At 34.2% G+C, this 57671-nt stretch carries 66 protein-coding genes and 2 pseudogenes (1 of these 68 running past the window's edge); 49 read left to right on the top strand and 19 right to left on the bottom strand.

Annotated elements, in window-relative coordinates:
* Together SB773_RS21760 and SB773_RS21755 are read right to left on the bottom strand one after the other, a co-directional pair.
* Positions 1-188: the start of an LLM class flavin-dependent oxidoreductase gene (locus SB773_RS21760; RefSeq protein WP_044444231.1), read on the bottom strand. It extends 814 nt beyond the left edge of the window; the window shows 188 of its 1002 coding nt (coding positions 1-188); it begins with the start codon at positions 186-188; its stop codon lies beyond the left edge, outside the window.
* A 104-nt stretch (positions 189-292) separates the two neighbouring features.
* Positions 293-484 (bottom strand): DUF3896 family protein, encoded by a 192-nt coding sequence (locus SB773_RS21755; RefSeq protein WP_002012420.1) that lies wholly within the window; start codon positions 482-484, stop codon positions 293-295.
* 187 nt (positions 485-671) lie between these two features.
* Between SB773_RS21755 and SB773_RS21750 the strand changes: the two genes are divergently transcribed.
* Positions 672-2144, top strand: a complete 1473-nt coding sequence (locus SB773_RS21750) for a flavin monoamine oxidase family protein (RefSeq protein ID WP_044444230.1) — start codon at positions 672-674, stop codon at positions 2142-2144.
* Positions 2145-2219: 75 nt separating this feature from the next.
* Positions 2220-2804 carry a GNAT family N-acetyltransferase gene (locus SB773_RS21745; RefSeq protein WP_060752113.1) on the top strand — a complete coding sequence of 195 codons (585 nt, stop codon included), beginning with the start codon at positions 2220-2222 and terminating at the stop codon, positions 2802-2804.
* 24 nt (positions 2805-2828) lie between these two features.
* Here the strand turns inward: SB773_RS21745 and SB773_RS21740 are convergent, their stop codons facing one another.
* The gene (locus tag SB773_RS21740) at positions 2829-3731 is read right to left on the bottom strand and encodes an aldo/keto reductase (protein ID WP_410592025.1); all 903 of its coding nucleotides are present in this window, start codon (positions 3729-3731) and stop codon (positions 2829-2831) included.
* A 166-nt stretch (positions 3732-3897) separates the two neighbouring features.
* Between SB773_RS21740 and SB773_RS21735 the strand changes: the two genes are divergently transcribed.
* Positions 3898-4848 carry a CobW family GTP-binding protein gene (locus SB773_RS21735; protein WP_002086082.1) on the top strand — a complete coding sequence of 317 codons (951 nt, stop codon included), beginning with the start codon at positions 3898-3900 and terminating at the stop codon, positions 4846-4848.
* A gap of 137 nt (positions 4849-4985) precedes the next feature.
* Here the strand turns inward: SB773_RS21735 and SB773_RS21730 are convergent, their stop codons facing one another.
* Both SB773_RS21730 and SB773_RS21725 read right to left on the bottom strand, forming a co-directional pair.
* Entirely contained in the window at positions 4986-5456 is a 471-nt protein-coding gene (locus SB773_RS21730; RefSeq protein ID WP_044444227.1) for a GNAT family N-acetyltransferase, read from the bottom strand.
* A 138-nt stretch (positions 5457-5594) separates the two neighbouring features.
* Complete coding sequence (locus SB773_RS21725; RefSeq protein ID WP_060752109.1) at positions 5595-6545, bottom strand: metal ABC transporter substrate-binding protein; 951 nt, start codon at positions 6543-6545, stop codon at positions 5595-5597.
* Positions 6546-6824: 279 nt separating this feature from the next.
* Between SB773_RS21725 and SB773_RS21720 the strand changes: the two genes are divergently transcribed.
* Both SB773_RS21720 and SB773_RS21715 read left to right on the top strand, forming a co-directional pair.
* The gene (locus tag SB773_RS21720; RefSeq protein ID WP_087945945.1) at positions 6825-6968 is read left to right on the top strand and encodes a hypothetical protein; all 144 of its coding nucleotides are present in this window, start codon (positions 6825-6827) and stop codon (positions 6966-6968) included.
* Positions 6969-7084: 116 nt separating this feature from the next.
* Positions 7085-7744, top strand: coding sequence for an oxidoreductase (locus SB773_RS21715; protein WP_060752108.1), 660 nt, complete (start codon positions 7085-7087; stop codon positions 7742-7744).
* Between the two features lie 29 nt (positions 7745-7773).
* Here SB773_RS21715 and namA read toward each other — a convergent pair whose 3' ends face one another.
* Positions 7774-8811 (bottom strand): NADPH dehydrogenase NamA, encoded by a 1038-nt coding sequence (gene namA, locus SB773_RS21710; protein ID WP_060752107.1) that lies wholly within the window; start codon positions 8809-8811, stop codon positions 7774-7776.
* 133 nt (positions 8812-8944) lie between these two features.
* Here namA and SB773_RS21705 point away from each other — a divergent pair, with 133 nt between their 5' ends.
* The 6 genes from SB773_RS21705 to SB773_RS21680 all read left to right on the top strand — a co-directional run bounded on the left by SB773_RS21705 (position 8945) and on the right by SB773_RS21680 (position 13959).
* On the top strand, positions 8945-9403 hold the full coding sequence (locus SB773_RS21705) for a methylated-DNA--[protein]-cysteine S-methyltransferase (protein WP_002135839.1): 459 nt from the start codon (positions 8945-8947) through the stop codon (positions 9401-9403).
* Positions 9404-9568: 165 nt separating this feature from the next.
* Positions 9569-10567, top strand: a complete 999-nt coding sequence (locus SB773_RS21700; RefSeq protein WP_002126993.1) for a DUF2628 domain-containing protein — start codon at positions 9569-9571, stop codon at positions 10565-10567.
* A gap of 71 nt (positions 10568-10638) precedes the next feature.
* Entirely contained in the window at positions 10639-12300 is a 1662-nt protein-coding gene (locus tag SB773_RS21695; protein ID WP_410592019.1) for a peptide ABC transporter substrate-binding protein, read from the top strand.
* Positions 12301-12359: 59 nt separating this feature from the next.
* Positions 12360-12776, top strand: a complete 417-nt coding sequence (fosB, locus tag SB773_RS21690; RefSeq protein WP_410592017.1) for a FosBx1 family fosfomycin resistance bacillithiol transferase — start codon at positions 12360-12362, stop codon at positions 12774-12776.
* Between the two features lie 12 nt (positions 12777-12788).
* Positions 12789-13334, top strand: a complete 546-nt coding sequence (locus SB773_RS21685) for a short-chain dehydrogenase (RefSeq protein WP_215577010.1) — start codon at positions 12789-12791, stop codon at positions 13332-13334.
* A gap of 13 nt (positions 13335-13347) precedes the next feature.
* Positions 13348-13959 (top strand): phosphoserine phosphatase 1, encoded by a 612-nt coding sequence (locus SB773_RS21680; RefSeq protein ID WP_410592015.1) that lies wholly within the window; start codon positions 13348-13350, stop codon positions 13957-13959.
* A gap of 47 nt (positions 13960-14006) precedes the next feature.
* On the opposite strand, the gene exsB is transcribed toward SB773_RS21680, so the two are convergent.
* Complete coding sequence (exsB, locus tag SB773_RS21675) at positions 14007-14606, bottom strand: exosporium protein ExsB (RefSeq protein ID WP_113734624.1); 600 nt, start codon at positions 14604-14606, stop codon at positions 14007-14009.
* Between the two features lie 181 nt (positions 14607-14787).
* Here exsB and cotH point away from each other — a divergent pair, with 181 nt between their 5' ends.
* From cotH to SB773_RS21635, 8 genes are all read left to right on the top strand, one after another.
* Entirely contained in the window at positions 14788-15864 is a 1077-nt protein-coding gene (cotH, locus tag SB773_RS21670; RefSeq protein WP_002141402.1) for a spore coat protein CotH, read from the top strand.
* Positions 15865-15969: 105 nt separating this feature from the next.
* Positions 15970-16587, top strand: a complete 618-nt coding sequence (locus SB773_RS21665; RefSeq protein WP_131245692.1) for an NUDIX hydrolase N-terminal domain-containing protein — start codon at positions 15970-15972, stop codon at positions 16585-16587.
* A gap of 104 nt (positions 16588-16691) precedes the next feature.
* Positions 16692-17294 (top strand): undecaprenyl phosphate transporter UptA, encoded by a 603-nt coding sequence (gene uptA, locus SB773_RS21660; RefSeq protein WP_000881203.1) that lies wholly within the window; start codon positions 16692-16694, stop codon positions 17292-17294.
* A 97-nt stretch (positions 17295-17391) separates the two neighbouring features.
* On the top strand, positions 17392-18771 hold the full coding sequence (locus SB773_RS21655) for a putative polysaccharide biosynthesis protein (RefSeq protein ID WP_410592011.1): 1380 nt from the start codon (positions 17392-17394) through the stop codon (positions 18769-18771).
* A gap of 186 nt (positions 18772-18957) precedes the next feature.
* Positions 18958-19899: a magnesium transporter CorA family protein gene (locus tag SB773_RS21650; protein ID WP_000932392.1), complete on the top strand. Its 942-nt coding sequence runs from the start codon at positions 18958-18960 to the stop codon at positions 19897-19899.
* A gap of 199 nt (positions 19900-20098) precedes the next feature.
* A complete protein-coding gene (locus SB773_RS21645) occupies positions 20099-20995 on the top strand; it encodes a permease (RefSeq protein WP_000418719.1) in 897 nt (298 codons plus the stop codon).
* A 3-nt stretch (positions 20996-20998) separates the two neighbouring features.
* Positions 20999-21868, top strand: a complete 870-nt coding sequence (locus SB773_RS21640) for a TIGR03943 family putative permease subunit (RefSeq protein ID WP_044444221.1) — start codon at positions 20999-21001, stop codon at positions 21866-21868.
* A 119-nt stretch (positions 21869-21987) separates the two neighbouring features.
* A complete protein-coding gene (locus SB773_RS21635; RefSeq protein ID WP_002012448.1) occupies positions 21988-22494 on the top strand; it encodes an acyl-CoA thioesterase in 507 nt (168 codons plus the stop codon).
* A 129-nt stretch (positions 22495-22623) separates the two neighbouring features.
* Here SB773_RS21635 and SB773_RS21630 read toward each other — a convergent pair whose 3' ends face one another.
* The gene (locus tag SB773_RS21630) at positions 22624-22710 is read right to left on the bottom strand and encodes a YjcZ family sporulation protein (protein WP_000505094.1); all 87 of its coding nucleotides are present in this window, start codon (positions 22708-22710) and stop codon (positions 22624-22626) included.
* A 159-nt stretch (positions 22711-22869) separates the two neighbouring features.
* Here SB773_RS21630 and cls point away from each other — a divergent pair, with 159 nt between their 5' ends.
* The 4 genes from cls to SB773_RS21610 all read left to right on the top strand — a co-directional run bounded on the left by cls (position 22870) and on the right by SB773_RS21610 (position 25789).
* Positions 22870-24054 carry a cardiolipin synthase gene (gene cls, locus SB773_RS21625; protein ID WP_410592007.1) on the top strand — a complete coding sequence of 395 codons (1185 nt, stop codon included), beginning with the start codon at positions 22870-22872 and terminating at the stop codon, positions 24052-24054.
* A 32-nt stretch (positions 24055-24086) separates the two neighbouring features.
* Positions 24087-24551 (top strand): spore coat protein, encoded by a 465-nt coding sequence (locus SB773_RS21620; protein ID WP_131245688.1) that lies wholly within the window; start codon positions 24087-24089, stop codon positions 24549-24551.
* A 197-nt stretch (positions 24552-24748) separates the two neighbouring features.
* Positions 24749-24928 carry a hypothetical protein gene (locus SB773_RS21615; RefSeq protein WP_044444220.1) on the top strand — a complete coding sequence of 60 codons (180 nt, stop codon included), beginning with the start codon at positions 24749-24751 and terminating at the stop codon, positions 24926-24928.
* 240 nt (positions 24929-25168) lie between these two features.
* Entirely contained in the window at positions 25169-25789 is a 621-nt protein-coding gene (locus SB773_RS21610; protein WP_002168577.1) for an NAD(P)-dependent oxidoreductase, read from the top strand.
* A 24-nt stretch (positions 25790-25813) separates the two neighbouring features.
* Here SB773_RS21610 and SB773_RS21605 read toward each other — a convergent pair whose 3' ends face one another.
* From SB773_RS21605 to SB773_RS21595, 3 genes are all read right to left on the bottom strand, one after another.
* Entirely contained in the window at positions 25814-26296 is a 483-nt protein-coding gene (locus SB773_RS21605; RefSeq protein WP_410592004.1) for a DUF456 domain-containing protein, read from the bottom strand.
* A 1-nt stretch (position 26297) separates the two neighbouring features.
* On the bottom strand, positions 26298-27605 hold the full coding sequence (locus SB773_RS21600) for a hemolysin family protein (protein ID WP_215550945.1): 1308 nt from the start codon (positions 27603-27605) through the stop codon (positions 26298-26300).
* A 209-nt stretch (positions 27606-27814) separates the two neighbouring features.
* Positions 27815-28684 carry a hypothetical protein gene (locus tag SB773_RS21595; protein WP_088032652.1) on the bottom strand — a complete coding sequence of 290 codons (870 nt, stop codon included), beginning with the start codon at positions 28682-28684 and terminating at the stop codon, positions 27815-27817.
* A 388-nt stretch (positions 28685-29072) separates the two neighbouring features.
* Between SB773_RS21595 and cbpA the strand changes: the two genes are divergently transcribed.
* The 4 genes from cbpA to SB773_RS21575 all read left to right on the top strand — a co-directional run bounded on the left by cbpA (position 29073) and on the right by SB773_RS21575 (position 32442).
* Positions 29073-29720, top strand: coding sequence for a cyclic di-AMP binding protein CbpA (cbpA, locus tag SB773_RS21590; RefSeq protein ID WP_002186059.1), 648 nt, complete (start codon positions 29073-29075; stop codon positions 29718-29720).
* A 441-nt stretch (positions 29721-30161) separates the two neighbouring features.
* The gene (gene brnQ4 / locus SB773_RS21585; protein WP_407707244.1) at positions 30162-31499 is read left to right on the top strand and encodes a branched-chain amino acid transport system II carrier protein BrnQ4; all 1338 of its coding nucleotides are present in this window, start codon (positions 30162-30164) and stop codon (positions 31497-31499) included.
* A gap of 66 nt (positions 31500-31565) precedes the next feature.
* Positions 31566-31895 (top strand): chaperone CsaA, encoded by a 330-nt coding sequence (gene csaA, locus SB773_RS21580; RefSeq protein ID WP_001263027.1) that lies wholly within the window; start codon positions 31566-31568, stop codon positions 31893-31895.
* Positions 31876-32442 (top strand): DUF1572 domain-containing protein, encoded by a 567-nt coding sequence (locus tag SB773_RS21575; protein ID WP_002135863.1) that lies wholly within the window; start codon positions 31876-31878, stop codon positions 32440-32442. The genes csaA and SB773_RS21575 overlap by 20 nt, the downstream gene beginning before the upstream one ends.
* Here the strand turns inward: SB773_RS21575 and SB773_RS21570 are convergent.
* On the bottom strand, positions 32415-32720 hold the full coding sequence (locus SB773_RS21570) for a permease (protein WP_080466632.1): 306 nt from the start codon (positions 32718-32720) through the stop codon (positions 32415-32417). The genes SB773_RS21575 and SB773_RS21570 overlap by 28 nt on opposite strands.
* Before the next feature lie 4 nt (positions 32721-32724).
* The gene (locus SB773_RS21565) at positions 32725-33021 is read right to left on the bottom strand and encodes a hypothetical protein (RefSeq protein WP_044444214.1); all 297 of its coding nucleotides are present in this window, start codon (positions 33019-33021) and stop codon (positions 32725-32727) included.
* A gap of 89 nt (positions 33022-33110) precedes the next feature.
* Between SB773_RS21565 and spoIIP (SB773_RS21560) the strand changes: the two genes are divergently transcribed.
* The 5 genes from spoIIP (SB773_RS21560) to SB773_RS21540 all read left to right on the top strand — a co-directional run bounded on the left by spoIIP (SB773_RS21560) (position 33111) and on the right by SB773_RS21540 (position 37934).
* Positions 33111-34265, top strand: coding sequence for a stage II sporulation protein SpoIIP (spoIIP, locus tag SB773_RS21560; RefSeq protein WP_002135865.1), 1155 nt, complete (start codon positions 33111-33113; stop codon positions 34263-34265).
* Between the two features lie 286 nt (positions 34266-34551).
* Complete coding sequence (locus tag SB773_RS21555) at positions 34552-35049, top strand: GNAT family N-acetyltransferase (RefSeq protein WP_113734617.1); 498 nt, start codon at positions 34552-34554, stop codon at positions 35047-35049.
* An 11-nt stretch (positions 35050-35060) separates the two neighbouring features.
* Positions 35061-35801 carry a M15 family metallopeptidase gene (locus SB773_RS21550; protein WP_002031537.1) on the top strand — a complete coding sequence of 247 codons (741 nt, stop codon included), beginning with the start codon at positions 35061-35063 and terminating at the stop codon, positions 35799-35801.
* 23 nt (positions 35802-35824) lie between these two features.
* Positions 35825-36271, top strand: a complete 447-nt coding sequence (locus tag SB773_RS21545) for an NUDIX hydrolase (protein ID WP_002086031.1) — start codon at positions 35825-35827, stop codon at positions 36269-36271.
* A gap of 187 nt (positions 36272-36458) precedes the next feature.
* A complete protein-coding gene (locus SB773_RS21540) occupies positions 36459-37934 on the top strand; it encodes an amidase family protein (RefSeq protein WP_410591997.1) in 1476 nt (491 codons plus the stop codon).
* Positions 37935-38158: 224 nt separating this feature from the next.
* On the opposite strand, the pseudogene SB773_RS21535 reads toward SB773_RS21540, so the two are convergent.
* Positions 38159-38284: pseudogene (locus SB773_RS21535) on the bottom strand (MFS transporter); the annotation flags it as partial.
* A gap of 351 nt (positions 38285-38635) precedes the next feature.
* On the opposite strand from SB773_RS21535, the gene SB773_RS21530 reads away from it, so the two are divergent.
* The 5 genes from SB773_RS21530 (at position 38636) to SB773_RS21510 (ending at position 42724) form a co-directional block, all read left to right on the top strand.
* The gene (locus SB773_RS21530; RefSeq protein ID WP_113734614.1) at positions 38636-39064 is read left to right on the top strand and encodes an NfeD family protein; all 429 of its coding nucleotides are present in this window, start codon (positions 38636-38638) and stop codon (positions 39062-39064) included.
* A 2-nt stretch (positions 39065-39066) separates the two neighbouring features.
* On the top strand, positions 39067-40029 hold the full coding sequence (locus SB773_RS21525) for an SPFH domain-containing protein (RefSeq protein WP_410591994.1): 963 nt from the start codon (positions 39067-39069) through the stop codon (positions 40027-40029).
* 97 nt (positions 40030-40126) lie between these two features.
* Positions 40127-41260 (top strand): stage II sporulation protein P, encoded by a 1134-nt coding sequence (spoIIP, locus tag SB773_RS21520; protein WP_309251502.1) that lies wholly within the window; start codon positions 40127-40129, stop codon positions 41258-41260.
* Positions 41261-41350: 90 nt separating this feature from the next.
* Entirely contained in the window at positions 41351-41941 is a 591-nt protein-coding gene (locus SB773_RS21515) for a histidine phosphatase family protein (protein WP_113734612.1), read from the top strand.
* 6 nt (positions 41942-41947) lie between these two features.
* Positions 41948-42724, top strand: coding sequence for a Cof-type HAD-IIB family hydrolase (locus SB773_RS21510; RefSeq protein ID WP_113734611.1), 777 nt, complete (start codon positions 41948-41950; stop codon positions 42722-42724).
* A gap of 7 nt (positions 42725-42731) precedes the next feature.
* Here the strand turns inward: SB773_RS21510 and SB773_RS21505 are convergent, their stop codons facing one another.
* Positions 42732-43193: a DinB family protein gene (locus SB773_RS21505; protein WP_088039262.1), complete on the bottom strand. Its 462-nt coding sequence runs from the start codon at positions 43191-43193 to the stop codon at positions 42732-42734.
* Positions 43194-43364: 171 nt separating this feature from the next.
* Here SB773_RS21505 and alr point away from each other — a divergent pair, with 171 nt between their 5' ends.
* A complete protein-coding gene (alr, locus tag SB773_RS21500) occupies positions 43365-44540 on the top strand; it encodes an alanine racemase (RefSeq protein ID WP_002127023.1) in 1176 nt (391 codons plus the stop codon).
* A 31-nt stretch (positions 44541-44571) separates the two neighbouring features.
* On the opposite strand, the pseudogene SB773_RS21495 reads toward alr, so the two are convergent.
* The 3 genes and pseudogenes from SB773_RS21495 to SB773_RS21485 all read right to left on the bottom strand — a co-directional run.
* A pseudogene (locus SB773_RS21495) lies at positions 44572-44700 on the bottom strand (class I SAM-dependent methyltransferase); the annotation flags it as partial.
* Entirely contained in the window at positions 44699-45565 is an 867-nt protein-coding gene (locus tag SB773_RS21490; protein ID WP_193663821.1) for a GNAT family N-acetyltransferase, read from the bottom strand. The gene SB773_RS21490 and the pseudogene SB773_RS21495, both read right to left, overlap by 2 nt.
* Before the next feature lie 23 nt (positions 45566-45588).
* Positions 45589-46467, bottom strand: a complete 879-nt coding sequence (locus SB773_RS21485; protein WP_410591990.1) for a phosphotransferase — start codon at positions 46465-46467, stop codon at positions 45589-45591.
* 383 nt (positions 46468-46850) lie between these two features.
* Here SB773_RS21485 and SB773_RS21480 point away from each other — a divergent pair, with 383 nt between their 5' ends.
* Both SB773_RS21480 and SB773_RS21475 read left to right on the top strand, forming a co-directional pair.
* The gene (locus tag SB773_RS21480) at positions 46851-48059 is read left to right on the top strand and encodes a macrolide family glycosyltransferase (protein ID WP_002141425.1); all 1209 of its coding nucleotides are present in this window, start codon (positions 46851-46853) and stop codon (positions 48057-48059) included.
* 169 nt (positions 48060-48228) lie between these two features.
* Positions 48229-49086 (top strand): YitT family protein, encoded by an 858-nt coding sequence (locus tag SB773_RS21475; RefSeq protein ID WP_060749812.1) that lies wholly within the window; start codon positions 48229-48231, stop codon positions 49084-49086.
* 44 nt (positions 49087-49130) lie between these two features.
* Here the strand turns inward: SB773_RS21475 and pdxR are convergent, their stop codons facing one another.
* Positions 49131-50531 (bottom strand): MocR-like pyridoxine biosynthesis transcription factor PdxR, encoded by a 1401-nt coding sequence (pdxR, locus tag SB773_RS21470; protein ID WP_410591987.1) that lies wholly within the window; start codon positions 50529-50531, stop codon positions 49131-49133.
* Positions 50532-50662: 131 nt separating this feature from the next.
* Between pdxR and SB773_RS21465 the strand changes: the two genes are divergently transcribed.
* From SB773_RS21465 to esaA, 9 genes are all read left to right on the top strand, one after another.
* Positions 50663-51085, top strand: coding sequence for a GNAT family N-acetyltransferase (locus SB773_RS21465; protein ID WP_003188852.1), 423 nt, complete (start codon positions 50663-50665; stop codon positions 51083-51085).
* A 150-nt stretch (positions 51086-51235) separates the two neighbouring features.
* Positions 51236-52363: a metallophosphoesterase gene (locus SB773_RS21460; RefSeq protein ID WP_283749486.1), complete on the top strand. Its 1128-nt coding sequence runs from the start codon at positions 51236-51238 to the stop codon at positions 52361-52363.
* A 232-nt stretch (positions 52364-52595) separates the two neighbouring features.
* Positions 52596-53162 (top strand): GNAT family N-acetyltransferase, encoded by a 567-nt coding sequence (locus SB773_RS21455; protein ID WP_410591984.1) that lies wholly within the window; start codon positions 52596-52598, stop codon positions 53160-53162.
* Positions 53163-53168: 6 nt separating this feature from the next.
* A complete protein-coding gene (locus tag SB773_RS21450) occupies positions 53169-53729 on the top strand; it encodes a 2'-5' RNA ligase family protein (RefSeq protein ID WP_283749488.1) in 561 nt (186 codons plus the stop codon).
* Positions 53726-54211, top strand: a complete 486-nt coding sequence (locus SB773_RS21445) for a GNAT family N-acetyltransferase (RefSeq protein WP_016094193.1) — start codon at positions 53726-53728, stop codon at positions 54209-54211. The genes SB773_RS21450 and SB773_RS21445 overlap by 4 nt, the downstream gene beginning before the upstream one ends.
* 12 nt (positions 54212-54223) lie before the next feature.
* Positions 54224-54613 carry a cupin domain-containing protein gene (locus tag SB773_RS21440; RefSeq protein ID WP_002065050.1) on the top strand — a complete coding sequence of 130 codons (390 nt, stop codon included), beginning with the start codon at positions 54224-54226 and terminating at the stop codon, positions 54611-54613.
* Positions 54594-55022: a GNAT family N-acetyltransferase gene (locus tag SB773_RS21435; RefSeq protein WP_002127034.1), complete on the top strand. Its 429-nt coding sequence runs from the start codon at positions 54594-54596 to the stop codon at positions 55020-55022. Before SB773_RS21440 ends, SB773_RS21435 begins: the two co-directional genes overlap by 20 nt.
* A gap of 308 nt (positions 55023-55330) precedes the next feature.
* Positions 55331-55627 (top strand): WXG100 family type VII secretion target, encoded by a 297-nt coding sequence (locus SB773_RS21430; protein WP_000918598.1) that lies wholly within the window; start codon positions 55331-55333, stop codon positions 55625-55627.
* A 125-nt stretch (positions 55628-55752) separates the two neighbouring features.
* A partial coding sequence (gene esaA / locus SB773_RS21425) for a type VII secretion protein EsaA (RefSeq protein ID WP_410591980.1) occupies positions 55753-57671 on the top strand: 1919 nt, incomplete at its 3' end.

The raw sequence follows: 57671 nt of genomic DNA, 5'->3' as shown, positions 1-57671 counted from the left end.
ATATGTGAAATGAGTATTTCTGGACTTGAACCAGCTAAGCTAACTGAATTATGGTGCTCGGATACCCAAAAACGTGTGAATCCGAGTTTCTCAACTTCTTGTGCAAGCGTAACTGTATGTGAAATAGCTTGGGCTGCTGTGCTACCATCTGAAATAGGTGATTGGTCTAATACACTTAATTTGATCATAGAATATACCTCTCAATCTTAATGTACATCCTATTATATATTTACTTACGAAAAATGCGTAGTGAAATGCTCAAAAGGAAAAGTGAATAATTTTTTATCCGCTTTTAATGAGAAAACCCTCGTTCATAATGATTCATTTCGACTAAGTTTAATATATATTCGTAGTTATCAATTTCTAAATGTATTTGCTTGCGTTCTTCTTCAGTTAGTTTAACGCTAGTGAGTTTTTTACATAACTGCTGTTTCTTTAATTCTAAATGTTTTTTTGTAGCCTGATAATCGTAAGTACGTTTCATGTGTATCCACCCTTTCCATACAGTTACTATCTGTATGTTTATCATATGAAGCATGTGGAAGGGGGAGAGCTGCACCTTATGTATTTTTAGTGAATTTTCAAATTGTGGTGGTGTTATGTTTAAGTGAATTTATGAATAAAATGCACTAAACCACTAATTTGTATTTCATGAAGTAAGGGGTGGGATTGTGCAGAAAGATATAATGTTTAACAATGAGATGGATGAAACGTTAAAAGTTATAAATAAGGGATTGAAGAAGACGACACGTCCGAAACAAATCATTGTAGTAGGGGCTGGTATGGCTGGATTAGTTTCGGCATCTTTATTAAAAGCAGCAGGGCATGAAGTGAAGGTTTTTGAAGCGAACAACCGTGTAGGTGGCCGCATAGAGACAGTTAGGATGGAAGATACCGGATTATATTTAGATGTTGGAGCGATGAGAATTCCGTATTCGCATACATTAACGATGGCATATATAAGAAAGTTTGGGCTACAGGTGAGCCCTTTTATTAATAGGAATGAGACAGATATTATCTACGTAAATGGTCGGAAAACGACATTAAAACAATACGAAAAAGATCCAAGTATTTTAAGATATCCTGTGGAAATGAATGAAGTTGGGAAAACGTCTGAGGAACTATTAATGTTAGCGGTACAGCCCATTATAAATTTTATAAAAAAGAACCCAGAGAAAAATTGGGATATTGTAGTAAAGGATTTTGGGAGATATTCTACAGGTCAATTTTTAAAATATCATCCTTATCAATATAATACGTATTTTTCGCCAGTAACGATTGAGATGATAGGTGTTCTATTAGATTTAGAAGGTTTTTTAGAAAGGTCATTCGTTGAGACGTTACGTTTTTTATATATTATGCAAGAGGAGAGCGGATTTTGCGAAATAATAGGTGGGAATGATAGATTACCAAAGTCTTTTTTACCACAATTAGAAGAAAATATTATATATAATCAAAAATTAATGAAGCTTCATCAACAAGCCAATAGTGTAACAGCCTATTACCGGAACGAGGAAACTTTTGAATATAGTAGTATTACAGGGGATTTAGTTATTGTTACAATTCCTTTTTCAACAATGCGATTTGTAGAAGTAGATCCATTTGATTCGATATCTCATGCGAAGTGGAAAACAATTCGCGAATTGCATTATATGCCAGCTACAAAAATAGGAATTCAATTTAAAAGTCGTTTTTGGGAGGAACAAGGGCAATTAGGTGGGAGAATTATAACAGATCTTCCTATACGTTATGCGTATTATCCAAGCCATGGAATCGGAGAGAAAGGGCCTGCTATGATGTTAGGAAGCTATACATGGTCTTATGATGCGTTGTTATGGGATGGGGTATCAAAGGGGGATCGTATCTATTACACACTACAAAATTTAGCAACAATATTAGGTGGTCAAGTATATGATGAGTTCATGTCTGGAATATCAAAGAGTTGGACATTAGATCCATATGCGCTTGGAGGGTTTGCACTATTTCAAGCTGGCCAAGAATCAGAATTACAGCCAGTCATTGTAAAACCTGAGGGGAGAATATATTTTGCTGGTGATCATACAACGCTGTATCACGGATGGATTCAAGGTGCGATTGAATCTGGAGTGCGTGTGGCGATGGAAGTGAATGATCAAAAAGTTTAAAATTCAGAAATTTCTTTACTGTATAACTTGAGATGGATATTATTATATATAAAAGAATTATAGGGAGTGTTTACAGTGAATCCGTTATTATTCGATTTTCCTTCTGAATTTTATACTGACAGGCTTTTTATTCGAATGCCAAAACCAGGTGATGGTAAAGTTGTATATGACGCAATTCAAGCTTCAATACAAGAATTAAAACCTTGGATGGTCTTTGCACAAAAAGAGCAAACAGAGGAAGAAATAGAAGAGAGTATTAGAAAATCGCATATTCAATTTTTGCAGCGTGAAGATTTGAGACTACTAGTTTTTTCGAACGAAACAGGTGAATTTATTGCATCTGCCGGATTACATCGTATTAATTGGGATATACCTCAATTTGAAATCGGGTATTGGATTGATTCAAGGTTTAGTGGAAAGGGCTATATGGTAGAGGCTGCAAAAGGTATAACAGATTATGCTTTCACTGAATTGAAAGCAAACCGCGTAGAAATTCGTTGTGATTCTCTAAATAAGAAGAGTAGAGCGATACCTGAGAAATTAGGATTTAAATTAGAGGGTACTTTAGAAAGCGCGAGTGTTGCGGTGGATGGAAATGGATTAAGGGATATGTGTGTATTTGCAATGACGAGAAATATATATGAAAAAGAAGAGCTGTAAAGAAACAGCTCTTCTTTTTGTTTATTATGGTACAGGATGTCCATTAGAGCTTTCGAAAATTGTAAACCATTGTTGGCGGTCTAAATTAACTTTTGTCGCCATTGCAGCCGTTTTTACTCGATCTAATTTACCAGAGCCAACGATTGGCATCATGTTAGCTGGATGAGCGAGTAACCATGCATACATAACAGTATCGATGCTAGTAACACCTAGTTCAGTAGCAACTTTTTGTAAAGTTTCACGTACACGTACGGCGCGTTCTGATTGGCCAGTAAAGATTTCTCCACCAGCAAGAGGTGACCAAATCATTGGATTGATTCGTTTTTCTTGGCATAAATCAATCGTACCTTTTTCAAAATGCTCGATTTGCATCGCAGATACTTCAATTTGATTTGTAATGAGTGGGAAATCTAAATACGAACTTAACATATTAAATTGTGAAGGTAAAAAGTTAGATACACCGAAGTGGCGAACTTTGCCTTCTTGCTTTAAGCGTGAGAACGCTTCTGCCACTTCAGTTGGATCCATAAATGGATCTGGACGATGGATGAGCAATACATCAATATAATCTGTATGTAAGTTTTGTAATGAATCTTCCGCGCTTTTTATTATATGTTCAGCACTCGTATTGTAGTGAGCAACATATCGCTCTGGAAATTTAGGTGATGGGGGAGCGATTCCACATTTAGTGATGATTTGCATATTTTTGCGTAAGGAAGGCTTTAATTGTAACGCTTCTCCAAACAATCCTTCACACGTATACCCACCATAAATATCAGCGTGATCGAAAGTAGTAATCCCCAAATCCATACAGTCTTCAATAAAAGAAAGTAACTCTTGCTTTGGCATATTCCATTCTGCTAAACGCCAAAAACCTTGAATAATACGAGAAAATTCTAGCGTTTCGGCCATTTGAACTCGTTCCACTATAAGTACCCCCTATATGAATGAATAATATTTTTGAAAAGGCTTTCTTACTACGTATTATTATATAGTTACAGGGTCGTACATACAATAAATATGTTTTGCTACAAAAACGATTTTTTCTATATGCTATAATGTAGAAACATAGAGCTATAAGGAGATGTAAGGGATGATTCCAGTAACAATATTAACTGGTTTTCTTGGATCAGGGAAAACGACATTATTAAATCGAATTTTATCAGAGGATCACGGCAAGAAATTAGCAGTGATTGTAAATGAAATAGGGCAAATTGGTATTGATAATCAATTGATTATGAATGTCGAAGAAGAAATTATGGAAATGACAAACGGTTGTTTATGCTGTACTGTGCGTGAAGATTTACTTGTTGCTTTAAAACAATTACTGGATGTGAAAGCAGAAGGGAAAATGGACTTTGATGGATTAGTAATTGAAACAACAGGTCTTGCAAATCCAGGTCCGATTATTCAAACTTTCTTTTTAGATCCAGTTATTCAATCTGCATATCAAATTAACGGTGTTGTAACAGTTGTAGATAGCTATCATATACATAAACATTTTGAAAAGGGACTAGAAGCAAAAGAACAAATTGCCTTTGCTGATGTTGTGTTAGTTAATAAATTAGATTTAATTGAAGAAAATGAGAAAGAAAATCTCTTGCATGAACTTCAAGGAATTAACCCGACTGCAAAGTTAATCGAGGCGACTAACTGTGAGGTAGATATTCCATCGTTATTACAAATTCAAACGTTTAAAACGAAAGATACGCTGCAAATTTACCCTCATACAGAACATAACCATCTAGAAGGTGTAAAATCGTTTGTACTACGTGAAGAACGTCCGTTAGATTTACAAAAATTGAATGAGTGGATGTCAGCTGTCGTTCAAGAACTAGGGGAGCATTTATATCGCTACAAAGGAATTTTATCTATTGATGGAGTAGATAAACGTATTGTTTTCCAAGGTGTGCATACGTTATTTGCTGCTTCGTACGATAGAGAGTGGCAAGAGGGCGAAGAGCGGGTAAGCGAAGTAGTTTTCATCGGAAGAGATATTAATAAAGAATGGTTCCAAGAACATTTTGAAGAATGTGTGAAATAAGTCTGCGTAAATCGCAGGCTTATTTTTTATGAGCATTTTAATGAGATAATACTAGATTACAAAAATGAAGTATATAAGGGAAAGAAACTAAAAATAGAAAACATAACATTGATAAATGCATAATAAAAAGCCTGTTTTCACAGGCTTGTATTTTCATCTATAAGTAATTCCATTACAACACCTACAACTGGACCTTCGTCATCAATATCCCCATTTAAACGGAAGCCAAATGACTCATATAGTCCCATTGCGTGTTTGTTGTCAGGATGTAAACTTAAATAAATTATTTTACATTCGAATTTTTCTTGCAAGAATTGAATTAGTAAGCGAAGGAAACGTTTTGCGTATCCTTTTCCTTGAAATTGTTGGTCAATCATAAAACGATCTAACCATACGCTTTCATGTTTTTGGGAATACCAACCGTACATTGCGTATCCAACGAGTGTTTCTTTGTCATATAAGGCTACTGACGTTCCGTTTTCTTCATATAATGATTCCGCTAAAGAAAACGCATTGCTTTCAATAAACTGCTGCTGGTCTTTTGCTACGTCTAAAGCAGCAACTGAACGCCAATTATTTGCTGTTACTTCACAAATGTGAAGATTCATAGTTCCAACTCACCTTCTAAATTAGTATAGCTTACAAGCTAATATGGATAATTCTACTTGTTATTTCGATCAAGTCAAGGATAAATACATAAAAAGGCAGCTGAATGACATATTCAGCTGCCTAGAAAATATAGTTGATTAGTTTGTTGCTTCTTTTAAAGTATTTACGTTTTCTTCCATTAATGTGAAGTAATCTTTATTGTTCTTTGCATCATCCTCAGAAATAGTAGCAAGGTGATTTAAGCGTAAAATTTTTGTACCTGTTTCTTTTTGAATAACTGATGCTACTTTTGGAGTAGAGAATGTTTCAAATAAAATATATTGTAGACCGTGCTCTTTTACTGTTTTTGTAATGTCAGCAAGCTGTTTTTGAGATGGTTCATCAGATGCTGAAATTCCAGCGATTGGAATTTGTTTCAAACCGTATCGTTGTTCCCAGTAGCCGTAAGCTGCGTGTGAAACTAATATTTCTTTCGTTTTTGCATTTGCAACAACTGCTTTAAATTGATCATCTAAATCAGTGAATTTTGTTTGTAGTGCTGCAAAGTTTTTTTCGAACTCTTTTTTATGTTCAGGCTGTAATTCTACAAGTGCATTTTTAATTTTTTCTGCTTGTTTCATCGCAAGAGTAGGATCTATCCAAACGTGTGGGTCTTTATCATGATGATGTTCATCTTCTTTATGACCGTCGCCATGATCGTGCTGCTCTTCTTCAGATGAAGCACGAAGTTCGATATCTTTAGATGCATTTACAGTTTTTACGTTTTCTTTTTTTAATGATTTTTCCATTTTTTCGGCAAATGGTTCTAATTCTGCGCCATTATAAACAAATAAATCGGCTTTCGCAACTTGTACAGTCTGCTTTTGACTCGGTTCAAATGTATGAGAATCCGCACCAGGTGGGTAAATTGTTTCTACATTTACATAATCACCACCGATTTTTTTTGCAAAGTCAGCGAGTGGGAAAATGGTTGTATAAACAGAAAGTTTCCCATCTTTTTTCGCTGCACTATCTTTGTTGTTAGAACATCCAGCAAAGATGAGTGTGAAAATAAGTATAAATGAAAATAGAGCTAATTTTTTAGGCATATAATTCTCCTCTTTTCTTTTTTCTTCTTATATTTTCTCCAAATGTAAGAAGAAAATATCGTTTTAATGCAAAACGGAATAATTACGTTTTAGTTTGCGAACCTAGTATAATACATCTTTATGAAAGTTGCAATAAATAATAATCATTACGATTTGTTTTTGTTATAAATTTGTCAAAAAGAACGGTATTAATTTTTATGATGGGTGCATATGTGACAATGTTACTTTCATATATTGGGAGGGAGCAGAAAAAAAGGGGATGAGTGCTTGGGTTACTTCATGGAGGCTATCTTATTAATACTTGCCGTAGTATTGCCATTATCTTTTGTTTTAATTTTTTTAAGGAGATTAATAAGTAATTTAGGAGATGCTACAACAATTACGAAATTGCCAGCGGAAGAAAAAGAAAAGAAAAAAGAGTAAGTAAAGCACTATGCATACGCATAGCGCTTTACTTATGATAAAATGGGAGAACGGAAACTCCTGTTAGCGACAATTAGCTATAGGAGAGAATAGTAAATAAAGAGGTATACACATATATGAATAAGCGAACAGCGTTAGTACTTGGCGCAAGTGGGTTAGTTGGACAAGAAATAACGCGACTATTACTTGACTCAGATTACTACGATTCGATTACTATTTTTGTAAGGGAACCATTACAATTACAGCATGAGAAATTGCAACAGAAACAGGTGGATTTTTCAGTATTAGAGGAATATAAAGAATTTTTTGCAGTAGATGATGTTTTTAGTTGCTTAGGAACAACGATAAAAAAAGCGAAATCGAAGTCGAATTTTAAAAAAGTAGATTATGAATATACATTGCGAGCTGCCTGCTTAGCTGAAAAACAAGGCGTACAAAATTTTCTTGTTATTTCATCAATGGGAGCAAAACCTAAATCATTTTTCTTTTACTCGCAAGTGAAGGGGAAAATGGAAGAGGAGCTGAAAAAGCTAGTTATTGGTGGCATACACATTTTCAGGCCGTCATTATTAGTTGGAAATCGACAAGAATATCGTTTTGGGGAAAGAATGGCTGAGAAATTATCTCGTATTCTTCCGTTTATATTTAAAGGGGCTTTTAAAAAGTATAAACCAATTTCAGCTAAAGATGTGGCGAAAGGAATGTATATAACAGCGCTACGTGAAGAATCTGGTATTCATATTTATAGTTCAAACGATATTATAGAAATAAAATAAGTAAAACCGAGAAGAATAATTTCTCGGTTTTATTTATTAGTTTTAATTTTCCCGGGTGCTCGTCGGTACTGATATGGTTCTTTTAATTCAAAGCCAAGTTCATTGGCAGCTATTCTTGGGAAGTATGGATTACGAAGTAACTCGCGTCCGATAAAAATTAAATCTGCTTCGTTATTATTTAAAATTTGCTCTGCTTGTGATCCGGTTGTAATTAATCCTACCGCACCAGTCGCGATGTTAACATGCTCCTTAATATGTTTAGCATATTGTACTTGGTAACCAGGATACACATCAATATGTGCGGGTACAACAGCACCAGAACTACAATCGATTAAATCTACCCCTTGTTCTTTCATCCATCCTGTATACTGCACATAATCTTGAACCGTTAACCCGTCAGGATGATAATCATTTGCTGAAATACGAACAAATAACGGTCCGTTCCAAACTTCATTTACAGCATCGATGATTTCGCGTAAGAAACGATAGCGATTTTCAGGTGAGCCCCCGTATTCATCAGTCCGCTTATTGGAAAGCGGAGAAAGAAATTCATTAATAAGATAACCGTGAGCACCATGTAATTCAATAACGTCAACCCTCGCTCGTTTAGAGCGTAAAGCTGCTTTTTGAAAAGCAGAAACAGTTTCTTTAATTTGCTTTTTATTCATTTCTACTGGTATTTTCATTCTATCGTTAAACGGAATTGCTGAGGGAGCGAAAGCATCTGTTTCTAATTCAGCCTTTCTTCCGGCGTGAGCGAGTTGAATGGCTGCTTTTGCACCGTTATTATGTATAAATGTTGTCGTTTTATGTAAGCCTTCAATTAGAGTATCATCCCAAATGCCTAAGTCTTTGTTAGAAATTCGTCCTTCAGGTAACACAGCTGTTGCTTCAATCATAACTAAACCTACTTGGCCAGCAGCCCTGGTTCCATAATGGACGAGATGAAAATTAGTTACTTGGCCATCCTCATTTTCTGATGAATACATGCACATAGGTGACATAATGATACGGTTTTTTAGCGTAACGTCCTTAATTGTATAAGGTGAAAAGAGTTGAAACTCCATCAAATATCCCACTTGATTGAATTTTCTTACATTGTATCATCCTCTTTTTTGTTTCCCTAATAAAACGCTTATACGAAAAATTTCGTCTATTCGTGTTACAATAAATAATATGTAATGAATTGGAGGATGACATATGTACCAGGCTTATTATGATAGTGAATTAGGTTTGTTAGAAATTACAGCGAACGAAGAAGGAATTACGTCTGTTATATTTGTTGAAGAAAGAAAAGAAGAACATAAAAATGAACTTGTTGAACAATGTATAAATGAATTAGATGAATACTTTGAAGGAAAAAGAAAAGAGTTTACAGTTCCATTGTCTGCTGAAGGAACACCATTCCAAAAGAATGTATGGGATGCACTTTACACTGTTCCGTATGGCGTAAGTGCTTCATATTTAGATATTGCGGAGAAGGTTGGGAATACGAAAGCTGTACGAGCGATAGGAGGGGCAAATAGCCGGAATCCAATTTCAATTATCGTTCCATGCCATCGTGTAATAGGAAAGAGTGGAAAACTTGTTGGGTATGCGGGTGGTTTATGGAGGAAAGAGTGGTTATTGAAACATGAAGGTATTTTAAATAAATCGTAAGAAACAACCTTTGGAACGAGGGAGTTAGCTCGGCTGTCCTAAGACAAATTCGTTAGCTATCAAAAGGAAAGATGAACCGAGAAGCCCCCACTTCGGGGTAAGCTCGTAAGAGATACTAAGTGGTGGGTAGTTCACAATGAAGTATGGATGGAAAGAGGGATTGTTTTGAAATGTATAAATTGTGGGCGACCTTGTATTAATGATCAGCTGAATTGTGCAAATTGTCAACGAAACTTGCATAATGAACAAGGTGAAGAAAGCTCGCTAATAGACAAAGAATTAGAAGTATATGTAGGGAGACAATATCCATATTACAAAAGAAAATGGGAGCTTGAGAATAAGCGAATTGCTAGGTGGAGCTGGAATGGTCTGGCTGCTATTTTTAATGTAGGTTGGCTTGGATATCGTAAGTATTACGTACCTGCTGCTTTATTTATACTGTTATTAGTAGCATGTGATGCATTTTCTTATTATATGGGGTTCAACGTAGCGTTGCCAATCATTAATATGGTGCCTCTCACGTTTTTATTACTCGTTTTCATTCTATTTGGGATGGGGATTTTTGCAAATGGATTATTTTATCAATTTGCAGAAAGGCGTATATATCGAATAAAAGCACGGGGAATTAAAGATGAATCGGTTGAAAATTATCTCATCCGTGATAGTGGTGGAACGAGTAAAATGGGAGCAACAATCGTTACTATTTTAGCAGTTGCTAGTATTTTGTTTAGTCATTTCTTTTTCCCAACTGATCGGGATATTATTCAAAAAGTTCGTACAAGCTCGCTTTATGAATATCCAGTCTTTTCAATTGGTGAATCGTTCGAAAATTATTTTCAAAATTCAGGATGGATATACTATCGGGGAACGGAAGGATTAGAATTAGTAGAATTTCAGGGGGAGAGTCCTGAGATGCCAAGGAAAAAGGTGACAATTCAATTTATTGTTGATTATAAATTGGGAGAAGTGGAACCATATTCACTTACGATTAACGGTGAATCTAAAAATGAAGAAGAGTTTTTGAAGATAATGGAGGAAATATTTAAAGTTCAAAATCCATTTGATATAGAGGATGGCTTACAAGTAAATGCTATTCAACAAAGCGGAGGGAAAGCAATTTCTGACCGCTTTTTTTCTTTTTATGAAAATAAATATTTAAAATAATCAGAATTTTTTGTATAATAAAATATATTATACAAGTTTTAACTTATACATATAGATTGGGGGAAGGAAGAATGAAGAGAAAGACAATAACAATTGCTGCACTTACATTATCGGCTAGTGTATTGGTTGCGGGATGTGGGAATGGGGAGAAGGCTTCGACAACGAAGAAAGAATCAAGTAAGGGAATGGCAGATAAACAAGTTTTAAATTTGCTAGAAACAGCTGAAATTCCTTCAATGGATACATCTAAATCAACAGATTCTGTATCTTTCCGTGTATTTGTAAATGCAATGGAAGGATTATATCGTCTAGATAAAGATAATAAACCAACTCCAGGTATGGCCAAAGACGTGAAGATTAGTGAAGATAAAAAGACATATACATTTGAATTACGTGATGCAAAATGGTCAAATGGTGATCCAGTTCGAGCACAAGATTTTGTATATGCATGGCAACGTACATTAGATAAAGCAATAGCAGCAGAATATGCATTTATTTTATTTGATGTGAAAAATGCACAGAAAGTAAATAAAGGAGAAGTACCGTCGGATCAATTAGGTGTTAAAGCGAAGGATGATAAAACGTTGGTAGTAGAATTAGAGCAACCAGCACCTTATTTCCTTGAGCTTACTTCGTTCCCTACATTCTTCCCATTAAATGAAAAGTATGTAAAAGGACAAGGGGATAAATACGGATTAGAAGCAGATAAATTATTGTACAATGGACCATTTACAATGAGTGAATGGAAACATGAACAAAGTTACCAGTTAAAGAAAAACCCAAATTATTGGGATAAAGATGCTGTAAAATTACAAGAAATTAATGTAGGTATAGTAAAAGAGACAAGTACTGGGGTAAATTTATATGATAGTGATCAAGCAGACCGTGTCATTTTAAGTTCTGAGTTTGTAGACAAATATAAAAAGAATAAACCAGATGAATTTAAAACGAAGCTAGACCCACGTATGTATTTCCTACGTTTTAATCAAAAAAATGCAACGTTTAAAAATCAAAAGGTTCGTGAGGCGATTGATTTAGCGTACGATAAAAAAGGAATTGCGGATGTAATTTTGAATGATGGATCATTGCCAGCGTATTTCTTAGTACCTGAAAAGTTTACGACAGGACCAGATGGAAAAGACTTCCGTACTGTAAATAAAAATTTCCGTGACAGTAAAGATAATGCTGCGAAAGCAAAAAAACTGTGGGAAGAAGCGAAGAAAGAACTTGGTCAAGATACAATTACAGTAGAATTACTAAATGATGATAACGGTAGCCGTAAAAAAGTGGGCGACTTTATTAAAGAAGAATTAGAGAAAAACTTACCTGGTATTAAAGTGAATTTGAAGCAACAACCATATAAGCAGAAGTTAGATTTAGAAAAGAAATTTGAATATGAATTCTCATTATCTGCATGGAGTCCAGATTATCCAGACCCAATGACATATATTGATATGTTCGTTACTGGAAGCTCATTTAATGAAATGGATTATTCAAATCCGAAGTACGATGATTTAGTAGCAAAATCAAAAGGAGAACTACTAAAAGATGACGCAGCACGCTGGAAAGCACTTGCAGAAGCTGAAAAAATCTTAATTGGTCAAGATGCTGCAATCTCTCCTACGTATCAGCAAAGTACAGCTTACTTAGAGAAGACGTATGTAAATGGTATTGCTAACCATACGTTCGGTGGCGACTTTAGTTATAAATGGGCATATATTACAAAGAAATAGTATAATAAAAGATGAGTGAATTTTCGCTCATCTTTTATTTGTTTAGGGAGGAACGTGGAGTGTTGAAAGGAATCAATCATCTTTGTTTTTCAGTATCAAATTTAGAAAACGCTATTATGTTTTATGAAAGAGTGCTAGAAGGAGAACTATTAGTTAAAGGGAGAAAACTTGCATATTTCAATATATGTGGAGTATGGATAGCACTGAACGAAGAGGCACATATTCCGAGAAAGGAGATTCATCAATCTTATACGCACCTCGCATTTTCTGTTGAACAAAAAGATTTTGAACGCCTGTTACATCGATTAGAAGAAAATAATGTTCATATTTTACAAGGAAGAGAACGTAATGTGAGAGATTGTGGGTCTATATATTTTGTTGATCCTGATGGTCATAAATTTGAGTTTCATTCAGGGACGTTACAAGACCGTCTAAATTATTATAGAGATGAGAAACCTCATATGACATTTTACTAAGGGGGGAAGAAGTTGCATGCACTTGTAATTGGTGGAACAGGAATGTTAAAGAAAGTTTCTTTGTGGCTTTGTGATCAAGGGTTTCATGTTTCTATTATTGGACGAGATAGTACGAAATTGGAAAATGTTAAGCAAGGGAGTTCTGTGCCGGGAAATATTACGTGCCTTTCTTTAGATTATCAAAATGATGATGATCTAAAGCGATCTATTACAAATACAATTGAACAGAATGGTCCAATTACATTAGTTGTTGCATGGGTACATTCGAGTGCTAAGCATGCATTACGACTCATTTGTAATGAGGTTGAATTGTCATCGGAAAAGTATAGTTTATTTCATATATTAGGTAGTAGTGCATCGCGTACGAAGTCGCAAAAAATAGGTGGGGCATTATGTAGCTATTATAGAATTATATTAGGGTTTATTTTAGAAGATACATATGCAAGATGGCTTACTCATGAAGAGATTGCTGACGGAGTTATAAAAGGAATTGAAAGTAAATGCACAGAATGGATTGTAGGGAGAGTAGAGCCGTGGAAATCGCGGCCAAAATGGTAAGGGGGCATGTGAAATGAAGACAACGGTATATGTAACAAGGCACGGTGAGACAGAATGGAATGTAGCAGGGCGGATGCAAGGACGGAAAAATTCAGCATTAACAGAGAATGGTATGATACAAGCGAAACAATTAGGGGAGCGTATGAAGGATTTACCACTCCATGTCATATATAGTAGTCCAAGCGAAAGAACGCTTCATACTGCTGAATTGATTAAAGGGGAACGGGATCTTCCAATTATAGAAGATGAACGTTTCTATGAAATAAATATGGGGATATGGGAAGGGCAAACAATTGCTGATTTGGAAATGCAATATCCAGAAGAAGTACATTTATTTTGGAATGAACCACATCTTTTTCAGTCAACATCAGGGGAAAACTTTGCGGCGGTTCATAAAAGAGTAATTGAAGGGATACACTTTCTTTTAGAAAAGCATAAAGGAGAAAACATGTTAATAGTTACTCATGCTGCAGCAGCGAAATTACTCGTAGGGCATTTTGCAGGTTTTGAAATTGAACATGTATGGGAAGAGCCATTTATGCATAGCGCGAGTCTTAGTGTGATTGAATTTGATGAAAACCGTGGTAAAGTAAAACAATTTGCAGATATAAGTCATTTTCAGTAAACGTAAAAAAGGTCGCAAAGCGACCTTTTTTTGGTGGACATAAAAAACTAGCAATTACGTTTTTTATACCAGAAGTGATCGAATTTTTTATTCTTGCAAGAAGAAGACTTGTGTCTGCTACCTTTGCAATCATTCCATTTGTGCCCGTCATCGTGACAGTCTTTACCATGATCACAGTCATCATCGCAAGAGCGACCGTGTCCGTGAGGGAAGAATTCGCATTTTTTACAGAAACTTCGTTTTGTCCAGAAAAATTTCTTTTCAAAGCGTATGCATTTTGTAACGAAAGTACAATGTTTTCTGCGAGTACGTTTTGTAACTAAAACGCATTCTTTTCTACGAGTAACTTTTGTAACGAAAGTCCATTTTTGAACGCGTACACGAGTACATTTTGTAACGAAAGTCCATTTTTTTACATGCGTACATTTTGTAACGAAAGTACAATGTTTTACGCGAGTACATCTTGTTCTTGGACATTTACGCCCTGTTGTACATTTACGTCCTGTTGTACATTTACACCCTGTTGTACATCTATGATGAGAGAATTTATCATCATCGCACTCAAAAGTACTTGGATCTTGGTGTAAGAAATCCTCCATCCCTGCACTTTTGATTTCTTCAACAGCTTTTCTAATATCACGTTTCATAGAAATCCTCCTTATCGTGTATTAAATTGAAAAGGTATTCTTTTTCCTTAACATGATATGAGATACGGTGTCTTTCTGAACAGGACAGGAGTGTAATTTTATATAAATGGATGGTAGCGGATGTATGGACAAGGCGTGGTGCATACATTGAATGAAGAGAACTGAGAAGGGATGAGAAAACATGCTGCCTTCATATGATTTTTTTGTTCATCCAATGTACTTAGTGGAATTGAAAAAAGACATTTGGTCAGATAGTCCAGTACCAGCAAAGTTAACATATGGAAAAAAGAAGTATGACATTGATATTGTCTACCGTGGTGCTCATATTCGTGAATTTGAGAAAAAATCTTATCATGTTATGTTTTATAAACCGAAAAAATTTCAAGGCGCGAAAGAGTTTCATTTGAATTCTGAGTTTATGGATCCGTCTCTCATACGAAATAAATTATCTTTAGATTTTTTTCATGATATTGGTGTACTTTCGCCAAAATCACAACATGTATTTATAAAAATTAATGGTCAAATTCAAGGTGTGTATTTACAGTTAGAATCAGTTGATGAAAACTTTTTGAAAAATAGAGGGTTACCGAGTGGTTCTATTTATTATGCGATAGATGATGATGCGAATTTTTCGTTAATGAGTGAGCGAGATAAAGATGTTAAGACAGAGCTCTTTGCGGGTTATGAATTTAAATATTCGAATAAAAATAGTGAAGAACAACTGAGTGAATTTGTATTTCAAGCGAATACTTTGTCGAGGGCAGATTATGAAAAAGAAATCGGGAAGTTTCTACATGTAGATAAATATTTACGATGGTTAGCTGGAGTTATTTTTACGCAAAACTTTGATGGTTTCGTTCATAACTATGCACTATATCATAACGATGAGACAAATTTATTTGAAGTGATACCGTGGGATTATGATGCGACTTGGGGGCGAGATGTACAAGGGAGACCACTTAATCATGAATATATTCGTATTCAAGGTTATAATACGTTAAGTGCAAGATTGTTAGATATACCTGTATTTAGAAAACAATACCGAAGTATTTTGGAAGAAATATTAGAAGAACAATTTACCGTTTCGTTTATGATGCCGAAAGTAGAAGGTTTGTGTGAATCGATTCGTCCATATTTACTACAAGATCCATATATGAAAGAAAAATTAGAAACATTTGATCAAGAAGCTGATATGATTGATGAATATATAAATAAAAGAAGGAAGTATATACAAGACCACTTACATGAATTGGATTAATTTTGAAAGAGATTGGAACATTATCAATCTCTTTTTTTGTATAATAAAGATGTATCAATTGAATTGACGTAATATTTACTTAATAAAGAATGGAGATGTGGAAACATGACGGTCAAGTGGATTGATTGGGTAAAACAAATACAATCTATAGCTCAAGCGGGTTTAACGTATTCTAAGGATGTATATGATATAGAGCGTTTCCAACAATTACGGGACATTTCAGTTTCAATGATGTCACATTACACAAAGACAGATTGGGAAGTAGTAGAGAAGTTATTTGCAAGTGAGACAGGCTATCAAACACCTAAAGTTGATATAAGAGCAGTCGTTTTTCAAAATGAAAAGTTATTATTTGTGAAAGAAAAAAGTGATAGGAAATGGGCATTGCCAGGTGGATGGGCTGATGTTGGTTATACGCCAACAGAAGTAGCAGCAAAAGAAGTTTTAGAGGAGACGGGCTATGAAGTAGATGATTTTAAGCTACTCGCTATATTTGATAAAGAAAAACATCAACCATCGCCTTCAGCAACACATGTATATAAAATTTTTATTGGCTGTAAGATTATTGGTGGCGAAAAGAAAACTAGTATTGAAACAGAAGATGTGGAGTTTTTTGATGAGAATGAATTACCTAATTTATCGATTGCTAGAAATACAGAAGAGCAAATTAAAGAAATGTTTGCCTACATGAAAGAACCTCAAAAAGAAACATTAATAGATTAATAATGCTTATGCCGATGATATTGTTGAAATGAAGATATTGGCAGAATGCGACCTTTATGTAATAATGGGATGGTATGTGAAGAAAAAAGGAGATAGAAAATAAAATGTTAGCAAGCATAATAGATCAGTTATTGCAATTTTTTGCAAGCCTAGGTTACTTTGGAGTAGCGCTAGCTTTAATGATTGAAATTATCCCGAGTGAAATTGTACTTTCGTATGCTGGATTTTTAGTAGCGGATGGTAAAATTAGTTTTGTCGGTGCAGTTATCGCCGGAACTATTGGTGGTACTTTAGCGCAAATCTTTTTATACTGGCTTGGATATTACGGAGGGCGTCCGGTTGTAGAGAAATATGGGAAATATCTACTTATTAATAAACACCATTTAGACATAGCGGAAGGTTGGTTTAAGCGTTACGGAGCAGGAGTAATCTTTTCTGCACGCTTTATCCCAGTAGTACGTCATGCAATCTCTATTCCAGCAGGATTAGCTAAAATGCCGTTAAAACTATTTACACTATATACAGTAGTTGCGATTATTCCATGGTCAATACTATTTATCTACTTAGGTGAAAAGCTTGGTGGAAATTGGCGACACATTAAAGAGTATGCATCTGATTACACACATTACATAATTATAGGAGCTGTTCTCTTTGTTGCTCTATACTTCGGTTTAAAGTATTTAAAAAAGAAAAAAGCAGCGCGTTAAAGTCAATGATTTTTCATTGGCTTTTTTTATTTGTTTCAGTTCTAAAAAAAAGGAGTTGTCCATAATGTGTAATAATAAAGCGTAGCGGGGGAATGTGATGAAAGGATCACCGTTTTTACGTGGAACGATATTTTTAACGATGGCAACGATGATATCTAAAATGTTAGGGTTTATATATGTTATACCATTTACAGCAATGGTGGGTACGAGTGGGTACGTATTATATACGTATGCATACCGTCCTTATACAATTATGCTTAGTATTGCAACGATGGGATTGCCACTTGCCGTTTCAAAAATGGTTTCAAAATATGATCAACTCAATGATTATCACACTGTTAAGAGAGTGCTAAAGAGTGGTATCGTTTTTATGGTCATTATGGGCGTTATTTCTTGTTTAGCATTATATATGTTAGCACCACATTTAGCTAAACTTGTGATTGATGGAAATGATCAGTCGGGTAATAGTGTGGTAGCTGTCACACACAATATTCAAATTGTAAGTTTTGCGTTAATACTCGTTCCTGTAATGAGCTTGTTACGTGGTTTCTTTCAAGGTTTTCAATCTATGGGACCTTCTGCGCTCAGTGTAGTTGTAGAGCAATTTTTTCGGGTCTTAACTATTTTGATAGGAAGCTTTGTCGTTTTATATGTTATAAAAGCTTCTGTTTCGTTGGCAGTTGGTATTTCAACGTTTGGAGCATTTATGGGAGCACTAGGTGGATTAAGTGTTTTAAGTGCGTATTATATAAGAAGGAGAAAACATTTAAAGAAAAAAGAGATTGCCAGTATACCACAAACGACGAAAACTTTTTTTTCGTTGTATAGAGAACTGTTTACATATTCTATTCCTTTCGTTGTAGTTGGATTAGCGATTCCGTTATATCAGACGATTGATACATTTACAATTAATAAGCTACTTATACAAGTAGGATATATGCAAGGAGAAGCAGAAAAGATTAATGCGATTATTGGCCTTGTTCAGATGGTTGTACTTATCCCGGTTTCTGTTGCAACAGCTTTTAGTATGTCCCTTGTACCTGAGATGACGAAAGCTTATACAGCGGGAAATGAGAAGCTACTGTATAAACACTTTACAAGGACAAATTTATTAGTGGTAGGAATTACTGTACCGGCGGCGATTGGAATGATGATTTTAGCAAAACCAGTATATACTCTTTTATTTGGTGCTGGAAATGATCCGGAGATGGGCAGTATTATTTTGCAGTACTATGCTCCTGCTTGTATACTATTCTCACTATTTACAGTAACCGCTGCCATGTTACAAGGAATTAATCAACAACAGAAAACAGTGCTAGGATTAGTAATTGGAATTATCGTCAAGATAGTTTTAAATATCGTATTGCTACCGTATTTTGATTATGTAAGTTTTATCATTTCAACATACGCTGGCTATACGATTTCAGTCGGCTTTAACTTGTGGATGCTTTCTAAATATGTTATAAAGGCAACATAAGCTTTTTTAAAGGCAGAGAACACTCTGTCTTTTTCTATGTTTACAAGATTTTTCTTAAAAAAACGTTTTCAAAATAATTTTTCTATTGAAATTTAATCGTTTGTTTCATATGCTGAAAATAGCGGTTCAAAAACTGTTATGTAAGAGAGGTAGATTCCTACATGTAAAAAGAATCGGGGTGATAGTATGTTAAATATTTATTTAACAGACCGAAACGGAAAACTACAAGAGGTTGAGGAAATGCAAAAGGGTTGCTGGATTAATGTACTTCATCCAACGGAAGAAGAAATTCAATATCTAGTACAAACTTTAAATGTAGACTTAGATTTCATTAAAGACCCTTTAGATGATGAAGAACGCTCTCGTATTGAAAAGGAAGACAATAATACTTTAATAATCGTGGATATTCCAACAGTTAGACATGATGAAGAAGGAAATTCGATTTATGACACGATTCCAATAGGTATGATTGTAATGCCAGATTGCTTTGTGACAATTTGTTTAGAAGAAAACCCAATTTTTGAACGTTTTATTAATCAACGTATTAAAGAATTTTATACGTTTAAAAAGACACGCTTTGCACTTCAGCTCTTATATACGATTTCTACTTATTATTTAAGATACTTAAAGCAAATTAATCGAAAAACAATCGATTTAGAGCACCAATTAAATAAGTCGATGAAAAATAAAGAAATTTTCACATTGCTCGGCCTTGAAAAAAGTTTAGTTTATTTTACAACATCATTAAAGGCAAATAAAATTGTAATTCAAAAATTAATGCGAAACAGTACATTCTTGAAAATGTATGAAGACGATCAAGATTTACTAGAAGATGTATTAATTGAAAATAAGCAGGCTATTGAAATGGCGGAAATATATAGTCACATTTTAAGTGGAATGATGAATACATTTAGTTCGGTTATTTCTAACAATTTAAATAGTGTTATGAAACTGTTGACTTCTATTACAATCATTTTATCATTACCAACGATGGTTTCTAGTTTCTTTGGAATGAATGTAAAGGTTCCGTTTGAAGGGGAAGCACATGGTTTTGTAATTGTACTTATAATATGTGTAACATTATCTTTCACTTTAGCATTTGTTTTTTGGAAGAAACGTTACTTTTAATGATAGGAAAGCTGCGCTAGCATAGTTATAAAACTGTGCTAGCGCAGCTTTTTTTGCTATGAAATCTCAATTTTGGAACAGAATATAACTTGTGAAATGTAATGTGTATGAAGGTTATGAATTCCATATAACTCTTGTTCAAATAATGAAATGGGGTTAAAATTACATATTGTTAATGAAAAGTTGGAGGAAATACATCATGGAATTGTTTCAATTACCGAAAGCATTCCTGCAAATGAATACAATCTTTATCTCAATATTAATCGAAGCACTTCCTTTTGTGCTAATTGGTGTATTTATTTCAGGATTCATTCAAATGTTTGTGACAGAAGATATGGTGGCAAAATGGATGCCTAAAAACCGATTTCTGTCTGTTTTATTAGCTACTTTTTTAGGGATGATGTTTCCTGGATGTGAATGTGGAATTGTTCCGATTGTAAGACGATTAATCGGAAAAGGGGTTCCACCCTATGCAGGAATTGCATTTATGTTAACTGGACCGATTATTAATCCAGTTGTATTATTTGCAACATATGTTGCTTTTGGAAGTAGTATGCACATGGTATGGTATCGTTCTATTGTAGCGATTATCGTAGCAATTATCGTTGGAATTATATTATCATTTATGTTTAAAGAACATCAATTAAGAGATGATCACTTCCCAGAAGTGAACCATAAGCGTCCGTTACGTACAAAAATGTGGGATGTATGTACACATGCTGTTGAGGAATTTTTCTCAATGGGGAAATATTTAGTGTTAGGAGCGTTAATTGCTGCTGCAGTTCAAACGTTTGTACAAACTTCAACATTGCTTGCTATTGGACAAGGTCCGTTTTCTTCATCAGCTGTAATGATGGGACTTGCTTTCATTTTATCACTTTGTTCAGAGGCAGATGCATTTATTGCTTCTTCGTTCCAAAGTACATTTTCAACAGCGTCACTTGTCGCGTTTCTCGTATATGGACCGATGGTGGATATTAAAAATATGTTTATGATGCTTGCGACATTTAAAACAAAATTTGTAATTGTTGTGACGGTTACAGTTACACTTGTTGTTTATGCAAGCTCACTACTCATTTATGCGATGGGGTGGTAGGTTATGTTTCGAGCATATATATTATTAGGCTTTACAATTTTAATTGGACAGCTTCATATTTCCGGTAACATTACGAAGTATATAAATATGAAGTACGCCTATTTATCAAAAACTGCTGCTATTATTTTAGGTTTCTTAACGATTGTACAAATTATTATCGTTTTCCAAAAAGAGCACCAAAAGGAAAAAGAGAAACATGATTGTAGTTGTGATCATAGTCATTGTGGGCATGATCATTCGAAAGATGAGAATACATGGTGGAAAAAAGTGTTTTCTTACACGTTATTCTGTTTTCCAATCATTACAGGATTGTTTTTCCCAATTGCAACATTAGATTCCGATATTGTTAAGGCGAAGGGATTCCATTTTCCAGTAGCGCAAGCAGAAAGTAAAGATCCATTTATGACAAGACAATTCTTAAGACCGGATACGAGTATTTATTACGGGAAAGAAGGATATCGTGGTGTAATGGAAAAAGGGAAGAAAGAGTTTGTTACGAAAGATAATATCACTTTAAAAGATGAAGATTTCTTAAAGGGTATGGAGACAATTTATAATTATCCTGGTGAATTTACTGGTAAAACTCTGTCTTATAAAGGATTTGTTTTCCGAGATGATTCTTCTAAAAAGGAACAATATTTCTTATTCCGTTTCGGTATTATACATTGTGTAGCGGATTCGGGTGTATATGGTATGTTAGTTAAAAAACCGGAAGGTGTAGAGTGGAAAAATGATGATTGGATTCAGGTAGAGGGAGAAATTTCAACTGAATTTTATCAGCCGTTCCATGCAAATATTCCTGTTTTAGAGGTAACGAAATGGAATAAAGTTGAACAGCCGAAAGAACAATATGTATTTAGAGGAGCCGATTGATAAAATCGGTTCTTTTTTGTGGACTAAAAGTTCTAAAAATTGTTAATATTAAACGTGTAGTTCATGAGGTGTAGTGTATATTGGGATATTAGGGATAAATAATTAAAGGGGTGATAACAATGACTGAAGTAAAGGGTAAAACAGCTAATGAATCAAGGGTGTTTAAAACGAGTCGAGTATTTCCAACGGATTTAAATGATCATAACACGCTATTTGGTGGAAAGATATTGGCGGAGATGGATATGGTTGCTTCAATTTCAGCAACGAGACACTCGAGAATGGAATGTGTCACAGCGTCTATGGATTGGGTAGATTTCTTACATCCAGTACGTTCTTCAGATTGTGTTAGTTATGAATCTTTCGTAATTTGGACGGGAAGAACTTCTATGGAGATATTTGTGAAAGTAGTAGCAGAAGATTTAATTTCAGGTAAAAAACGTGTAGCAGCAACTTCATTCGTTACTTTTGTTGCGCTTAGCAAGGAGAATAATCCAGTCCCTGTACCGCGTGTTATCCCTGAGACAGAAGAGGAGAAAGAATTGCATCGAATTGCTGTGTTACGTGCAGAACAGCGCCATATTCGTAAGGCAGAGAGTAAGAAGGTAGCTACACTGCTAACTTTTTGATGTAAAATATTTTCCTAGTGGTACTATTTTGTAATAGGTTAGGAGATTTTTGAAATGAAAAGCGGACACCTAAAAATAGGTGTCCGCTTTTATAGTTTTTTCATCCCCATATCGTACTACAATAACTGCTTAGCAGAAGCAAGCAGCACCGACGATAATTAAGAGGATAAATAATACGACTAGTAGCGCAAATCCATTACCATGTGCGAAGCCCATTGTTATTTCCTCCTTTTATTTTAAGATACAACATACAATATGCAGATGAGCTCCTGTTTGATATGGACGTATATCATGCAATGACATATTTTTTGTATGATAATGTTTTAAAAAAGGAAAGATATAGGAATAACAGTAGTTAGAGAAAGGAACGTATCCATGAAGCGCTTTTTAATTGTAATAATTTGTTTTATAGGTGTATTCATATGGATGAACGTTGATGTGGAAATGGGGAAGAAAATGGCTAGTGGATATGAATTAGAAAAAATCCGATCAGGGGATTTTCAAGTATATACGAACGGTGATGAGTTATATAAAAGTTTATTTGAGGATATAAATCGTGCAGAAAAGAATGTGTATATTCATTTTTATATTGTAGGAAAAGATGAAGTAAGCCAAAAGTTCTTACAGTTATTAGAGAAAAAAGCATCTAGCGGAGTAGATGTGAAATTGTCAGTAGACCGCATTGGCGGATATAAGCTTAAGAAAAAGATAATTAATCAATTAAAAGAAAAAGGCGTGAAGTTTACATTTAGTAAAAAACCTAAATTAAAAAACTTATTTTATTCTTTGCATCAACGTAATCATAGACGCATTGTTACTATAGATGGGAAAGTTTCGTACATTGGTGGCTTCAATATTGGAAAGGAATATCTTGGACAGGATCCTAAATTTGGTCCGTGGCGTGATTATCATGTACGCATCGAAGGGAATGGAGCTACTGATATGGAACGAAAGTTTGCGGAAGATTGGCAAGAAGATACGGGAGAAAAGTTTCCTATACACCAAGAGTTACCTGTACAAGGAAATGTAAAATATCAATACGTATTTTCGAATGGAAAAGGTTTATGGAAGGAGTATGGAGCGTTTTTAAAGAAGGCAAAACATTCTTTAATTATCGCTACACCATATTTTGTACCGAGTAAAGAAATGGTGAAGGGGCTGAAAGATGCATTAAATCGTGGTGTCCATGTAAAAATCCTCGTCCCATTTAAAAGTGATGCAGTATTGCTAAAACAGGCTGCCTATCCTTATTTGAAAGACATGTTAGATGCTGGAGCGGAGATTTATCAATATCGAAATGGATTTTTTCATGGGAAAGTAACAATCATCGATGAGGAAATGGTTGATATTGGTACAGCAAATTTTGATAATAGAAGTTTTTACTTAAATAACGAATCTAACTGTTTCATATATGATAAGACAGTCGTTGCTGACGTATGGAGTCGATTAAAAGAAGACTTTCATAAATCAAAACGATTTTTTGAAGAAGATTTTGAGAAAATTAGTAGATGGGATTGGTTTCTAGCAAGAATATCAAATGTTATCGCATCATATTTATAGTATAGAGATGAAATAGGAAGGGAGGCGCTTTAATGGATTGTATGAAAGAATTGATGACATATAGTTACACACTTATATATAAAGTTGGAGAATACACGAGCAAGGTTCGAGATGAAGAATTAAAGGATATATTACAGCATCATTTGCCGTATATGTTACAAGCATATAATGAACAAGTGAATTTTCAAGAAGGAGAAAATATACAACATATAACTTGTAAACAAATGTGGCCGGAATTTACTGAAATGGATAGGGAAACAGATAATGAGTATACAGGGGATATTGGGATTGCTATTTGTTATATTTCACATTTGAAACGATTAGCATTAAAGTTTGCTCAAGTGGCAGTAGAAGTTGCGAACCCGGAGTTTCGTTCTTTCTTGGAAAATTGTTTTGTGAAAATGAATCGTTATGCTTATAGTGTTTGGCAATATGTTGTGAAGAAGGAATATAAGATTAAACATGTATATGAAAATGAAAGTGAGAAGTTTGCGTGAAAAACTAAGACGGAATGAAAGGCGTCTTAGTTTTTTTATGTCTAATGAAAGGCTCAATTAGAAGAATTGAGAAAAACCAGTTGTGTTATCAGAGTATTTACAAAAGTTTACAATATCTTTACTGTTTTTAAATCTTTCCTTTAAAAATAAAGAGTAATATGGGATTGTACATATTCTATCAAAGGGAGGAAACGCAAATGAACAAATGGGTTAAGTCATTAGCTGCTATGGCACTTGCAAGTTCTTTATTAATGGTAGGTTGTAGTAAAGATGAGGATAAAAAGAAAGAGGATGACACAACTTCGCAGCAAGATGAAAAGAAAGATAAAGAAACAAGCGGAACAGATAAGTCTTCTGATTCAAAAGAAAAGAAATAAAGTGAAATTTTAATCAGTGGGGATTTTGTCCATCCCCACTGATTATTAGCCCACACCAATCGGGCATTTACGGGCAGTTATCTCCCACCTAACTTCCCTCGCATTCGCCGAATTTACTGCCCGCAAATAGCGGGATAAATGGATAACAGAGCTTCCTCACATATACGAGGGAGCTTTTTTGTTGTATATTTGTAAGTTTTGCGGAAAAATAGAGAGAAAGAATGGAAGAGGGGATAATATATGAAAGTATGCATATTAGGAGCGACAGGTAGAGTAGGATCACACATTATGAAATTGGCATTACATGATTCATATGAAGTGACGGTATTAGTTCGTGATTTGAGTAGAGTGGAAACAGAGCATGAAAGGTTACATATTATAGAGGGAAATGTGTTAAACGGAAATGATATAAAGGAAGCGATTAAAGGATGTGATATTGTAATTAGTGCTCTTGGAACTGATCGGAATGGGACGTTAGAGAAGAGTTTACCGATTATTATAAAGCAAATGGAAGAAGAGGGCATAAAGAAAATTGTTACAATAGGAACTGCTGGTATTTTACAAGCACGAACAAACCCAAGTATATATCGTTTCCAATCAAAAGAATCGAAAAGAAAAATGACAACAGCTGCGGAAGATCATTTAGCTGCTTATGAAGCGCTGAATAATAGTAAACTATGTTGGACTGTTGTTTGTCCGACGCATTTAATAGATGGTGATGTAACCGGTGTATATCGAACTGAACAAGATATGTTGCCAACAGATGGATCGAAAATCACAGTTGGTGATACAGCTCAGTTTACATGGAGTTTACGTAATAAAAGCTTATACGAGAAAAGCCGAGTAGGTATTTCATATTAAAAAACCATCCCAAAATAGGGATGGCTAAAAAATGATATAGCATACAAAGATGATAATCATAATGATTTGGAGAATTGCTTTCGCTACTGTACTACTTAAAAAACCGACAACAGTTGCAATTCCGACTAAAAGGGCGTCTTTTGGCGCCTTTTTATGCATTAGTTCCGTAATAAATACAGATAAGAACGGTATGATAATAAGCCCGAATGGTGGGAAGAAGAACGATCCGATAATGATAGAAACCATACCAACACGTTCGCCCGATTTTGTACTTCCGTATTTTTTTAGGAAGTATCCATTTGCAATAAAGTCAGCAACGAAAATGAAGAGTGTAAAAATGACTTGAATAATCCAAAAAGATGTCGTTAACTCTCCGCCGTTTATTCCAAAATGATAAATGAAATAGCCAGCCCATACGGCAAGGATGCCAGGGATAATGGGGTATATAAAGGCAAGAAATGAAACAATGAAACAAGCAATGATACAAATTGTTAGTAAAACAGTCACTTTATAACTCCTTTGTAGTATCTAATTTATGTACAGCAATCTTTTTAATTTGATGCCCATCAAGTTCTAATGCTTTAAATTGAAAACCATCATATTCAACTGAATAGCCAGCCTCAATATTTAAATCAATTGATTGAGAGAGAAGCCAACCACCAATTGTATCTAAATCACTTTCATTGATATGTAGGCCAAACATATCATTTACTTCAGAAATGAGTACTTTCCCATCTAAAACAGTAAGCCTAGGAGTACGCTTTTCAATCATTGGTGATTCGTCTGCGTCAAATTCATCTTGAATTTCTCCGATAATTTCTTCAAGAATATCCTCCATCGTTAAAAGGCCAGCAGTTCCGCCGTATTCATCCATAACAATCGCCATCTGTACGCGGTTCTTTTGGAGGTGTATTAACGTTTTACGAATGGGAACTGTTTCAAATACAGTTAAAACAGGATGTATGTAAGCATCAAGTGGTTTGTAAATGCCTTTTGTTTGATTATGAAAAATCTCTTTCGTATTTATCATTCCGATAATATCATCTTTATCCTTTTCAATAATAGGATAACGTGTATACTTTTCAGTTGCAACGATTTTCATATTTTCTTCTAACGTATTTTCAGTAGATAAACAAACCATTTCAGTTCTAGGTACCATAATTTCTTTAGCAACACGATCATCAAATTCAAAAATATTATTTACATATTTATATTCGGTTTGATTAATTTCGCCGCTTTTATAGCTTTCACCTAAAATGAGTCGTAGTTCTTCTTCGGAATGGGCAAGTTCATTTTCTTTCGCAGGCTCTAAACCGAGTAATTTTGTGAAAAATATAGCTGCACTATTGAGAAGCCAAATGAACGGATACATAATTTTATCAAATAAAATAAGTGGTTTTGCAAATTTTAATGTGATTGCTTCAGCTTTTTGGATTGCGAAAGACTTAGGAACTAACTCGCCTAATACAACATGGAAAAAAGTAATCACACTAAAAGCAATAATAAAGGATAACGTGTTAGCCATTGTTCCAGTAATATTGATTTTTTCAAATAGTGGTCGCAGTAAATGTTCCACAGTTGGTTCACCAAGCCAACCAAGTCCTAAAGAGGTGATAGTAATGCCAAGCTGACAAGCGGATAAATAAACGTCTAAGTTAGATAAAACGCTTCTTGCAGCTAATGCTTGTTTATTACCTTCATTAGCAAGCTGGTCAATGCGACTTTTTCGTACTTTTACGACAGCGAATTCTGAAGCAACGAAAAAACCAGAAATAAGGATAAGTATAAAGATGAGAAAAATATTTAATATGTCCAAGTGTGTTCTTTATTCCTAATTTGGAATAAAGATGTCACCTCCTGTAATTATGTTATACTTTTATAATAAATCCAAATGAAAAGATTAGTCAAAGAAAATGGGTAAATAATGGTAGGTTTCTATAGTAGTTTTTTAATTTGCTGTTATTTTGTCCTCTATATAATAGGAATAACCGTCTACTTTTAATTTAAGTAGACGGTTATTCTATGTTATGGTTTCGAAATACTTCTAGTTAAAGTATACGTGTTTTGTTTAGAGTGGTTTGTTGTCCATAAAGCTTGGAGAAACGATAAGATGCTATATGGAATATAAAGTAGTAATAAACCAATTGTGACAACTATAGGTGCATTTCTACCAAATTGGACGATAAATTGTAATAGTCCGTTTGTATGAAAAATACATTCCATAAAAACGAATGAAAGAATAATGGAACTCAAAATAGATTTATGATTGGAAGTAAGCGCAATAAATAACGTATCAACAAGGAAAGATGAATTTTTTATTTCGTATTCATTAGTAGTATTTAAGAACGGTAGCCATTTTTTAATTGCTTGCATAACGATTATCATAGAAGTGCTACATACGATGATAAAAGAAGAGAAGAAAGGAAACTTTATGAATTTAGATATGTAGAGAAGTGATAATAGGACTGAACATTGTAATATCACAGTGCCAAAAGAATACGGTATCCAGCGAAATAAAGAACTACACTTTTTTAATGAGTTTGGTGCTTTTAAAAATAGATGGCCAATTCCTAGACTTATAAAGAAACCGATTACAAGAGTGAATGTGAAACGAACGATTGATAAAAAATATATTTCCCATATGTAGGGGAACAGTGGTGACGAATGGTTAGAGGTATGTACAAGCTGATTTGCTGAGAAAAGGATAGGCTCATGCATCCAATCAATTGTTGGAATTGAAATGGAAGAAGGCTGTGCTAAATTATGAAAAATGCTTACAAATCCAGTTAAGTAGGAGTAATTATGTGTAATGAATAATGCTGGAAGGGGACTTATGACAAAAATAATCAAAACACCGGCTATAAATTTACATATATGTGAGCGCAATAAGGACATACAATCACCTACTCTTTGAATATTCAGAAAATTCTTATTCTTATTTTAGCTTTTTTCGGATAAAGTTACAACATATTTTTCTCGAAGTAAGTTAGAGAGATTATCCCGCTTTAACGGGCAGTAAGACTCTACCTCAAAATGCGGCGAATGCGTAGAAGTTAGGTGGGTATATCGACTGCCAGTAAAAGCCCGATTGGTGAAGGCTAATAATAAGTGGGGGGAAATCCCCACTTATTAAAGTTTCAATTTAAATAAGTGTATGATTAATGAATAAATTATGACGGAAAAATGAATAATTTTCAGAAAAATAAAATAATATATTTATTTTTTTCTGAAAATATAATATAGTTATGGCACAGAAAGTATTTTAGCATAAGGAGGCTTTTTTATGAGGATTAAAGGGAATTATGTGCCAAAAAGGGAAGTTTTGTTTTGCTCAAGTTCAATTACGATAGGGGAAACGCTGGAACATTTAAATAAAACGGGGTATCGTTGTGTACCAGTTTTAGATGAAAAAAAAGAGAAGTTTTTAGGGAATGTATACAAAGTAGATATTTTAGAATATAAAGGTTCACTTGAAGATAATGTATTACAATTATTGAACGATAAAAATGGGTACGTGAGAGAAGACTCTTCCTTCTTTAAAGTATTTTTTACAATTAAAAAACTACCGTATTTATCAGTAGTTGATGAAAAAGGGGTCTTCCTTGGTATTTTAACTCATAAAAAAGTTTTTGAACTATTAGAAGATGCATGGGGAGTCCATTCTAGTAAATATTCTGTCATGATTGGAACACAAGATTATAATGGGGCCATTCAAAAATTATCGACAGTGCTAAAGAAATACACTGGTATTCAAAGCTTAATGACTTTTGATAATGATGCTTTATTAGTACGTAGAATAATGTTTACATTGGGAGAAGAGTTTGAAGATAGTGAATTAGAAACATTGCTAAAGGATTTAGAAGACCATGGATTTAGAGTTGTGTATGTTGAAGAGATGAATAATCCACGTGAAGTTGAAACGATAGACTAAAAAGTAAAGCCATCTTATTTTTGATGGCTTTTACTTTCTTTCACATAAAGATATCTAAATATAATAAAATATATGAATCGTAAATTTTAAAAAATATTTGTGTAATAGAATAAATAAAGGAAGTATATGTAGATAATTTTGATTTTCAAAAAAATCAAATTGAAAATATGTTTTTATTTTTCAACTAAATATGTTACTATATGTGTGATAAAAACAAAGAGGTCTGACAACTATACTCCGCGCAATACCACTCTAATGAGTTAAATTTTCAAAAAAATCAAAAATTAATAATTAGAGTAAGAATAAGGGGAATGGAGAAATTATGGAGAAAGACACTGCTTTGTAAGGGGCATATTTTATCATCTTGAGCAGAGAGGAGGATGCATAGCATATTGTGAAAAGAGATATAAACAATGAAAAAGTGCTATGCAAATGAAAATTATGAAGGGACGTTTAAGGCCAGGTGATACAGTAGCAATTGGTTTAATGTTATTTGCACTATTTTTAGGAGCAGGAAATTTAATTTTCCCACCAGTTTTAGGGCAACAAGCTGGAGAGAATGTTTGGGTTGCTACAATCGGGTTCCTTGTAACGGGAGTCGGATTACCCCTATTAGCTGTGACAGCTGTCGCGTTTGTAGAGGGGGACTTGAAAGCGCTATCTTCTAGAGTTCACCCTATATTTGCGTTTATTTTCCCATTGATTAGTTATTTAGCGATTGGACCATTTTTCGCAATTCCGCGTACTGGAGCCGTTTCATTTGAAATGGGTATGAAGCCATTTTTATCAGAGGCATTGGTTTCTGAGTGGTACATGCTATTTCTTTTCACTATAATTTTCTTCGGAATAACGTGGTATTTATCATTAAATCCATCTAAATTAGTGGATTGGTTCGGGAAATTTCTTACACCATTGTTAGTATTGATTGTTGCTGTTATTGTCGGAAAAGCAATTATTGATCCAATTGGAGAACCGGCTGCACCTTTAGCTGCTTATAAAGAGAATGCTTTCTTTGGTGGATTTATTCAAGGATATTTAACGATGGATGCGATTAGTGCACTTGTGTTTGGGATTGTTGTTGTACAAGTTATTCGCTCAAAAGGGATAAAAGAGAGCGGACAAATCGCAAAAATAACAGTTGTATCAGGGATTATTGCTGTATTAGGCTTAACGTTAATATATTTATCACTTGCATATCTTGGATCTACAAGTACATCACTTGGTGTGTCGGAGAACGGTGGTCTTATTTTAACGAATGTTGTAAATGAGTTATATGGAACAAGTGGCAAAATTTTATTAGGACTTGTAATTATACTCGCTTGTTTAACAACTTCTGTTGGATTAACATCTGCGTGTGCTGGCTTCTTTACAAACTTATTCCCAAAACTTTCGCATAAAACGATTGTAACTATGGTATGTGTATTTAGTTTAATTGTATCTAACCTAGGGTTAACACAATTAATCACAGTAACATTACCAGTGTTAATGATCATTTATCCAGTTGCAATTGTATTAATCGTTCTTTCATATTTCCATAAATGGATAGGGAAGCGTAATACAATATATATTGGAGCTATTTTAGGTGCGTTGTTAATTAGTTTCTTTAACGGTTTAGAAAGTGCGAACATTAAAATTGATGCGATTTCTAATGTGCTACAAATGTTACCATTATATAAAGAAGGAATAGGATGGCTAATCCCATCATGTATTGGCGGGATTCTCGGTTTCTTCTTCTATAAATCAAATGAATTAAGTGAATTACAAAAGAAAGGTGCTTAGGCGCCTTTCTTTTTTTAAAGGGGATTTTTGTATTTTGTCTAAGTAATAATTGGGAGGAATGATAAAATGGCTAATTTTGAAGATTTTTTAACTTTTGATGTAAGAATTGGAACAGTAACACAGGCAGAGGAATTTAAAGAAGCGAGAGTGCCAGCGATTAAACTAGAAATTGATTTTGGGGAGCTTGGGGTCAAGCAGTCAAGTGCTCAAATTACGAAGAGATATAATCCAGAAGACTTAATCGGTCAGCAAATTGTTGCTGTTGTAAATTTTCCGCCAAAGCGTGTAGCTGGATTTAAATCGGAAGTGCTTGTATTAGGTGGAGTTCCTGAAGCTGGTGATGTTGTGTTGCTTCAGCCTAATATGGAACTGCCAAATGGAACAAAAATTAGTTAGTGTGAAGGTAGGGGGTAATATGGATATCGGACGAGAATATTTACAATGTGCCATTTCTAATTTCAAAACAACAAAGCAACAAGGAGAACGGGTACTTTCTCAATTATCATACGAACAAATACAATGGTCTTCTCATGAAGAAACAAATAGCATAGCGATTATAATGAAACATTTGCATGGTAATATGCGTTCAAGATGGACGGAATTTTTAACGTCTGATGGCGAAAAAATAGATCGTAACCGAGATGGTGAATTTGAAGGTGGCTACAATTCAAAACAAGAAGCGCTTGCTGCGTGGCAAGAAGGGTGGGAGTATGTTTTTAAAACGATGGATACTTTAACAGCAGAGCAGATTTTGCAGAAAGTATACATTCGTGGAGAAGAACACACTGTCATGCAAGCGATCGAAAGGCAAATTTCTCATTATGCTTTACATATTGGACAAATCATTTACATTGGTAAAATGTTAAAAGAAAATGAATGGGAGTGTTTAAGCATTCCTAGAGGTCAATCTACTAGTTATTTACAGAAAAAACGTTCAACGTAATAATATGAAAGAAACCGATATAAAATAGGAAGCAAAAAAATAAGCCAATTGATAGAGGGCTCCGTGAACATTAGAATGCTGCCAGCAATAAGCCCATATGTAATAAGAAAGAAACCGAAGAGTGTATTTATAGGAATAAAACGTGAGACAAATAATTGCTGATTTTTGAAACAAGTGTTATGAAACAAATAAAAGCGGAAATGCCGTGTAGAGGTAATAAGATCTTTCTTTCGCGCAATTCTTTTTTTGCATGTATGACAGATGAACGGTGGTTGCATTTCATTACGCTCCATTTTTTATATTTGTAATAATGTAAGACAAAAGTAAGTATAAAGTGTATGTTCCTATATAGGCTCCTGCAATAAGGAAAAATGGATTCAGTAAAATTCCATGAATGCTCGTCATGAAAACTAAATCTTGTATTAAAACATCGTATATATTAATGGAAATAACTGTACCGAGTACATACAGTGCAAAGTACGCAGAAATATGTAGCACAATACGAATTTTAGGATGTAAAGCAAACAAATAAAAAATAAATGATAAGACGATTGGTAATGTTCCTATTAGTAGCTTCAATTCATTTCACCTCATTAACAATATAGCCGGAATTTAAGCGGTCTATTCTCTAGAGCTTGTACATAACTTGAAATAGAGAGGGTGATAGTATGAATCGAGGCTTTTTTTACGTGAAATTAACAAGTGTACGCAAGTTAATTATATTTATTATTACTACGGTATTAGCGACTTTCTTTCTTATTAGTGTAATGGTAACTTCCATGAAAGAGACAAAGTCAACGTATTTATATAATTGGTTAAATGAGTTATCAATGAATGGTTACATGTACGTTATTGGGAAAGAGAATCATTATTTTACACAGGAGTACCGGAATTTGAATCAAGACTTTTCTATTTCTTCATTCCTCTTTTCGATGGCTACGAATATTCGTTTTGATGATGTACGTAGTTTTGTCGGGAAAGAACTTCCGGGATTTGGGAAATATGATACAGAAATCGTTATAGCAGGTGAAGGAACAAATTATTCCAACTTACCGATAGAATCGAGTGTTCCTCTTGAAGAAGTAGTGAAGGAACGGACTGGAGAAGCTGGACAAGTTCCTAAGCCTGATCCGAATAAAGAGAAGAAACAACCAGCTCAAACGACTGGAAAAAGACAAGTTGCATTGATTTATCATTCACATAGCTGGGAATCTTATTTGCCGTTACTTAACTTAACGAATGATCCAAATCCAAATAAAGCAACGAGTTCTGTAACGAATATTTCAATAGTTGGCGATCGATTGCGAGAACAGTTAGAAAGTGAAGGGATCGGTGCTACTAACGATAAAACTGATGTTGGTCAAAAATTAATAAGTAAAGGATTAAATAGTAATAGTTCTTATAAACTGTCACGAGAAATTGTACAAGAAGCGATGGCTGGTAATAAAGAACTCCAATATTTTTTCGATTTGCACCGTGATAGTGCACGGAAAAATGTCACGACAAAAACAATTGGAGATAAATCATATGCAAAGCTTGCTTTTGTAATTGGGAAAGGAAATAAAAATTATGAAAAGAACTTACAATTAGCAACAGCTCTTCATGAGGAAATTAATAAGAAATATCCAGGAGTGAGCCGTGGTGTAATTCAAAAGGGGTTCCAAACAGGAAATGGAGTCTATAATCAAGACTTATCAGGACAGGCGATTTTAATTGAAGTTGGTGGCGTAGATAATACAGAGGAAGAATTAAATAGATCGATTGATGTTCTTGCTAAAGCATTTGGAGGGTATTTCTGGCAAGCGGAAAAAGTGAATGGATAAAGTGGGAGTTTAATTAGCCGGAGTGTTTATCCTACTGATTATTAGCCCTCATCAATCAGAATACCCGTTAATACGGGATAAACGTAAGCGAGAAGCTTACGTTTTTTGTTTGTTCATAATCTATAGGTAGAAAGATATGTCACATTATAGACAAAATTCCCTATTATTATATTGATATCGAAATTTGTCTATTTATAGTAAGAAATTTAGAAAGGGATTTTCGGAATAATGGAGAAAATCTTTTTACAAGGAAAATTTTTAATTAACAGAATGGTAGGGGATCAAGGTGATACGAGAGATTAGAGTAGAAGATGCAACATCGTTTTTGCAATTAAATAAGCAATTGGACGAAGAGACGAAATTTATGTTATACGAACTAGGAGAAAGAAAAACTACAGTAGAGCAACAAGAAAAGATGGTCCAACGTTTTATGGGAAATGAATATGCGACAATATTTGTAGCAGTTGAAGAAGAGAGAATAGTAGGGTTTATTTTAGTTAATGGAAATAATATCCGAAGAAAGAGACATGTGGCAGGCATTGTAATTGGCATTTTGCAAGAGTATAGTGGCCGAGGTATTGGAACGAGTTTGTTTAAAGAAGTGGAGAAGTGGGCAAGATTACATGATGTATGGCGTTTAGAATTAACGGTAATGGCCCACAATACAAGAGCTCAGGCACTATATAGCAAAATTGGATTTGAACAAGAAGGTGTCAAAAAATCTGCTCTTATCATCGATGGAAAAGGTGTCGATGAGTATGAAATGGCCAAATTATTAAAATAAGAGGTCGTTATATGAAAAAAAGATGGGCACTACTTGGTATCGTAGCAATGATACTGATCATTGGAGTAGCAGGAATAAATTATAAGATGTACAAGGAGCAAGAGGCGAAGGAAGTAAATGTAAACAATATATTTCCGAAAGCTAAAGAAACGATTGCTAATATGGATGGGGATATCGCAGTCATTAGTAATCCAAGTTCGATGCTTGTACTTGTGAATAAAAATAGGCGTTTACCAGATGGGTATAGACCGCCAGATTTAGTTGTTCCGAAAGTACGTTACTCTAGTGAAGGTGATCAAGAGAAGAAAAAGATGAGGAAAGAGGCAGCGGTGGCACTTGAGGAAATGTTTCAGCAAGCCAATAATGAGCGGATTTTCCTTTTTGCAGTCTCTGGATTTAGATCTTTTGATCGACAAAAAGCATTAAATACAATGTATAAAAGACAAGATGGAGAAGCAAAGACAGCGATGTCTAGTGCAGTCCCTGGTACGAGTGAACATCAAACAGGACTAGCTATGGATATTACATCTCAATCTGCTAAATTTCAGCTAGAAACTGTTTTTGGGGAGACGAAAGAAGGAAAGTGGCTTTCTGAAAATGCCCATAAGTTTGGTTTTGTTATTAGATATACGAAAGAGAAAGAAGGGATTACCGGTTATCGTTATGAACCGTGGCATGTACGGTATGTTGGGAATCCGCAAGCTACATATTTATATGAAAACCAACTGACGATTGAAGAAGTAACGCAGTAATGAATTGAGGGGAGAGGGCTAAGATGACGATGTTATATAAGAAAAAGGTACATGCATATATTACGAGAGAAAAAGAAGGGGCTATGCAACTACTCGTTTTTAAACATCGTGATATACGAGAGGCTGGTATCCAAGTGCCAGGCGGGACGGTAGATGAAGGCGAAACGTTAGAGGCAGCAATTTTACGTGAAGTACAAGAAGAGTCAGGACTACGCCATTTTTGTATCGAGCGCTTCCTTTCTGATTACATTATTTATATGAAAGAAAAAAAGGAATATCAAAAACGTCATTTTTTCCACATTTCATTATTAACAGATGTGAAAGATACGTGGGAACATATAGTAAGTGCTGGTGAGGAAGACAAAGGTTTAGTATTTTGTTATGAGTGGGTTGATATTAACAAATGCCCTGAATTAGCAGGTAAACAAGGCGAGTTTTTACATTTGTTAGAAGAGGTATATGTAAAATAATAAAAAGGGTCTGAGGCGATATTGTATTCGTTTCAGACTCTTTTTATTTCTCTGGAAATTAAAGGTTTTTAAACTGGTGAGTTGAATTCCTGTATAGGAATAGTAGTTGTTAATACGAGGAGCGGAGAAAATGAAAAAGTAATAGACATACGTCATATATAAAAGGGCTTATAAAAGGAGAATGAAAATGGAAATTCAGTTCAATACACTACTGCAAAAAGAATTAACAATTCATGATATTCAAAAGGAAATGGAAGCTGGGAAGTTAACTTCAAAAGAACTAGTCATGTATTATCTTCATAGAATCGCAAAGTATGACCAAGATGGTCCGAAAATCAATTCTATTTTAGAAATCAATCCGGATGCTATCTTTATTGCAGAAGCGCTAGATCATGAAAGAAAGACAAAAGGTGTAAGAGGCCTATTACATGGTATACCTGTTTTACTTAAGGATAATATTGAAACGAATGACTCAATGCATACAAGTGCAGGTACGATTGCCCTGGAACAAAATATAAGTAGTGAAGATGCATTTCTCGTTACAAAACTTCGAGAAGCAGGAGCAATTATAATAGGTAAAACAAATATGACAGAACTAGCAAATGCAATGTCTTTTGAAATGTGGGCTGGATATAGCGCTAGAGGTGGTCAAACAATTAATCCTTACGGTACAGGAGAGGATGATATGTTCGTTGGTGGCTCAAGTACAGGGTCTGCTATAGCAGTTGCCGCTAACTTTACTGTATTATCCGTTGGAACAGAGACAGATGCTTCTATTTTGAGCCCAGCTGTTCAAAACTCGGTTGTAGGTATTAAGCCGACTGTTGGATTAATTAGTCGTAGTGGAATTATTCCTTTCACTTATTCACAAGATACAGCTGGGCCATTTGCTAGAACAGTAACAGATGCTGCTATTTTACTAGGGAGTCTAACTGGGGTGGATGAGAAGGATGTAGCTACTCATAAAAGTGAAGGAATGGCATATCAAGATTATACGCCTTATCTCGATGCTAATGGTTTAAAGGGAGCGAAGATTGGTGTTTATAGCAATGCTCCAAAAGATTATTACGAAAATGGTGAGTACGATGAAAAATTGTTTGAGGAAACGATCCAAGTATTACGTAGTGAGGGAGCGACAGTAGTAGAAGATATTGATATTCCGTCTTTTCATAGGGAATGGAGTTGGGGAGTTCCACTTTATGAGCTGAAGCACAGCTTGGATAACTATCTTTCTAAATTACCTTCTACTATTCCAGTACATTCTATTTCGGAGTTAATGGAGTTTAATAAAAACATAGTAGAAAGAGCTTTGAAATATGGACAAACTAAGTTAGAAAGAAGAAAAGATTTTCCTAATACGTTAAGAAATCCAGAATATTTAAACGCAAGATTAGAAGATATATATTTTTCGCAAAAACAAGGTATTGATTTTGCGTTGGAAAAATATAACCTGGATGCGATACTGTTCCCTTCTTATATAGGATCTACTATATGTGCGAAAGCAGGTTATCCGTCTATAGCAATACCTGCGGGATATATGGATAATGGGAGGCCTTTTGGAATTACTCTTGCAAGTGCTGCTTTTAGTGAAGGGGCATTAATTAAACTAGCATATGCTTTTGAACAAGCGACAAAACATAGGAAGATGCCAAACTTATCGTAAATAGAAACGAGAGAAGGTTGCCTGAAATGGATTTATGGAGGCCAGCCTTCTCTTATTAATAGCTAAAAGTATTGTCGATTTCTTTTGATGAATCGATATCTCATATCGAATCGTTGATATATTGTAAGTTGTAATAGATATAATTGAAAAATCGTTGATGTAAATTCATTGGACTATTTAGTTGGAAGTCTTATATAAGAAATAAATCACTTAGATACAATATGTTAAATAGAAATCTCTTTCTTTTGCAATCTCTGATGCTTTAATAAACGAAAAGACAAACAAGTAGAACATAAAATAAGAAAAGAAGCGATAATATAAATAGTACGAACACCGAAAATATCGGTAATTGTAGCTGATTTAGTTGTATACAATGTCAGCGAGGATAATACACATTTTGGAGCCTAAATAGTAAGCTAGTGAACGTTTCTGCAATAAGAAGCCCACCTTCAAATCAATAATATTTTTCAAATTATAATCAGAAAAATATATTTTTGAAAGAATTAAATTTTTTGTCATTTTTTGAAAGGGGTTTTCGTGTATAATGAAGAATATATTAATATAGCATTATATTAATGCTTGTTGTAACAGCGAATACATATAATAGCTTGTAGCAAACGCCCCCTCTATGAGAAAGGGCGGATAAACCATTCTTTTCTTCATATACATATAGAAAATGAGAAAGAAAGTGAGGGTTGCATATGGCTGGATGGGTGATTTGGTTTATAATAGCTGGTATTTTATTTATCGCAGAAATGTTGTCGATTACGTTTTACATGCTTTGGCTTGGAATTGGGGCTGTTGTCGGAGGTCTTATTGCTTTGTTTGCTCCTGATGCACTGTTTTTACAATTGGTTGTCGGGGCAATTGTAAGTTTAACATTGACCTTCTTTACGAAAAGAATTTCAAAAAACTTTCGAGAAGCAAGAGGTTTTACTGATACAGTAGATAAACTTGTTGGTAAAAAAGGGATTGTCATGCAAGCGATTACAAGTGAAGTGAACGGTATTGTGAAAGTGGATGGAGATACTTGGACAGCTATTTCAGATGTTTCTATTGATGCCGGAGAAAAAGTCGTTGTTATAAAGAGGCATAGTACTGTGTTACAAGTGAAAAAGGAGAGTGAATAAATATGGTAGCATTAACATTAACGATTATTTTTGCTTTAATTGTCGTTGTATTTATTGCGTTAACAATTAAAATTATTCCACAGCAAAAGGTTGGGGTTGTTGAGAGATTTGGTAAATTCCAACGTATTATGCACCCAGGATTAAATATTTTAATTCCAATTGTAGACCGCGTACGTGTATATCACGATCTACGTATTCAACAAACGAATGTACCACCGCAAAAGGTAATTACGAAAGATAATGTGCAAGTAGAAATTGATACAATTATTTTCTATCAAATTGTTGAGCCAGAACTTGCGACATATGGTATTTCAAACTATGAATATGGTGTTCGTAATATTACATCTGCAACGATGCGTCAAATTATTGGTAACATGGAACTTGATGAAACATTATCAGGCCGTGAAAAAATTTCAATGGAAATCCGTTTAGCGCTTGACGAAGCGACGGAAAAATGGGGCGTTCGTATTGAGCGTGTCGAAATAGTTGATATTAACCCGCCGAAAGATGTGCAAGTATCGATGGAAAAACAAATGAAAGCAGAGCGTAATAAACGTGCGATTATTTTAGAAGCAGAAGCTGCGAAACAAGATAAAGTCCTTCGTGCTGAGGGGGAAAAACAAAGTAAGATTTTAATGGCCGAAGGGGATAAAGAAGCTCGTATCCGCGAGGCTGAAGGTATAAAAGAAGCAAAAGAATTAGAAGCGCAAGGGGAAGCAAGAGCGATTGTGGAAATCGCAAAAGCAGAACAAAGTCGAATTGAATTACTACGAGCAGCAGATTTAGATGAACGCGTTCTTGCTTATAAATCATTTGAATCATTGATTGAGGTTGCAAAAGGCCCAGCGAATAAAGTCTTTATTCCGTCTAATACAATTGAAACACTTGGTACTCTTGGTGCGATTGGGGAAATTTTCAAAGAGAAACAAGCGAAGAAATTACCTTCGTCAGATACAGAAAAATAACTATACGAGTGAGGAAGAGAAATGGGATGCCATTTCTCTTTTTTGTGCGTATATTACGAAAGGCTTGTACATATCCATGTATAAAGAAGGTGATACATTGAAAAAGTATGCAACCCGTATACATGGGAAGAAACTAATCTCGTTACTCTTTCTATATGCACTAGTCATAATTATTATTGCGTCGATTTTGACGTCGCTTTTACATACAATGAAATCGAATTACGCGAATCAATGGTTTGGAAAAGTATCGATGCAAGGTTTTGTTCAAATGATAGAAAGTGAGAATCGCTATTACGGATTTGATTATTTTAAGCAGAATAAAAGGGAGTCATTTGGAAATTTAATGTTCTCGATGGCGACGGATTTGAAAATTAAAGATTTAAGAACGTTTGTCGGTAAAGAAGTGCCTGGTATGTCAAAGTATTACTCTAACATTATCGTAGCTGGGGAAGGGACAAACTTTACGAATATCCCAAATGAATCTAGTGTACCGATTGAAGAAGTAACGAAAGAGCGAGAAGTAGCAAAAGATAAAGTTACAGAAGCTGAAAAGAATAATCCGGTTCAGAAAAAGAACGGAGCGAAAAAAGGTGAAAGTGCAGTATATATTTATCATACACATAGCTGGGAATCTTTCTTTCCGTTATTACCAGGGGCTACCGATCCATCAAGTCCAGATGTAAATGTGTCCTTACTAGGGAAACGTATGAAAGAACAACTTGAAGGACAAGGAATTCCGGTAGTTCATGATAAAACGAATATGGGGGATTTATTAGCGAGTAAAAAATGGAAATGGCCGCAATCATATAAAGCGTCTCATGAATATGTAAAAGAAACATTAGCACAAAATAATAAAATTGCGTTTCCGATTGATATACACCGTGATGATCAGCGGAAGAAGGTAACAACAAAAGTAATTAACGGGAAATCGTATGCAAGACTATATTTTATAATTGGGATGGAAAATGAAGGGCGTGCTGAAAATGAAAAAATTGCAAGAGCAATCAATAGTTATTTAGATGAAAACTATTACGGATTAAGCAGAGGGATCTTTCCAAAGTATAAAAAAGATGGAAATGGCGTTTATAATCAAGATTTATCTAAAAATGCGATGTTAATTGAAGTTGGTGGTGTTGATAATACATTAGATGAATTATATAACACAATTGATGTGTTGACGGAAGCGTTTAGTAAATATTATTGGAACAATGCGGAGAAAGTGAATGGGTGAGGAACGGGAAACCGTTCCTTTTTGTTATGGAAAGGTAAGAATGTGATATAATGGAATCTTGTGAATATTAAATGAGGGAGCAGGGGAAATATGCAAATAATATTAATACGTCACGGTGAATCAGAAGCTGATATTTTAAATGTACATGAAGGTCGAGCTGACTTTGAATTAACAGAAAAGGGAAGACAGCAAGTGCAAAGACTTGTACAGAAAGTGAAAGCAGAATTTCCACCAGATTTTATTTGGGCAAGCACATTAAAACGTGCTCGAGAAACGGCTGAAACATTAGCGGAAGCGATTCAGTGCCCAATTCAATTAGAAGAGGAATTAATGGAGTTCAATAATGGAGTGCAAGCAGGTTTATCATTTGAAGAAGCGAAAAAATATCCAGAGCCAAAGTTTCTTCATGACCGGTTTGAAAACGGGGAATCATTTATTGAATTTAGAATGAGAATAGAAGGAATTTTTTCTAAAATCGTGACAGAGAATACATATGACCGAATTGCAATTGTTGCACATGGTGGTGTAATAAATAGTATTTTACGAGCGTTTTTCCAAATGCCAATTAGCATGGACTATTATTTTAAAATGGGAGATACGGGAATTAGTTTGATTGAACTTACGGATAAACAGAAAACTATTCATTTTATAAATGATACAAATCATTTAGAGGGAATGTAAGAGGATATGTACAAAGTTGTATTTTTCGATGTGGATGGTACTCTTTTAAGTGAGATTGATAGAAGTATGCATGAAAGCACAAAAGAAGCGATACAAAGGTTAATAGATAAAGAAATTCACGTAGTTGTTACAACCGGGAGACCATATAGCTTATGTTCACAATTTAAAGAGCTGGGCATAAACACGTTTATTTCTGCAAATGGTGCACATATAAAATGTAGGGAAGAAGTTATACATAAATCGGTACTTTCAAGTGGAATTGTTCATGATATTTCAAATTTCGCTGAATTACATGGTCATAGTGTTTCTTATTTTACAGAAGAATTTGCTATGAATGGTGTTGCCTCGAAAGATGAACGTGTAATACGAGCACTAAACGAAACGTTAAATTTAGAGCAGTATCCTGACAAAGTCAGAAACTTGTTAGAAGAGGTTTATTGTGTATGTCTGTATGCTGATGAATCAGAAACTCAAAAATTTTTGAAAAGATATCCAATGCTTACGTTTGAACGTTTTCATGGTTACGTTATGAATGTGTTGGAAGATAATAAAGTATCGAAACTAACTGCAATTCAAAAGGTATTGGAACATCTGAAAATTTGTAAATCAGAAGCAATTGCTTTTGGTGACGGTGGAAATGATATTGAGATGTTACAGTATGTAGGACTAGGAATTGCGATGGGGAATGGCGGAGAAGAGTTAAAAACAAGAGCAGATTTCGTTACAAAGAAGGCGAGTGAAGGTGGTATTTTATTTGCCTTAAAAAAGTTTAATGTCGTTTAACATACCTTTATTGAAATAAAGGTATGTTAGGATCTTTAACGTGCTCACATAATAAAATATGAATTTGCCCGCGATGATGATAAAAATGTGCAACGATTTCAAGCAACCATTCGAATCGAGAGTAAGAAATACCCCAATAAGCAGTCATAATTTCCGCTAATTCTTCATTGGAATAGGATAAAAAAGTTTTAGAAAGTAAATCGTACCCTTGTATCATCGTTTGCTGTATTTGAGTAATTGTTTCTGGTGTTTGTTCTATATAAAAGGTATGTAAGTCTTTTTCCGTAATACCATTTAATATGAGTAAATCAGCGTGGCAAATAAGGGAAAGATGTGTACACATTTCAAATAATGACCGCTTTGATTCAATCGACTTTATTTTCAAATCACTTTCAGTATATTGGTTCAGTATTTGAATGGAAGTATCGATAGCAATTTTAACTTGATTCAATGCAGATGGAACAAACATTGTAATTATTCTCACCTCCGTATATAATAGTTTCTTAAGGGTATTATATCATACTCAAAATTCCGAAAATTCTAGTAGTTTGACTAGCATAGTGAAAAGTATTATATTGTAAAAGGTCATATGAAACGTGAAATAGAATGGAATGTAATTATTGAGTTAGGAGTTAGACCAATGAGCTTGAAATATGGAAGAGATACAATTGTTGAAGTTGACTTAAATGCGGTAAAACATAATGTAAAAGAATTTAAAAAACGTGTGAATGATGAAAATATTGCAATGATGGCTGCTGTAAAAGCGAATGGGTATGGTCATGGGGCAGTTGAAGTTGCGAAATCGGCTATTGAAGCAGGAATAAACCAACTTGCAGTTGCATTTGTAGATGAAGCAATTGAATTAAGAGAAGCTGGAATCACTGTACCTATTTTAATTTTAGGATATACACCAGTAGCAGCTGTAGAAGATGTAATTCAATATGACGTTATGATGACTGTTTATAGAGTAGAAGATTTACAAGGTATAGATGAAGTTGCAAACCATCTTCAAAAGAAAGTGCGAATTCATGTGAAAATTGATACAGGAATGAGCCGTATTGGTTTACAGGAAGAAGAAGTTAAACCGTTTTTTGAAGAGTTAAAACGTATGCGATATGTAGAAGTAGTAGGGATGTTTACACATTACTCTACCGCTGATGAAATAGATAAAACTTATACAAATATGCAAACAAGTTTGTTTGAGAAAGCTGTAAATACAGCGGAAGAATTAGGAATTCATTTTCCATATATTCATAGTTCAAACAGCGCAGGATCAATGGAACTTAGTAACACATTTCAAAATATGGTTCGTGTCGGTATTGGAATTTACGGTATGTATCCTTCAAGAGAAGTGGATCATACAGTTGCTTCCTTACAGCCAGCGTTGTCTTTAAAATCAAAAGTAGCTCATGTTAAACATGCGAAGAAAAATCGTGGTGTTAGCTATGGGAATACTTATGTAACAACGGGCGAAGAATGGATTGCAACTGTACCGATTGGTTATGCTGATGGTTATAATCGTCAGCTATCTAATAAAGGGCATGCACTAATAAACGGAGTACGAGTACCTGTAATTGGCCGTGTTTGTATGGATCAGCTTATGCTAGATGTTACAAATGCAATGCCAGTACAAGTAGGAGACGAAGTTGTATTCTACGGCAAACAAGGTGAAGAAGAGATTGCGGTGGAAGAAATAGCAGATATGCTAGGTACAATTAACTATGAAGTTACATGCATGTTGGATAGAAGAATTCCACGTGTTTATAAAAAAAATGATGAAACGACTGCGGTTGTAAATATACTAAGAAAAAAATAAGAAAAAACTGAATCGATATGATTCAGTTTTTTTATTTTTGACAAATGAAAAATGTTCTATTTATACCGTGTAGTTGTATATTGTTACATCCTACAGATTTTAAAGAGGTAATAATTTCGTCTCTAAAATAACATGATTCCTCGGTAGAAAAGTCACTCCTATTTCAACAATCTATAATAATCATACTTTGTCATAATTTCAAAACCACATTGTGTATATAGTTTTAAAGCATTGTTATTTTTCGTTTCGACGTCTAGTTCAATTGTTGAAACTCCTTCTGTAATAAGTGTATGTACCATATAACTAAGAATATCTTTACCATATCCTTTACCTTGATAAGAAGGATGAACTGCAAATCCTGATAGTGTAGTAGATTGCTCTTGCTCAGTAACTGTAATCGTTCCTATCACTTTTTCATCGATAAGAGCACTGTAAACTTGATGGGAAGATGAATTCATCATCTTTTGTAACCATGTGGATGTATTTGCTGCCGAATCTCCAAAAGCTTCACTAGCGATTTCTATAAGATCAGGAAGTAATTCAGAAGATGCAACGGTAAGATTAATATTATTTTTCATTGTTTTTTGTGCTTCGTTTGTTTTGAACTCCATACCGTATTCACTGTATAAATAAGGAAAGTTCATTTGTTTTGCAAATGATTTCCCTGAAATAGAGTCACCATTAATTATAAGAAGGGCTTCATCAGCCTCTCTTTTTTGTATTTCTTTCATTGCGGTTTGTAAAAGAGTAGTGCCTATATGTTGTTTCCTATAGTTCGGATGAACAAACCCTATTAACTCCAGTTTTGTTGGTCTCTCAAAGTCATACATACTTAATGCACCGATTAATTGAGTATCATCATAAAATAGAAAATCATTTACCACTTCTATATTACGGGCAGTTAAAAAGTTTATATGTAAATCTGACGAGTAATCAATTTGATCGTGTTGTCCGCAAATATGAGATAAATCTTTCATTTGCTGAATTTCGTTTGCTGTTAAAGATTTCTTTTGTTCAATATTCATTTCATAATCCCTCTCATTCGTATTTAAAAATAGGATGGATGACGCAACCACTTGTCTAACTCCACACTGCCCTGAACAGATAATAACCGGTACAAATATCGATAGGGATGTCTACATTCTTCAAGACGAGGAATGGGCATAATGGTTTCGTAACCTTGTTTAAAAGCATGAGCCTCTTTTTCTGTAAGTACATATTCTAATCCAATAAAATCAAACTCTCGTGGAGCAATTGCATAAGCTTCTGTATCTACTAAACCAGTAATAGATTGATCATCTGATAAAAACTGGGTAGGATCCATATCAATTAAAACGAGTGTAGGTTCCTTCGGTGACGGCAAGGAAGAGAGCTGTGACTCAAAAGTATGAAATGCGTTTTGGATGCTCGCGTTATCGGAATAGAACCTATTTACAAGATCTTTACTGACTTTTAATATGTGAGACTTAAATTCTTCTAGTGGAATGTGGAAAGTATTTGATGGGTTTCCTATAAACTCTGCTTGAAACGAATGAATTTCTGCTAGTCCTTTTCCAAGGCTGAATAAAATAGAATCAGGTTGTCCGAAAAATGATTGCAGCGTATTTCCGGTTAGTTTTTCGACGATTACATACTCTCGCTCATTTAAAACATGTTTTTGCAAAATAGTCGGGATGGGCAAGGGAGTATGCTTTTTCAATAATGCGTGTATTGTTTCTAAATGATGTACATGCCTTGGATCAATTCCAAAAAGGTTTTTACATCCCCACCAAAAATCATTGTTGGGCTCTTCAGTCATTTTTGAGGAACGAACAATAACTTCTTCAGTTTCTGTTTTAACAAGAAACACGTCGCTTGCATGGTCTTCATAGCCCGGATGTAGTGCTTGAACAGATATAATAGGTGAAATGAATAGTTGTTGTAGCATGAAAGGACTCCTTATTCTGTAAATTCTATAAATTCATTATATAACAGAATATGTACCAAGTGGATAATGATGGGGACAACATAGAACTTAAATAAATTTATGGTGAGAAATCAGTGTGAAAATTATATTTTTCTAGTTTTGTATGAATTATCAAAATAATGTTTCTGATGATAAATCTGTAAAAATGCCTGAATGTAAATCCCGTATTTTTCAATAAATGAAAGGTTAAGCCTACTTTTATAAGAGTTATAATGTAGGTTATGAAAAATATTTCTCAATAATAAAATGAAGAGAAAAATATGAAGAAGTAGAATAGATTACTTAATAGTTTTAAATTAATTAATATGATTAACTATTAATTATATTAGATAGGAGAGAATATTATGGCAAATGTACTCGTAATAAATTTCCCTGGAGAAGGTCATATAAATCCGACTTTAGCTATTGTAAGTGAGTTAATTCGGCGAGGGGAAACAGTTGTTTCGTATTGTATTGAAGATTATAGAAAGAAGATTGAAGCAACAGGTGCAGAATTCCGAGTGTTTGAGAATTTCCTCTCTCAAATTAATATTATGGAACGAGTAAATGAAGGTGGGAGTCCTTTGACGATGCTATCTCATATGATTGAAGCATCAGAGCGTATTGTTACTCAAATTGTAGAAGAAACAAAAGGGGAAAAGTACGATTACTTGATATACGATAATCATTTTCCAGTAGGACGTATTATAGCGAATGTTTTAAAATTACCTAGCGTTTCTTCTTGTACAACGTTTGCTTTTAATCAGTACATTACTTTTAATGATGAACAAGAATCGAGACAAGTAGATGAAACTAATCCATTATATCAATCTTGTTTAGCGGGAATGGAAAAATGGAATAGGCAGTATGGAATGAAATGTATTAATATGTATGATATTATGAATCATCCTGGTGATATTACTATTGTATATACTTCAAAGGAATATCAGCCGCGTTCAGATGTATTCGATGAATCGTATAAGTTTGTCGGTCCATCAATTGCTACTCGAAAAGAAGTAGATAGCTTTCCTATGGAAGATTTAAAAGATAAACAATTGATTTTCATTTCTATGGGAACAGTTTTTAATGAACAACCTGAGTTATATGAAAAATGTTTTGAAGCGTTTAAAGATGTAGAAGCGACAGTCGTATTAGTTGTTGGTAAGAAGATAAATATAAGTCAATTTGAAAACATTCCGAATAACTTTAAGTTGTATAATTATGTGCCGCAATTAGAAGTATTACAGTACGCTGATGTATTCGTGACACACGGTGGTATGAATAGTTCGAGTGAAGCACTATATTACGGTGTCCCGTTAGTTGTAATTCCGGTAACAGGAGATCAGCCTTTAGTTGCGAAACGAGTGAGTGAAGTAGGAGCTGGAATAAGGCTTAATCGTAAAGAATTAACTTCTGAATTGTTACGTGAGACTGTAAAGAAAGTAATGTATGATGTAACGTTTAAGGAAAATAGTCGTAAAGTTGGAGAGTCACTTCGAAATGCTGGTGGGTATAATAGAGCAGTTGATGAAATATTTAAAATGAAAGTGAATTCATACTTAAAACTTAAATAAATGTTTGGAGCACACTTACTGAAATACGTAAGTGTGTTTTTATAAATAAATTACATAAAAAATCACTATAAAGGTGAAACTTTTGTGTATATAAACTGATATCTTTGAATTAGTAGTAAAATTACGTTAAAATAATACTAAGAAAATATATAAGTTTTGGGGGTAATGAATGAAAAAATTATTCGAATACGTATTATTAACAATTGGATCCATTATTGTAGCGGGCTCACTAGAACTTATTTTAGCGCCTAATGGCCTAGTAGACGGTGGGGTAACTGCGATTGCTATTATGGCAAATAAAGTTGCAGGATTACCGCTTTACGGAGTGTTTTTAGGACTTAATATTCCTATTTTGTTATTTACTGCAAAAGTAATGGGTAAGAAGTTCTTTATCCGTACGTCTTATGCAAATGTTGTTACAACACTTGGATTGATTTATTTAAAGCCATTTCCAGCAATTACAACTTCGGAATTATTAATTGTACTTTACGGAGGGGTTCTATTTGGAGTTGGTGTTGGGATCGTTGTAAAAATGGGCGGGGCAATTGATGGCTCAGAAATGTTAGCTGTTTGGATGAACAAACACTTTAAAGTACCAATTAGTACATTTTTACTTGCTGTAAATGCGGTTATTTTTGTATTTGTTGCCATTTTATTTTCAATCGAACAAGCGATGTTTTCATTAGCAATTTTCTATATTGTTACGAAAATGATTGATTTCATATTAGATGGTATTAATCAAGGAAAGAGCGTTATGATTATTTCTGGGAAAAATAAAGAAATAGGCGATTTGCTTATGAAAGAATTGCAATTATCCGTTACGTATCTACATGGAGAAGGTGGTTTTTTAGGAGAGCACAAGAAAATCATTTATTGTATTACAAACCGTTTCATTTATCCAAAAATGAAAGATCTCGTTCTCTCTGTAGATCCAACCGCTATAATTGAAGCTTCCTATTCAACAGAAACAACTGGTGTTAAGCGTCCAGGAAGGACTGCTCGATCAGGAGACGTATCAGAAAAATAGTGTGTAAAATAACTCCACATAAGTATAACTTATGTGGAGTTATTTTACTTAGGGAACCAGGCTTCCTTTAGTAATTTGACTACAATTTCGATACTATCTTCGGGAATGCTGCCGAAACCGAGTAGTACATATGACGCCTCTCTTAAATTATGTACAGAATCATATGTAGAGAGTGGGTATAATTTGATTTGTTGTTTTGCAGCAGTATGAATAAGTTCTTGTTCGTTCATACCACTATGAACATGAAGTACGATATGCAGTCCAGACTGTTCGCCAAGTATTTGAACACGAGATCCCATTTCATTTTTGATAGATTTAACTAGTAATGTGTGCTTTCTTTTATATAACGTACGACTACGGTTCAAATGGCGCTCCCAATCACCATTGTGAATAAAGGTTGCAAAAGCGAGTTGCTGTATTGTGGAAACAGTTTGTTTAAACTTACCTTCAAGCTCTGTATAGATTTTTAATAGATGAGTTGGTAAAACGATATACCCCATTCGCAAAGAAGGTAAGAAGGATTTCGAGAAAGTTCCCATATAAATAACGCGTTCATTTGAATCTAGTCCTTGTAAAGAGGGAATAGGTTTTCCTACATAACGAAATTCTCCGTCATAATCATCTTCAATAATATATCCTCCGCAATCATTGGCCCATCTTAATAATTCGAGCCTTCTAGATAATGGCATAATCATTCCAAGAGGAAATTGGTGTGATGGAGTGACGTATGCTACATTGGAACGTGATTCACGTAAAGCTGAAATACGAATCCCTTTATCGTCTAATGAAATAGGGTGAACAGGAAGACCAGAACTTTGAATCATGGCAGTTATACGGTGAAATCCAGGGTTTTCGATTCCGTATTCTTTTTTTGAACCAAGCAGTTGAAGTAGTAGCCAAAGAAGAGGCTGCGTACCGGCTCCGATAATAATTTGATCAGGCGAAGAATGTACCCCGCGGGCATGGTATAAATATTTTGAAATATGCTCTCGTAGAACGAACTCACCTTGAGGATCTTCTCTAGCAAATAATTCATTTTCATATTGGAATAAAGTTTCTTGTAAAGCTCTTTTCCAGTTTGTAATTGGAAAAGCTTTTTGATCAATCAGTCCTTGGCTACAATCATAGTCATATTGTTCTTTTTTTATATTGTTAGCGCTGTTTGACACAACTTGTTGTTTATTTTGAATGACATCAATATCAACTTCTGCAACAAAAATCCCACGTTTCGGTTTACTTTCTACATAACCTTCAGCTAGTAATTGTTGATAAGCAGATTCAACAGTAATACGGCTAACATTAAGTTGTATCGCTAAATTTCTGTGAGAAGGAAGGCGTGTATCGGCAGGCAGTGATCCCTGAGAGATTTCTCGTTTCATATATTCGTAAATTTGTAAATAAATTGGTGTTTTACTTTCTAATTGCAATGGGATAGTAAGATCCATTTTATGAATTCTCCTTTAAAAACTGGCCATATAAAAAATAATCGAACTGTCACTTAAGTGAGGGGCAGTTACTTTTTATAATAATGATATAACATTTAGAAAATTTTATAAATAGTAAGGAGAGAATCATAATGAATATTAGAGAAGTAGTAACAGAAGCTGATTTACATGATGTATTCCCCGTATTACAGCAATTACGAACGAAACTTTCAAGAGAAGAAGCAAGTTCTTTATTTCAAAAAATGAAAGAAGAAAATTATAAACTACTTTCGTTACAGAATGAAGATGACGAGGTTGTTTGTCTTGCTGGTGTAGCAATTTGTACGAACTTTTATAATGAGAAACATGTTTTCGTATATGACCTTGTAACTGCGGAAGCTCACAGATCGAAAGGATATGGTAAAGTTCTTCTGTCATATGTAGAAAAATGGGGGAGAGAAAAAGGGTGCAGTTCTATCGTTCTTACATCAGCGTTTCCAAGAGTTGATGCCCATCGTTTTTATGAAAGAGAAGGCTATGATAAGGTAAGTTATTCTTTTTATAAAGAATTATAATATTAAGTAGGTTCTATGTGAGGTAACATATAGAACCTACTTTTATTTAGAAGTTTAAGATGAAGAGGGTTAATTGCTTATTTTGTCGAATAGTTTCTTTATAATTGAGACGATAATATTGAATTTAAAGAAGGTTAGGGGAGTTCATACTTGGAAAAAATTCAGAAACTATTAATCCCAAAAGGTGTAAGAGTTATCGTAATATCTGATATTCATGGCGAATTAAATCTTTTAAAGGAATTATTACATAAAGTTAATTTTAAAGATGAAGATTATTTACTTATTAATGGTGATCTTTGTGAGAAAGGAAGAAATAGCATTGGCGTCGTAAACTATGTGATGGATCTAGTAGTTAGCAAGCCAAATGTTTATGTAATTGAAGGGAATTGTGAAGCTGTAGTTGAAGCGCTTGTAAATGAAAATCCTGCGCTAATAAATTATTTATGTACGAGAAAGAATACAATTTTTAATGAATGGTTAGCGAAATTGAACGTTACCGTTAATGAAGAAAGTGATATTTGTGAAGTGAAAAAAATATTGATGAGCCATTTTTCAAAAGAAATAAAGTGGCTAACAGAATTGCCAACTGCTATTGAAACTGATGATTATATCTTTGTACATGCTGGCCTTGAAGATAGAGAGAATTGGAGACAAACAGACAGGAAAAATGCAATTGCAATGCCAGAGTTTTTTAATAAATCACATAGAGCGGATAAGTACGTAATTGTTGGACATTGGCCTGTTGTGAACTATTCCGAAGAGGCGCCGTCTAACAATCCAGTTATTGATAAGGAGAAAAAAATTATTGCGATTGATGGTGGTAATGCGATTAAAGAAGCAGGGCAATTAAACGCATTTATTATTCAGAGGACAACTTCAGGTGATACGTTTTCTTATACATATGTAGATCATTTTCCACAGTATGAGGTATTGGCCGATTTTAATGCGAATTCAGTAATGCAGGGCGGGGTTACATATCCACATTATTACATAGAACCTGTGGAGAGAATGAAAGGTTTTACCGTATGTAAACAACTAGGAACAAATGAATTACTTCATGTGAAAAATGAGTATATAAAGCAACTTGAATCAGGTGAGTATACAGTGAAAACGGATATTTCTTGTGCGCAAATCAGTATTAGAAAAGGGGATACAGTTTCTTTAATTGATGGTAGCTGCATGGGATATGATTTAATTAAAAAAGATGGTGTAGAAGGCTGGATAGAGAAAGGAATTCTACTTGAGGTAGAAAAGAAGGGAAATGCAATATTTAGCTAAAATGGGAGGGATATAACCTCCTATTTTTTTATTAACTATGCTACGAGTTCGTACTTCATCTAATTTTTTCCGAAATTCCATTTCTAGATTAAACTTGAAAAAATTGGTTAATTTACATAAATAATTCGTATCTTATAACAAAATTATACAATATAGAGTAGAGTTTTGTTTTGATTTTTCTGAAAAAACATTATAATTGTATATGAAATAAAGAGGAATGTAGGAGGAAATTATGCAAAACGTTATATTAAAGGGGAACAAAGTTACAATTCGTACAATAGAAGAATCAGATATCAAAACATTATGGAGCTTCATATATAAAGAAGAAAATCCAGAGTGGAAAAAATGGGATGCACCATACTTTCCAATAACAATGCAAGAATACACGCCATATAAAGAAAAATCACAAAAACGTTTAATAGAAGAGCCGCTATCGAATTTAATTGTCGAAAATGACGGTCAAATTATAGGGACAGTCGGATTTTATTGGGAACATAAACCGACGCGTTGGTTAGAAATGGGAATCGTAATTTATGACCCAGCATACTGGAATGGTGGCTACGGTACAGAAGCATTAACATTATATAGGGACTTACTATTTGAAAATATGGAGATTGGTAGAGTTGGGCTCACAACTTGGTCTGGCAATGAAAGAATGATGAAAGTAGCGGAGAAAATAGGAATGAGCTTAGAAGGTAGAATGCGAAAATGCCGATATTATAACGGGACATACTATGATTCTATTCGAATGGGAATGATTCGTGAAGAATGGGAAGTGCTATGTGTAACGAAGGGGTGAGGAAGCATGTACGCTATCATTGCTACATTTGATTGTGTGTCTACTAATAAAGTTAGAGAATTGCAAAATGAATTAACGAATATAATTGAAACAAATGAACTAGCCGGAGTAGAACCACATATAACATTGGCTGATTATAAGGAGTTAGATATTAATTTATATACGAAGAGATTAGAGGAGTTTGTAGCTTTTCAAGAGAACATCTCCACTGTAACTTTTCCTTCTGTTGGAACTTTTCCTACTAACGGAACGATCTTTCTAGCACCAACCATTACCGATGAGTTATTAAGACTTCATCATTCTTATCATGATTATTTCAAAGTTTTTCATGATAATCTACAGTCATATTACGTACCAGGAAAATGGGTGCCGCATTGCACGATTGCAAATGGGTTAAATTTAAATCAATTTTTAAGTGTAATGGAATATATATATGAAAAGTTTGATGTTACACTAGCTTCGATTGAGAAGTTAAAATTAATTAAGGTAAATTATGAAAATGATTTTGTCATTTCTTCTAGTATATTAACAGAATATAATTTAAAGAGAATGGAGACATCGAGATGACATATGTAATTAGAGAGATGAAGCAAGAAGATATTCATGCTGTACAAAACGTAGCGAAAATAGCTTGGCATGATACTTACGAAGGAATTATTCCGGGAGAGATTCAAGACAACTTTTTAAATGAAGCGTATTCCGATGAAAAAATGAAATATCGCCTTGAAAATACACATTTATTTGTTGCGGAAGAAGAGGGAGAAGTAATTGGCTTTGCAAATTTTTCGCCAATTAGACTGCAAAACGAAGCAGAATTAGGTGCAATTTATTTGTTGCCAGATCAGCAAGGGAAAGGGATAGGGACAGCTTTGTTACAAAAAGGGATCAAGACGTTAAAAGGGATTCGAAAAATGTACATTCATGTAGAAGCGGAAAATGAAAAAGGAAAACGATTTTATGAAGCAAAAGGTTTTGCGGCTTTAGAGCAATTTGAAGAAGATTTCGAAGGACATATGCTGCAAACAGTGAGAATGGTTTTATACATATAAGGAGGATCAGAAATGAAAATTTTTGATTTCAGTGAAAAAGTGGGAGAGCATATATCAGCATTTCAATCTAACTTTATAATGTCAAAAATATTAAAACATCAAGGGAATATACATATCGGTTCTATGCATCTACAACCGAATGGAGTTATTGGATATCATGAAGCAGTTGTATCTCAACTGCTTCTAATTGTACAAGGAGAAGGATTTGTTTGCGGATCAGATAAAGAAAAAGTGAAGATAGGAGCTGGACAAGCTGCGTTTTGGGCGAAGGGCGAGTTACATGAAACGAGTACGGAAAAAGGATTGATGGCAATTGTAATTGAGTCAGACGGTCTTGAAAATGGTATTTCAATGATGATTAGAGGGCAGGAGGGAGAAAGGAATGATTACAAAAGCGGATGAGGAAGAAACGAAACAAATATTACATTATGCAGCTCAATCACTTTTCGAAGGAACGAGAGGAAATTGTCAACTAAGTACGGAAAAAGCGATTGAAATTACAAAACCTTTAGTAGAAAAAGGGGCATATTATATAGTTACAAAGGAAGAAAATAAAGTAGTGGGATGGATACTAATAGGAGAAAATGTGGACTATTTCTCTCGTGAAAAACTCGGTTTTATTTATGAATTGTATGTTTTTTCAGAGTATCGCGGGAGAGGATTATCACGAAAACTAATGAAAGCTGGGATCAAGGAACTACAAGAAAAGTATTCAGAAATTCGCTTGAATGTATTTACAGGGAACTTTGCAAAAGAAATGTACGAAGATTTTGGCTTCGTTGAAAGACAAGTAATCATGACGTTGAAGTGAGAAAACGATTTTAAGTGGGCGAAGAAACAAGAAAAAGAAAATGAGTATGTAATTTGTAAAGGTTATATTCTGAATTTTTGGTAAAAAAAGTTTTCTTTTTATTATTAAATAGAGGTAGAAACGCTTAGCAGTCCTTTTAAAAAAACAATAAATTTATATTATATAATATAATGTTATTATGTTAAAAGAGAAATTTTGGAAAAATATCATTTTTTTGTTTAGAAATTTTTAAATTATTGATATAATCAATTTGTAGAATTGATTTTGGGTTAATTTTACTATTTTAAAATTTTAAGGGGGATTTAATAATGGCAGGACAAATTCGTATGTCACCAGAGGAGCTTAAATCAAAAGCGACTCGATATGGACAAGGTGCAAATCAAATTGAGGACATTTTACGTCAGTTACAAAACTTACAAAATGAATTAAGAGGAGAATGGGAAGGTCGTGCTTTCGAAGGTTTTGATCAACAGTTCAATCAATTAAAACCAAAAGTACAAAACTTCGCAGAGCTATTACAAGAAATTAATATGCAGCTTAATAAAACTGCAGAGGCTGTTGCTAGACACGACGAAGATCTTTCTCGTAATTTCGGTCTACAATAAAAACGGGCAAAAGAAATATATAATTTAGCCATGCAACTTTTGTTGTATGGCTAAATTGCTTTAAAACTAGAGTAAGATAATGAGTCCTTAACTTAATAGACTCGCAGCCGCAGGAGTGATAAGTAGTGAAAAAGTTTAAGTGGAGCATCTTGTTGTTTATTATTTTAGCTCTTGTGCTATCAACAGGAGTCTCCTATTTAGCATTAAATCAAAATGTTAAGAAAGCTAATGAGAATAGCACGCCAAAAATGACAGTTGCATTAGTAAATGAAGATCAAGGAACTGTATTTGAAGGGAATAAAATAGCGTTTGGAGATCAATTTGTTAAAAATGTAAATAAAAATACGAAACAAGAATGGTACGTAGTTAGTCGCGGAGTAGCAGAAAATGGTTTGAAAAATAATAATTACAATATGATGATTGTAATACCTAATGATTTTTCTAGGAAGGCCGTTGCGATTGATTCAGAACTGCCGGAGAAATTAACGTTAAACTACAAAGTAAACGCGACTGGGAATAAAGATTTGAAAGCTGAAGCTGAAAATACAGCTTCTATGATTTTGGAGGACTTTAATAAACAAATAATTGATGTTTATTTTGCAAGTATTATCGGAAAATTGCAAGGCGCACAAGATAATATAGGTAAAATAATTGAAAAAGGAAACACTCAAACAAATATATACAAAAAAGATGTACATAGTCCGTTGGCAAATTATACAAATCAATTTAAAACGGTACAAGACTATACAGGAATTTCTGTTAATAGTTTTAAAGGATTTCAGGATGTCTTAAAAGGGTTTGGTCAAACATTAGATGAAGGAAATAAATCTAATAATACTTATTTGGAAGGTTTTAATAACTTTCAAAAAATGCAATCTGATAATAATTTGTTAGCTAATAATTTTTCGAGTCAATTTAATCAATCTATGAGTGAGATGGGTGCAGGTGATGCTTTAAAGCAGTTAAGCTCACTGGAATCGGCAAATAAAATTATTGCAAATCAATTTATGCTTTCAGAGAAAGAACCAAATATTTTAGCTGATGCTTCAGCAATTCAAAAATATTTAACAGATGTAAAAAAACAAGTATCAGAATATGATACAGAACTTGCAGGGAAGTTAGAGAGTGACATTCAAGCAACGATAAATAAACGATTACAGAAGTCTCTTTCAAATGATGGACAACAAGAAGTATTTATAAATACGTTAATGAAACAACCAGATGTTCGAATAAAGCAACAAATCGAGAATTTAATTACAAAATTACCTAGTTTAAATATGGAAGAAATAGTTCAAAGTGACTTGCCAGATGAAACGAAATTACAACTGAAAAATGTAATTCAATTTACAAATAAATATAATAAAGAAAATAACTTTAATTATGATCCTGTAAATAAAATCTCTTTAGGAAATTCAATTAAAGAAGTAAAGAATAGTCTTTCTAAGGATGGAATTACATTTAGTGATACAGCGAAAGTAATCAAGATGGAATCACCTCAAACTATGAACATAAGTATTCCAAGTGGCTTTGAACTATACGGAAGTACAGGATCTTTGTATATTGATGATGTGGATCATACAAGTGAATTTCTTCAAAACGGAGCAGTTACAATACCTGCCCGTAATGAAGGGGATTTAAAAATTAACCTTCATGTGAAGTTAATAGATCCAAGCATCAATATAGATGTTTTCTCTCCAGTAACATGGGAATGGAGATTAAATGGAAATTACGAAAAAGAAACTAGTTTTGGAAAAGAAGAGCCTAAAAAAGAGGATGAAGGAACACAATCCAAAAATAGCAAGGTGGAAAATGTAGTTAATAAAACGCAGTATGGAATAATGCCGCTAGTACACACTGCTAAAAAACCTATCATTCAAAAAACGGAACAGGATAACAATGGTAACGGAGGGACCCCTGAAGGCGGAACGGGGACAGATCCAGGAGGAAACCCTGAAGGCGGAACGGGGACAGATCCAGGAGGAAACCCAGGAGGCGGAACGGGAACAGATCCAGGAGGAAACCCAGGAGGCGGAACGGGAACAGA

The organism is Bacillus sp. SIMBA_074, from assembly GCF_046534555.1.
GTDB classification, from domain to species: domain Bacteria; phylum Bacillota; class Bacilli; order Bacillales; family Bacillaceae_G; genus Bacillus_A; species Bacillus_A mycoides.
Note: the sequence above shows the minus strand (reverse complement) of the source record. Positions and strands in the feature narration are given on the sequence as shown.

Excerpts from the sequence above, each read along its gene's own strand:
- SB773_RS21680 (WP_410592015.1), top strand. The coding sequence starts at position 13,348 with ATGAAGACAACGGTATATGTAACAAGGCACGGTGAGACAGAATGGAAT.
- SB773_RS21655 (WP_410592011.1), top strand. The coding sequence starts at position 17,392 with ATGAAAGGATCACCGTTTTTACGTGGAACGATATTTTTAACGATGGCA.
- cls (WP_410592007.1), top strand. The coding sequence starts at position 22,870 with ATGAAGCGCTTTTTAATTGTAATAATTTGTTTTATAGGTGTATTCATA.
- SB773_RS21610 (WP_002168577.1), top strand. The coding sequence starts at position 25,169 with ATGAAAGTATGCATATTAGGAGCGACAGGTAGAGTAGGATCACACATT.
- uptA (WP_000881203.1), top strand. The coding sequence starts at position 16,692 with ATGTTAGCAAGCATAATAGATCAGTTATTGCAATTTTTTGCAAGCCTA.
- SB773_RS21620 (WP_131245688.1), top strand. The coding sequence starts at position 24,087 with ATGGATTGTATGAAAGAATTGATGACATATAGTTACACACTTATATAT.
- SB773_RS21440 (WP_002065050.1), top strand. The coding sequence starts at position 54,224 with ATGAAAATTTTTGATTTCAGTGAAAAAGTGGGAGAGCATATATCAGCA.
- SB773_RS21480 (WP_002141425.1), top strand. The coding sequence starts at position 46,851 with ATGGCAAATGTACTCGTAATAAATTTCCCTGGAGAAGGTCATATAAAT.
- SB773_RS21645 (WP_000418719.1), top strand. The coding sequence starts at position 20,099 with ATGGAATTGTTTCAATTACCGAAAGCATTCCTGCAAATGAATACAATC.
- SB773_RS21735 (WP_002086082.1), top strand. The coding sequence starts at position 3,898 with ATGATTCCAGTAACAATATTAACTGGTTTTCTTGGATCAGGGAAAACG.
- cbpA (WP_002186059.1), top strand. The coding sequence starts at position 29,073 with ATGAGGATTAAAGGGAATTATGTGCCAAAAAGGGAAGTTTTGTTTTGC.
- SB773_RS21615 (WP_044444220.1), top strand. The coding sequence starts at position 24,749 with ATGAACAAATGGGTTAAGTCATTAGCTGCTATGGCACTTGCAAGTTCT.
- SB773_RS21755 (WP_002012420.1), bottom strand. The coding sequence starts at position 484 with ATGAAACGTACTTACGATTATCAGGCTACAAAAAAACATTTAGAATTA.
- SB773_RS21545 (WP_002086031.1), top strand. The coding sequence starts at position 35,825 with ATGACGATGTTATATAAGAAAAAGGTACATGCATATATTACGAGAGAA.
- SB773_RS21720 (WP_087945945.1), top strand. The coding sequence starts at position 6,825 with ATGGAGGCTATCTTATTAATACTTGCCGTAGTATTGCCATTATCTTTT.
- SB773_RS21455 (WP_410591984.1), top strand. The coding sequence starts at position 52,596 with ATGCAAAACGTTATATTAAAGGGGAACAAAGTTACAATTCGTACAATA.
- SB773_RS21640 (WP_044444221.1), top strand. The coding sequence starts at position 20,999 with ATGTTTCGAGCATATATATTATTAGGCTTTACAATTTTAATTGGACAG.
- SB773_RS21575 (WP_002135863.1), top strand. The coding sequence starts at position 31,876 with ATGGAACAAAAATTAGTTAGTGTGAAGGTAGGGGGTAATATGGATATC.
- SB773_RS21445 (WP_016094193.1), top strand. The coding sequence starts at position 53,726 with ATGACATATGTAATTAGAGAGATGAAGCAAGAAGATATTCATGCTGTA.
- SB773_RS21475 (WP_060749812.1), top strand. The coding sequence starts at position 48,229 with ATGAAAAAATTATTCGAATACGTATTATTAACAATTGGATCCATTATT.
- SB773_RS21695 (WP_410592019.1), top strand. The coding sequence starts at position 10,639 with ATGAAGAGAAAGACAATAACAATTGCTGCACTTACATTATCGGCTAGT.
- alr (WP_002127023.1), top strand. The coding sequence starts at position 43,365 with ATGAGCTTGAAATATGGAAGAGATACAATTGTTGAAGTTGACTTAAAT.
- SB773_RS21715 (WP_060752108.1), top strand. The coding sequence starts at position 7,085 with ATGAATAAGCGAACAGCGTTAGTACTTGGCGCAAGTGGGTTAGTTGGA.
- SB773_RS21550 (WP_002031537.1), top strand. The coding sequence starts at position 35,061 with ATGAAAAAAAGATGGGCACTACTTGGTATCGTAGCAATGATACTGATC.
- pdxR (WP_410591987.1), bottom strand. The coding sequence starts at position 50,531 with ATGGATCTTACTATCCCATTGCAATTAGAAAGTAAAACACCAATTTAT.
- SB773_RS21630 (WP_000505094.1), bottom strand. The coding sequence starts at position 22,710 with ATGGGCTTCGCACATGGTAATGGATTTGCGCTACTAGTCGTATTATTT.
- SB773_RS21705 (WP_002135839.1), top strand. The coding sequence starts at position 8,945 with ATGTACCAGGCTTATTATGATAGTGAATTAGGTTTGTTAGAAATTACA.
- SB773_RS21570 (WP_080466632.1), bottom strand. The coding sequence starts at position 32,720 with ATGCAACCACCGTTCATCTGTCATACATGCAAAAAAAGAATTGCGCGA.
- exsB (WP_113734624.1), bottom strand. The coding sequence starts at position 14,606 with ATGAAACGTGATATTAGAAAAGCTGTTGAAGAAATCAAAAGTGCAGGG.
- csaA (WP_001263027.1), top strand. The coding sequence starts at position 31,566 with ATGGCTAATTTTGAAGATTTTTTAACTTTTGATGTAAGAATTGGAACA.
- SB773_RS21515 (WP_113734612.1), top strand. The coding sequence starts at position 41,351 with ATGCAAATAATATTAATACGTCACGGTGAATCAGAAGCTGATATTTTA.
- SB773_RS21485 (WP_410591990.1), bottom strand. The coding sequence starts at position 46,467 with ATGCTACAACAACTATTCATTTCACCTATTATATCTGTTCAAGCACTA.
- SB773_RS21595 (WP_088032652.1), bottom strand. The coding sequence starts at position 28,684 with ATGTCCTTATTGCGCTCACATATATGTAAATTTATAGCCGGTGTTTTG.
- SB773_RS21505 (WP_088039262.1), bottom strand. The coding sequence starts at position 43,193 with ATGTTTGTTCCATCTGCATTGAATCAAGTTAAAATTGCTATCGATACT.
- SB773_RS21490 (WP_193663821.1), bottom strand. The coding sequence starts at position 45,565 with ATGAATATTGAACAAAAGAAATCTTTAACAGCAAACGAAATTCAGCAA.
- SB773_RS21725 (WP_060752109.1), bottom strand. The coding sequence starts at position 6,545 with ATGCCTAAAAAATTAGCTCTATTTTCATTTATACTTATTTTCACACTC.
- SB773_RS21650 (WP_000932392.1), top strand. The coding sequence starts at position 18,958 with ATGTTAAATATTTATTTAACAGACCGAAACGGAAAACTACAAGAGGTT.
- SB773_RS21510 (WP_113734611.1), top strand. The coding sequence starts at position 41,948 with ATGTACAAAGTTGTATTTTTCGATGTGGATGGTACTCTTTTAAGTGAG.
- SB773_RS21530 (WP_113734614.1), top strand. The coding sequence starts at position 38,636 with ATGGCTGGATGGGTGATTTGGTTTATAATAGCTGGTATTTTATTTATC.
- SB773_RS21540 (WP_410591997.1), top strand. The coding sequence starts at position 36,459 with ATGGAAATTCAGTTCAATACACTACTGCAAAAAGAATTAACAATTCAT.
- cotH (WP_002141402.1), top strand. The coding sequence starts at position 14,788 with ATGCTGCCTTCATATGATTTTTTTGTTCATCCAATGTACTTAGTGGAA.
- SB773_RS21635 (WP_002012448.1), top strand. The coding sequence starts at position 21,988 with ATGACTGAAGTAAAGGGTAAAACAGCTAATGAATCAAGGGTGTTTAAA.
- SB773_RS21430 (WP_000918598.1), top strand. The coding sequence starts at position 55,331 with ATGGCAGGACAAATTCGTATGTCACCAGAGGAGCTTAAATCAAAAGCG.
- SB773_RS21435 (WP_002127034.1), top strand. The coding sequence starts at position 54,594 with ATGATTACAAAAGCGGATGAGGAAGAAACGAAACAAATATTACATTAT.
- SB773_RS21525 (WP_410591994.1), top strand. The coding sequence starts at position 39,067 with ATGGTAGCATTAACATTAACGATTATTTTTGCTTTAATTGTCGTTGTA.
- brnQ4 (WP_407707244.1), top strand. The coding sequence starts at position 30,162 with ATGAAGGGACGTTTAAGGCCAGGTGATACAGTAGCAATTGGTTTAATG.
- SB773_RS21665 (WP_131245692.1), top strand. The coding sequence starts at position 15,970 with ATGACGGTCAAGTGGATTGATTGGGTAAAACAAATACAATCTATAGCT.
- SB773_RS21730 (WP_044444227.1), bottom strand. The coding sequence starts at position 5,456 with ATGAATCTTCACATTTGTGAAGTAACAGCAAATAATTGGCGTTCAGTT.
- namA (WP_060752107.1), bottom strand. The coding sequence starts at position 8,811 with ATGGAGTTTCAACTCTTTTCACCTTATACAATTAAGGACGTTACGCTA.
- SB773_RS21465 (WP_003188852.1), top strand. The coding sequence starts at position 50,663 with ATGAATATTAGAGAAGTAGTAACAGAAGCTGATTTACATGATGTATTC.
- SB773_RS21450 (WP_283749488.1), top strand. The coding sequence starts at position 53,169 with ATGTACGCTATCATTGCTACATTTGATTGTGTGTCTACTAATAAAGTT.
- spoIIP (WP_002135865.1), top strand. The coding sequence starts at position 33,111 with ATGAATCGAGGCTTTTTTTACGTGAAATTAACAAGTGTACGCAAGTTA.